At 71.2% G+C, this 57671-nt stretch carries 46 protein-coding genes and 2 tRNA genes (2 of these 48 running past the window's edge); 26 read left to right on the top strand and 22 right to left on the bottom strand.

Features of this window, described 5'->3' with window-relative positions; all coding sequences use genetic code 11:
• Nucleotides 1-787: the 3' portion of an NAD-dependent succinate-semialdehyde dehydrogenase gene (locus CLV56_RS08535; protein ID WP_100414691.1), read on the top strand. 698 nt of this gene lie to the left of the window's left edge; 787 of the gene's 1485 nt are visible here — the last part of the coding sequence; its start codon lies beyond the left edge, outside the window; the stop codon is at nt 785-787.
• A 78-nt stretch (nt 788-865) separates the two neighbouring features.
• Here CLV56_RS08535 and CLV56_RS08530 read toward each other — a convergent pair whose 3' ends face one another.
• Nucleotides 866-1249: a DUF4446 family protein gene (locus CLV56_RS08530; RefSeq protein WP_039343524.1), complete on the bottom strand. Its 384-nt coding sequence runs from the start codon at nt 1247-1249 to the stop codon at nt 866-868.
• A gap of 22 nt (nt 1250-1271) precedes the next feature.
• Between CLV56_RS08530 and CLV56_RS08525 the strand changes: the two genes are divergently transcribed.
• Together CLV56_RS08525 and ppc are read left to right on the top strand one after the other, a co-directional pair.
• Nucleotides 1272-2489 (top strand): arginine deiminase, encoded by a 1218-nt coding sequence (locus CLV56_RS08525; RefSeq protein WP_100414690.1) that lies wholly within the window; start codon nt 1272-1274, stop codon nt 2487-2489.
• A gap of 147 nt (nt 2490-2636) precedes the next feature.
• Nucleotides 2637-5462, top strand: a complete 2826-nt coding sequence (gene ppc / locus CLV56_RS08520; RefSeq protein ID WP_100414689.1) for a phosphoenolpyruvate carboxylase — start codon at nt 2637-2639, stop codon at nt 5460-5462.
• 6 nt (nt 5463-5468) lie between these two features.
• On the opposite strand, the gene ygiD is transcribed toward ppc, so the two are convergent.
• Nucleotides 5469-6332 carry a 4,5-DOPA-extradiol-dioxygenase gene (ygiD, locus tag CLV56_RS08515; RefSeq protein ID WP_211288021.1) on the bottom strand — a complete coding sequence of 288 codons (864 nt, stop codon included), beginning with the start codon at nt 6330-6332 and terminating at the stop codon, nt 5469-5471.
• 136 nt (nt 6333-6468) lie between these two features.
• Here ygiD and CLV56_RS08510 point away from each other — a divergent pair, with 136 nt between their 5' ends.
• Both CLV56_RS08510 and CLV56_RS08505 read left to right on the top strand, forming a co-directional pair.
• Nucleotides 6469-7212 (top strand): alpha/beta fold hydrolase, encoded by a 744-nt coding sequence (locus CLV56_RS08510; protein ID WP_157805116.1) that lies wholly within the window; start codon nt 6469-6471, stop codon nt 7210-7212.
• Between the two features lie 2 nt (nt 7213-7214).
• Nucleotides 7215-7643 carry a winged helix-turn-helix transcriptional regulator gene (locus CLV56_RS08505; protein WP_039343529.1) on the top strand — a complete coding sequence of 143 codons (429 nt, stop codon included), beginning with the start codon at nt 7215-7217 and terminating at the stop codon, nt 7641-7643.
• Between the two features lie 149 nt (nt 7644-7792).
• On the opposite strand, the gene CLV56_RS08500 is transcribed toward CLV56_RS08505, so the two are convergent.
• Nucleotides 7793-9628, bottom strand: coding sequence for a phosphoenolpyruvate carboxykinase (GTP) (locus tag CLV56_RS08500; RefSeq protein WP_100414687.1), 1836 nt, complete (start codon nt 9626-9628; stop codon nt 7793-7795).
• Between the two features lie 405 nt (nt 9629-10033).
• On the opposite strand from CLV56_RS08500, the gene CLV56_RS08495 reads away from it, so the two are divergent.
• Nucleotides 10034-18304 carry a choice-of-anchor D domain-containing protein gene (locus CLV56_RS08495; protein ID WP_157805115.1) on the top strand — a complete coding sequence of 2757 codons (8271 nt, stop codon included), beginning with the start codon at nt 10034-10036 and terminating at the stop codon, nt 18302-18304.
• A 142-nt stretch (nt 18305-18446) separates the two neighbouring features.
• Here CLV56_RS08495 and CLV56_RS08490 read toward each other — a convergent pair whose 3' ends face one another.
• A complete protein-coding gene (locus CLV56_RS08490) occupies nt 18447-20339 on the bottom strand; it encodes a hypothetical protein (protein WP_039343532.1) in 1893 nt (630 codons plus the stop codon).
• Between the two features lie 172 nt (nt 20340-20511).
• On the opposite strand from CLV56_RS08490, the gene CLV56_RS08485 reads away from it, so the two are divergent.
• From CLV56_RS08485 to CLV56_RS08475, 3 genes are all read left to right on the top strand, one after another.
• Nucleotides 20512-20584 (top strand) — tRNA-Arg (locus CLV56_RS08485).
• Between the two features lie 171 nt (nt 20585-20755).
• Nucleotides 20756-22600 (top strand): phosphoenolpyruvate carboxykinase (GTP), encoded by a 1845-nt coding sequence (locus tag CLV56_RS08480; RefSeq protein ID WP_039343535.1) that lies wholly within the window; start codon nt 20756-20758, stop codon nt 22598-22600.
• A 101-nt stretch (nt 22601-22701) separates the two neighbouring features.
• Nucleotides 22702-23142, top strand: coding sequence for a hypothetical protein (locus tag CLV56_RS08475; protein ID WP_157805114.1), 441 nt, complete (start codon nt 22702-22704; stop codon nt 23140-23142).
• A gap of 87 nt (nt 23143-23229) precedes the next feature.
• Here CLV56_RS08475 and CLV56_RS08470 read toward each other — a convergent pair whose 3' ends face one another.
• The 6 genes from CLV56_RS08470 to CLV56_RS08445 all read right to left on the bottom strand — a co-directional run bounded on the left by CLV56_RS08470 (nt 23230) and on the right by CLV56_RS08445 (nt 29935).
• Nucleotides 23230-25602 (bottom strand): arylsulfatase, encoded by a 2373-nt coding sequence (locus CLV56_RS08470; protein ID WP_039343539.1) that lies wholly within the window; start codon nt 25600-25602, stop codon nt 23230-23232.
• A gap of 120 nt (nt 25603-25722) precedes the next feature.
• Entirely contained in the window at nt 25723-26688 is a 966-nt protein-coding gene (locus CLV56_RS08465; RefSeq protein ID WP_039343543.1) for a formylglycine-generating enzyme family protein, read from the bottom strand.
• A gap of 275 nt (nt 26689-26963) precedes the next feature.
• Nucleotides 26964-27695 carry a hypothetical protein gene (locus tag CLV56_RS08460; protein ID WP_100414684.1) on the bottom strand — a complete coding sequence of 244 codons (732 nt, stop codon included), beginning with the start codon at nt 27693-27695 and terminating at the stop codon, nt 26964-26966.
• A complete protein-coding gene (locus tag CLV56_RS08455; protein ID WP_039343547.1) occupies nt 27692-28354 on the bottom strand; it encodes a helix-turn-helix domain-containing protein in 663 nt (220 codons plus the stop codon). The genes CLV56_RS08460 and CLV56_RS08455 overlap by 4 nt, the downstream gene beginning before the upstream one ends.
• A 105-nt stretch (nt 28355-28459) precedes the next feature.
• A complete protein-coding gene (locus tag CLV56_RS08450) occupies nt 28460-29140 on the bottom strand; it encodes a cache domain-containing protein (protein ID WP_100414683.1) in 681 nt (226 codons plus the stop codon).
• Between the two features lie 51 nt (nt 29141-29191).
• The gene (locus tag CLV56_RS08445; protein ID WP_039343549.1) at nt 29192-29935 is read right to left on the bottom strand and encodes a FadR/GntR family transcriptional regulator; all 744 of its coding nucleotides are present in this window, start codon (nt 29933-29935) and stop codon (nt 29192-29194) included.
• Nucleotides 29936-30069: 134 nt separating this feature from the next.
• On the opposite strand from CLV56_RS08445, the gene CLV56_RS08440 reads away from it, so the two are divergent.
• From CLV56_RS08440 to CLV56_RS08405, 8 genes are all read left to right on the top strand, one after another.
• On the top strand, nt 30070-31149 hold the full coding sequence (locus CLV56_RS08440) for an ABC transporter ATP-binding protein (protein WP_100414682.1): 1080 nt from the start codon (nt 30070-30072) through the stop codon (nt 31147-31149).
• Between the two features lie 63 nt (nt 31150-31212).
• Nucleotides 31213-32406, top strand: a complete 1194-nt coding sequence (locus tag CLV56_RS08435) for an extracellular solute-binding protein (protein WP_039343552.1) — start codon at nt 31213-31215, stop codon at nt 32404-32406.
• A 7-nt stretch (nt 32407-32413) separates the two neighbouring features.
• Complete coding sequence (locus tag CLV56_RS08430) at nt 32414-33325, top strand: ABC transporter permease (RefSeq protein WP_039343555.1); 912 nt, start codon at nt 32414-32416, stop codon at nt 33323-33325.
• Between the two features lie 9 nt (nt 33326-33334).
• Nucleotides 33335-34135: an ABC transporter permease gene (locus CLV56_RS08425; protein WP_039343557.1), complete on the top strand. Its 801-nt coding sequence runs from the start codon at nt 33335-33337 to the stop codon at nt 34133-34135.
• Nucleotides 34136-34209: 74 nt separating this feature from the next.
• A complete protein-coding gene (locus CLV56_RS08420; protein WP_039343560.1) occupies nt 34210-35097 on the top strand; it encodes an ABC transporter substrate-binding protein in 888 nt (295 codons plus the stop codon).
• A 121-nt stretch (nt 35098-35218) separates the two neighbouring features.
• Nucleotides 35219-35992 carry an amino acid ABC transporter permease gene (locus CLV56_RS08415; RefSeq protein WP_245857714.1) on the top strand — a complete coding sequence of 258 codons (774 nt, stop codon included), beginning with the start codon at nt 35219-35221 and terminating at the stop codon, nt 35990-35992.
• Nucleotides 35989-36726, top strand: coding sequence for an amino acid ABC transporter ATP-binding protein (locus CLV56_RS08410; protein ID WP_039343565.1), 738 nt, complete (start codon nt 35989-35991; stop codon nt 36724-36726). The genes CLV56_RS08415 and CLV56_RS08410 overlap by 4 nt, the downstream gene beginning before the upstream one ends.
• 156 nt (nt 36727-36882) lie before the next feature.
• Nucleotides 36883-37815 carry a VldE C-terminal domain-containing protein gene (locus CLV56_RS08405; protein ID WP_039343567.1) on the top strand — a complete coding sequence of 311 codons (933 nt, stop codon included), beginning with the start codon at nt 36883-36885 and terminating at the stop codon, nt 37813-37815.
• Nucleotides 37816-37875: 60 nt separating this feature from the next.
• On the opposite strand, the gene CLV56_RS08400 is transcribed toward CLV56_RS08405, so the two are convergent.
• Nucleotides 37876-38826, bottom strand: coding sequence for a quinone oxidoreductase family protein (locus tag CLV56_RS08400; protein WP_039343603.1), 951 nt, complete (start codon nt 38824-38826; stop codon nt 37876-37878).
• Nucleotides 38827-39099: 273 nt separating this feature from the next.
• Between CLV56_RS08400 and CLV56_RS08395 the strand changes: the two genes are divergently transcribed.
• Complete coding sequence (locus CLV56_RS08395; RefSeq protein WP_425437714.1) at nt 39100-39729, top strand: ACT domain-containing protein; 630 nt, start codon at nt 39100-39102, stop codon at nt 39727-39729.
• A gap of 147 nt (nt 39730-39876) precedes the next feature.
• Here CLV56_RS08395 and CLV56_RS08390 read toward each other — a convergent pair whose 3' ends face one another.
• On the bottom strand, nt 39877-40755 hold the full coding sequence (locus tag CLV56_RS08390) for an SDR family oxidoreductase (RefSeq protein WP_039350365.1): 879 nt from the start codon (nt 40753-40755) through the stop codon (nt 39877-39879).
• Between the two features lie 221 nt (nt 40756-40976).
• Nucleotides 40977-41891, bottom strand: coding sequence for a 1,4-dihydroxy-2-naphthoyl-CoA synthase (locus CLV56_RS08385; protein WP_039350366.1), 915 nt, complete (start codon nt 41889-41891; stop codon nt 40977-40979).
• A 183-nt stretch (nt 41892-42074) separates the two neighbouring features.
• Here CLV56_RS08385 and CLV56_RS08380 point away from each other — a divergent pair, with 183 nt between their 5' ends.
• From CLV56_RS08380 to CLV56_RS08370, 3 genes are read left to right on the top strand one after another with little or no spacing between them, the layout of a single operon-like run.
• Nucleotides 42075-43289 (top strand): NAD(P) transhydrogenase subunit alpha, encoded by a 1215-nt coding sequence (locus CLV56_RS08380; RefSeq protein WP_100414680.1) that lies wholly within the window; start codon nt 42075-42077, stop codon nt 43287-43289.
• Nucleotides 43286-43618 (top strand): NAD(P) transhydrogenase subunit alpha part 2, encoded by a 333-nt coding sequence (locus CLV56_RS08375; RefSeq protein WP_039350369.1) that lies wholly within the window; start codon nt 43286-43288, stop codon nt 43616-43618. The genes CLV56_RS08380 and CLV56_RS08375 overlap by 4 nt, the downstream gene beginning before the upstream one ends.
• Nucleotides 43618-44997, top strand: coding sequence for an NAD(P)(+) transhydrogenase (Re/Si-specific) subunit beta (locus CLV56_RS08370; protein ID WP_039350372.1), 1380 nt, complete (start codon nt 43618-43620; stop codon nt 44995-44997). The genes CLV56_RS08375 and CLV56_RS08370 overlap by 1 nt, the downstream gene beginning before the upstream one ends.
• A gap of 106 nt (nt 44998-45103) precedes the next feature.
• Here CLV56_RS08370 and upp read toward each other — a convergent pair whose 3' ends face one another.
• Complete coding sequence (gene upp, locus CLV56_RS08365) at nt 45104-45742, bottom strand: uracil phosphoribosyltransferase (RefSeq protein WP_039350376.1); 639 nt, start codon at nt 45740-45742, stop codon at nt 45104-45106.
• A 116-nt stretch (nt 45743-45858) separates the two neighbouring features.
• Here upp and CLV56_RS08360 point away from each other — a divergent pair, with 116 nt between their 5' ends.
• A complete protein-coding gene (locus CLV56_RS08360; protein ID WP_245857711.1) occupies nt 45859-46326 on the top strand; it encodes a tRNA adenosine deaminase-associated protein in 468 nt (155 codons plus the stop codon).
• A 40-nt stretch (nt 46327-46366) separates the two neighbouring features.
• Complete coding sequence (tadA, locus tag CLV56_RS08355; protein WP_039350597.1) at nt 46367-46798, top strand: tRNA adenosine(34) deaminase TadA; 432 nt, start codon at nt 46367-46369, stop codon at nt 46796-46798.
• On the opposite strand, the gene CLV56_RS08350 is transcribed toward tadA, so the two are convergent.
• On the bottom strand, nt 46795-47346 hold the full coding sequence (locus CLV56_RS08350) for a pyridoxamine 5'-phosphate oxidase family protein (RefSeq protein ID WP_100414679.1): 552 nt from the start codon (nt 47344-47346) through the stop codon (nt 46795-46797). The genes tadA and CLV56_RS08350 overlap by 4 nt on opposite strands.
• 11 nt (nt 47347-47357) lie before the next feature.
• The gene (locus CLV56_RS08345; RefSeq protein ID WP_039350379.1) at nt 47358-47927 is read right to left on the bottom strand and encodes a dihydrofolate reductase family protein; all 570 of its coding nucleotides are present in this window, start codon (nt 47925-47927) and stop codon (nt 47358-47360) included.
• Between the two features lie 122 nt (nt 47928-48049).
• On the opposite strand from CLV56_RS08345, the gene CLV56_RS08340 reads away from it, so the two are divergent.
• Nucleotides 48050-48140 (top strand) — tRNA-Ser (locus CLV56_RS08340).
• Nucleotides 48141-48199: 59 nt separating this feature from the next.
• On the opposite strand, the gene CLV56_RS08335 is transcribed toward CLV56_RS08340, so the two are convergent.
• The 3 genes from CLV56_RS08335 to CLV56_RS08320 all read right to left on the bottom strand — a co-directional run bounded on the left by CLV56_RS08335 (nt 48200) and on the right by CLV56_RS08320 (nt 51618).
• On the bottom strand, nt 48200-49195 hold the full coding sequence (locus CLV56_RS08335) for a hypothetical protein (protein WP_157805113.1): 996 nt from the start codon (nt 49193-49195) through the stop codon (nt 48200-48202).
• A gap of 60 nt (nt 49196-49255) precedes the next feature.
• Nucleotides 49256-50542, bottom strand: coding sequence for a chymotrypsin family serine protease (locus tag CLV56_RS08325; RefSeq protein WP_100414676.1), 1287 nt, complete (start codon nt 50540-50542; stop codon nt 49256-49258).
• A 167-nt stretch (nt 50543-50709) separates the two neighbouring features.
• Nucleotides 50710-51618 (bottom strand): siderophore-interacting protein, encoded by a 909-nt coding sequence (locus tag CLV56_RS08320; protein ID WP_039350382.1) that lies wholly within the window; start codon nt 51616-51618, stop codon nt 50710-50712.
• Between the two features lie 154 nt (nt 51619-51772).
• Between CLV56_RS08320 and CLV56_RS08315 the strand changes: the two genes are divergently transcribed.
• On the top strand, nt 51773-53254 hold the full coding sequence (locus CLV56_RS08315) for a potassium/proton antiporter (RefSeq protein ID WP_039350384.1): 1482 nt from the start codon (nt 51773-51775) through the stop codon (nt 53252-53254).
• Between the two features lie 22 nt (nt 53255-53276).
• On the opposite strand, the gene CLV56_RS08310 is transcribed toward CLV56_RS08315, so the two are convergent.
• Both CLV56_RS08310 and CLV56_RS08305 read right to left on the bottom strand, forming a co-directional pair.
• Nucleotides 53277-53819: a LytR C-terminal domain-containing protein gene (locus tag CLV56_RS08310; protein ID WP_039350387.1), complete on the bottom strand. Its 543-nt coding sequence runs from the start codon at nt 53817-53819 to the stop codon at nt 53277-53279.
• Between the two features lie 2 nt (nt 53820-53821).
• Nucleotides 53822-54118, bottom strand: a complete 297-nt coding sequence (locus tag CLV56_RS08305; RefSeq protein ID WP_039350390.1) for a type II toxin-antitoxin system VapB family antitoxin — start codon at nt 54116-54118, stop codon at nt 53822-53824.
• 158 nt (nt 54119-54276) lie between these two features.
• Between CLV56_RS08305 and CLV56_RS08300 the strand changes: the two genes are divergently transcribed.
• Nucleotides 54277-56394: a DUF6351 family protein gene (locus CLV56_RS08300; RefSeq protein ID WP_039350604.1), complete on the top strand. Its 2118-nt coding sequence runs from the start codon at nt 54277-54279 to the stop codon at nt 56392-56394.
• A 27-nt stretch (nt 56395-56421) separates the two neighbouring features.
• Here the strand turns inward: CLV56_RS08300 and CLV56_RS08295 are convergent, their stop codons facing one another.
• On the bottom strand, nt 56422-57671 hold the 3' portion of the coding sequence (locus CLV56_RS08295) for an adenylate/guanylate cyclase domain-containing protein (protein WP_100414674.1). 295 nt of this gene lie beyond the right edge of the window; 1250 of the gene's 1545 nt are visible here — the last part of the coding sequence; its start codon lies off the right edge, out of view; it ends in the stop codon at nt 56422-56424.

Genomic DNA, 57671 nt, shown 5'->3' with positions numbered 1-57671 from the left:
GCACGTCCGGAAGGTGTCGTTCACCGGCTCGACCCAGGTCGGCAGGATCCTGCTCCACCAGGCCGCGGACCGTGTGCTGGAGAGCTCGATGGAGCTCGGCGGCAACGCACCGTTCGTGGTCTGTGACGACGCAGACCTCGACGCCGCGGTCGCCGGTGCGCTGACCGCGAAGCTGCGCGGCGGCGGCCAGGTGTGCGTCGCGGCGAACCGGTTCTACGTCCACACCGACGTCGCCGACGCGTTCGTCCAGCGGTTCGGCGAGGCCATCGCCGCGCTGAACGTCGGCCACGGCGCCGACGACGGCACGGACGCCGGCCCGGTGATCACGCCGGTCGCGGCGGAGCGGATCGAGAAGCTGGTCGCCGACGCGGTCGCCGGCGGTGCACGCGTCGCCTACCAGGCCCAGGCGCCGTCCGGTGCGGGCAACTGGGTCGCGCCGCGTCTGCTCGTCGACGTGCCGGGCGATGCCGCGATCGCGCACGAGGAGATCTTCGGCCCGGTCGCGACCGTACGGACGTGGAGCGACGACGACGAGGTGGTCGCGATGGCGAACGACACCGAGTTCGGCCTCGCGTCGTACGTCTACAGCCGCGACCTGCAGCGTGCGATCCGGCTCGGTGAGGCGTTCGAGTCCGGCATGGTCGGCGTCAACCGCGGCCTGGTCTCGGACCCGGCCGCGCCGTTCGGCGGCGTGAAGCAGTCCGGCCTCGGCCGCGAGGGCGCGACGCTCGGGATCGACGCGTTCACCGAGGTCCAGCACCTCGCGGTCGCCTGGCCCGACGCCTGACCTCCCCTTCGCGCTGTGTGACCGCAGCCCCGAAACTGCTCGCGCGGACCGGGGCTCACGTCACACAGCGCGAAGGGGTCAGGCGGGGCGAGCCGCGTCGACTGCCTGCTGCTCCTCGGGGGTCAGCGGCTGCTCGCAGCTCCACGCGGTGATGCTCTTGGCGTACGTCCGCGACTCCGCGCGACCGTGGATCGAGGACACGACGAAGCCGGCCCCGGTGTCGTCGAGCAGGGCGAGGCTCCACGAGAGCGCGCCGCCGGTGTCGCCGAAGGCGTCGTAGCGCACCACGGCGACGTGCCGGAACGCCTCCTTCGCACGGACCTCCAGCTCGGAGACCCGTCCGCCGAGGGCGCTCTGGCCCTCGAGGTCGTCCTCGCGGCGCCGCTGCATCTGGCTGGTGAGCGCGATCGCGAGCGCGGACAGCGAGGCGACCAGCGCCAGCACTGAGATCGCAACCGTCACCCGGTCAGCCTAGGGTGATCGGATGGACACCGGTGCAGCCGACGCGCCGACGGCGCAGATCACGAGCGAGGTGGGACGGCTGCGGACGGTGGTCCTGCACCGCCCGGGCCCGGAGCTGAAGCGCCTGACGCCGCGCAACAACGACTCCCTGCTGTTCGACGGCCTGCCGTGGGTCGGCCGGGCTCAGGCGGAGCACGACACCTTCGCGGCCGCGCTCGGCGAGCACGGGGTCGAGGTGCTGTACCTGCGGGACCTGCTGGTCCAGACGCTCGAGGCCTCGTCAGCCGCGCGGGCGACCGCGATCGCGGGGGTCGCCGGGGACCTGCGGCTCGGCGACACCATCGCCGACTACCTCTCGGCCGCCCTGTCGGCGGAGCCTCCCGACCGCCTCGCGGACATCCTCACCGGCGGTCTGCGCAACGACGAGCTCGAAGGCACGCGCAGCGTCGTCACGTCGCTGCTCCAGCCCGACGACTTCCTCGTCGACCCGCTCCCGAACCTCCTCTTCACCCGCGACTCCTCGGTCTGGCTGCGCGACCGGGTCGCGATCACCAGCTTCGCGATGCCGGCCCGCGAGCGCGAGTCGCACCTGACCGACCTGATCTACGCCCACCATCCGCGCTTCGCGCACTCGGCGCGGATCCACGGGACGCACCGCGAGCACCTCGAGGGCGGCGACGTGATGGTGCTCGGGGACGGGGTGATCGCCGTCGGCGTCGGGGAGCGGACCACCCCCGCGGGTCTGGAGCGGCTGGCGCGCCAGTGCTTCGAGCACGACCTCGTACGCCGGGTGCTGGCGGTGCCGATCGCGCAGGAGCGCGCCACGATGCACCTGGACACCGTCGTCACGATGGTCGACGTCGACGCGGTCGTGATGTACCCGCCGCTCGCCGACTCCCTGACCGCCTACGACGTGGTGGCCGGTGACGGGGACGAGGTCGTCGTGGGTGCGCCGCGCCCGTTCCTCGACGCGGCGGCCGACGCCCTCCGCGTGGAGCGGATCCGCGTGATCGACACCGGCCTCGACGCGGTGACCGCGGAGCGCGAGCAGTGGGACGACGGCAACAACACCCTCGCGATCGCGCCGAGGCTCGCGGTCGCGTACGAGCGCAACGTGCAGACGAACGCCCGGCTCGAGGCGGCCGGCATCGAGGTGGTCCGGATCCCCGGGTCTGAGCTCGGCACCGGTCGCGGCGGGCCGCGCTGCATGTCCTGCCCCGTCCTCCGCGACCCCCTCTGACCGCGAGTCACTCCTGGCGGGCCCGCGAGTCGTTCGTGGCGGGCCCGCGAGTCGCCCCTGGCGTGCGAGGCTCGCTGACGCGCGGTGTCACCGATGTCCGCGGGGCCGCTTCACATGCCCGACACACGCCGACGACAGACTGGGGCCATGACCTCCCCGCGCACTCCCGAGCAGATCCTCGAGGCCGACCGCCGCGAGCCGGACCCCGCGCTCTTCGCCGGTGGCGTGGCGTCCGACGAGCAGCACGCGGCGCTGCGCGCCTCCGTACGCCTGCTCAGCACGTTGCTCGGCGAGGCGCTGGAGCGGCACGAGGGGCCGGAGCTGCTGGCGCTCGTCGAGCAGGTCCGGACGCTCGCTCGCAAGCCCGACGACGCGGAGCTGCGCAGCCTGCTCGCGGACGTTCCGCCGCAGACGGCCGTGGTGCTCGCCCGCGCGTTCACCGCGTACTTCCAGCTCGCCAACATGACCGAGCAGCTGCACCGCTGGCGCGAGCTGACCGCGACGGACGACGGTCCGCTGGCCCGGACGGTCGGCCGGATCGCGCAGGCGATGGCCGACGGCGACGTCGATCGGGAGCTGGTCGAGCAGGTCCTCGCGCGGGTGGAGTACCGTCCGGTGTTCACCGCTCACCCGACCGAGGCGAGCCGTCGGACGGTGATGCGGCTGCTGCGCAAGGTCGCCGAGACCGTGGAGGCGACCGAGGACCCGCGGCGGCCCGCCTCGGCGGCACCGCGCGACGAGCGCCGTCTGGCCGAGCTGGTCGACCTGCTGTGGCAGACCGACGAGCTCCGCGTCGTACGCCCGCAGCCGCAGGACGAGGCCCGCACCGCGGTCTACTACCTGCGCTCGATCGCCGCCGAGGTCGTCCCCGACCTGCTCGAGGAGCTCGACCGTCAGCTCGCGCGCCTGGACGTGACCCTGCCTGCGTCGGCGCGGCCCCTGCGGTTCGGTACGTGGGCCGGCGGCGACCGCGACGGCAACCCGAACGTGACCCCGGACGTGACGCTGGAGATCCAGAGGATCCAGCACAGCGCCGGCCTGGACGAGCTGGAGCGGATGGTCACCGAGCTGCTCACCGAGATGACGTCGTCGACGCGGCTCGTGGACGTCACGCCGGCGCTGCAGGAGAGCCTCGCCGCCGACGCCGAGGCCCTCCCGGTGACCTGGGAGACGGTGCGTCGGCTCAACGCCGAGGAGCCGTACCGCGTCAAGCTGACGTTCGTGCGGGTCCGCCTGCAGCGGACCCGCGACCGTCTGGTGCACGAGACCGCTCACGAGCCCGGCCGCGACTACGCCGACTTCGCCGAGCTGGTGCGGGACCTCACGCTGGTGCGCGAGTCGATGCTCGCGGACGGCGACCACCTGACCGGGGACGGCGCGATCCTGCGGACGATCCGCACCGCGGTCGCGTTCTCGACCGGTCTGGCGACCATGGACGTGCGCGAGCACAGCGGCAAGCACCACGCGGCCCTGGCCGAGCTGTACGACCGGATCGGCGAGCTCGAGACCCCGTACGCCGAGCTGGACCGTCCGGCGCGGATCGCGCTGCTGTCGCGCGAGATGGCGTCGCGTCGTCCGCTCACCGGTGCGGGCGCGTCCGATCTCGGCGAGGCCGCGGCGGCGTCCCTCGCGCTGATGAGCACGATCCGTCGTGCGCTCGACACGTACGGCCCGGACGTGGTCGAGACGTACATCGTGTCGATGACGCACGACGTGGACGACCTGTTCGCGGTGGTGGTGCTCGCGCGCGAGGCGGGTCTGGTGGACCCGGGCTCGGAGCGTTCGCCGGCGTCGGCGCGGATCGGGTTCGCGCCGCTGTTCGAGACCGTGGCCGAGCTCGAGATCGCCGGTCCGCTGCTCGACACGCTGCTGTCCGACCCGGCCTACCGGCGGGTGGTCGCGGCCCGGGGCGACGTGCAGGAGATCATGCTCGGCTACTCGGACTCGTCGAAGGACGCAGGCATCGCGGCGTCGCAGTGGCAGATCCACCGGGCGCAGCGCTCGCTGCGGGACGTCGCGGCCAGGCACGGGGTCGCGCTGCGGCTGTTCCACGGGCGCGGCGGCTCGGTGGGGCGCGGTGGCGGTCCGACCGCGGAGGCGATCATGTCGCAGCCGAACGGCAGCCTGACCGGTCCGGTCAAGATCACCGAGCAGGGTGAGGTGATCTCCGACAAGTACGCGCTGCCCGGGCTCGGGCGCCGCAACCTCGAGGGTGCGCTCGCGGCCGTGATCGAGGCGTCGGTCCTGCACCGTCACTCGCTGCTGCCGCAGGACCTGCTGGACGAGTGGAACGCGACGATGGACGTCGTCGCGGCGCACGGCCAGACGGCCTACCGTGCGCTCGTACGGGATCCGGGGCTGGTGCCGTTCTTCGTGGCGGCGACGCCGGTCGACGAGCTCGGCAAGATGAACATCGGGTCGCGGCCGTCCAAGCGCCCCGGCGGCGCGGGCGGGCTCGACGACCTGCGAGCGATCCCGTGGGTCTTCGGGTGGACGCAGTCGCGGATCATCCTGCCCGGGTGGTTCGGGGTGGGGTCGGGTCTGGAGGCGGCGTTCGCGGACGGCCGCGAGGACGCGCTGCGCCAGATGTACGGATCGTGGCCCTTCTTCCGGACGTTCCTGTCGAACGTGCAGATGACGCTGTCCAAGACCGACCTCGACATCGCGGCCCAGTACGTCGCGGCGCTGGTGCCGGACGATGCGCAGCCGCTGTTCGAGGTGATCCGTGACGAGCACGCGCGCACGGTCGAGCAGGTGCTCCGGGTCACCGGGCAGGATGCCCTGCTGACCAGCGCGCCGGTCCTGCGCCACACGCTTTCGCTCCGCGACGCCTACCTCGCGCCGCTGCACGCGCTCCAGGTCTCGCTGCTGGAGCGGACCCGCGCGGACGGTGACGAGCCGGATCCCGACCTGCAGCGGGCCCTGCTGCTGACGATCAACGGCATCGCGGCGGGCCTGCGCAACACCGGCTGACGGGCCTCAGATGTTGGATCCGTCCGGCGGTGCGGTGGTCGACGGCTCCGCGCCGGCGCCTGCCTCCGTACCGAGCGTGAGGCTGGCGAGATCGAGCGTGTACGCGGTCATCGACAGCGACCCGTAGGTGTAGCCGTCGACGAGCACGTCCGCCCCGCGCCCGGACGCGTCTGCCATCCCCGCGAGGTACATCAGCGGCAGGAAGTGGTCGGGGGTCGGGACGGCGTACCGGTAGTCGCCGTGCCCGTCGAGCGTCGCGATGTTCGTGGGGCTCTGCGTCATCAGCTCGCGCGCGGCCTCGTCGAAGCGGTGCGCCCATGCGTAGCCGCGGTCGCCGAGCGACCAGTCCATCCCGCCGAGGTTGTGCACGACGTTGCCGGACCCGATCACCAGCACGCCGTCGGCGCGCAGCGCGTTCAGCTTCTGGCCCAGGTCGAGGTGGTAGTCGAGGGGCTTGTCGGCGTTCACGCTGAGCTGGACGACCGGGATGTCGGCGTCGGGGAACGCGTGGGTGAGCACGGACCACGTGCCGTGGTCGATCCCCCACGAGTCCACGTCCGCGCCGCACCACGTCGGGTGAACCGCGTCGCTGACCTCCTCGGCGAGCTCCGGCATCCCGGGCGCGGGGTACTCGACGTCGAACAGCTCCTGCGGGAACCCGTAGAAGTCGTGGATCGTCCGGGGCCGACGCATCGCGGTGACCGCCGTGGCGTTGATGTACCAGTGGGCGGAGACGACGAGGATCGCGCGGGGACGAGGCACGGAGGCGCCGAACGCGTGCCACGCCTCGGTGTAGCGGTTGCGCTCGAGGGCGTTCATCGGGTTGCCGTGCCCGATGAAGGCGGCGGGCATCGTTGCGGAGTCGGCCATGACCCATTGTCGCCCGAACGGCGTGCACGAACTCACGACCGCCTCGGCGACTGGTTGCATTTCTGGAGCAGTTGTGCGTACGGTAGAACCGATCGCGAAACGCAATCAGTTGGGGGAACGCGTGCACACGTCAGAAGTGAGAACCGTCCTCGTGCCCGGAGCCTGGATGGGGAGCTGGATCTGGCAGCCGACCGTGCAGAGTCTGCGCGGCCGGGGCATCGACGCCGAGTCGATCACGCTCCGCGGCCTCGAGCCCGGCCTACGCGATGCCGACGTCGCCGCCGTCCGCCTCGACGACCACGTCCAGCAGCTCGTCCAGCACGTCGAGGAGCAGGCGCGGCCCGCGGTCCTCGTCTCGCACTCCTACTCCGGGGTGGTGACCGCCGCCGCAGCGGACCGGCTCGGACAGCGAGTGATCGGGCTCGTCCACCTCGGCGCATTCATCCCGGGGCCCGGGCGGTCGCTCCTCGACGACTGGGGCAGCTCAGACACCGACCGCGACCAGGAGCGGGCCGACATCGCGGCCGCGGGCGACCTCTGGCTCGCCCCGACTCGCGAGATGCTCGACCACGAGACCGATCTCGCGCCTGGCGACCGCGACGTCCTCGCTGCGAGGTTCACGGCCCACCCCGGCCGGACCGTCCTCGACCCGGCCGAGCTCGCGGCGTCGGTCGAGCAACAACCGTCGACGTACGTCGTGCTCGCGCCGAACGGCGCGACCGACGAGGCGTGGAACGACGCGCCACGCGTGGCCAGGACCGCCTCCGGGTGGCGACGCAGGCACCTCGTCAGCGGGCACTGGCCGATGGTGTCGGCGTTCGACGCCACGGTCGACCTGCTCGCGGAAGAGATCGGCCACTACGCGGACTCGGAGGGCTGAGCATGGCCACGACCGGACGGTCCGGCTGCCCGATCAATCTCGCCATCGAGCTCTTCGGCGACCGGTGGACGCTCCTCATCCTCCGCGACATCGTCTTCACGGACCGCCGTCACTTCCGTGAGCTCCTGCGTGGCTCGGACGAGAGGATCACGAGCAGCATCCTCGCCGACCGGCTCGACCGCCTGGTCGACGCCGGGATCCTCGTCCGCTCCGACGACCCGACGCACAAGCAGAAGGCCGTCTACAGCCTGACGGACAGCGGTGTCGACCTCGTTCCGGTGCTCGCGACGATCGGGAGCTGGGGCGCGGCGCACTGCCCGGCGGACCCGGACCGCGTCACGATCGTCCGGGAGCTGGACTACGAAACGCCCGAGTCCTGGAAGGCGCTGATGACGTCACTTCGGGAGGGGCGTCGTTCGAGCGGGCCCTGATGCTTCGGATGGGGCGATCGGCTGGTCACCGCGGGGCTGAGGGTCTCGATCGCTCGCTCCGCTCGGCCTCGACCAGCGGTGTGGCGCTCCGCTCGCGCCTCGACCAACGGGGCCCTCCGCTGGTCGAGGCGCGAGCGAGAAAGACCTTCTCAGCCCTCGAGGCGGGACTTCAGGCCGTCGAGCTCGGTCCAGAGGACGGTCGGCAGGGTGTCGCCGAACTTCTCGAACCACTCGTTGATCTGCGGGATCTCGGCCTTCCACTCGGCGGCGTCGACGCGCAGCGCCTCCGCGAGCTGGTCGGCGGTGATGTCGAGGCCCTCGGTGTCGATCGCGTCGGGGGACGGGACGAGACCGATCGCGGTCTCGTTCGCCTCGACGTTGCCCTCGAGCCGGTCGACGACATACTTGAGGATGCGGCTGTTCTCGCCGAAGCCCGGCCAGAGGAAGCCACCCTCGTCGTCGCGGCGGAACCAGTTCACGTAGAAGATCTTCGGGAACTTGGTCTCGTCGTTGTTCTTCGCCATCGAGATCCAGTGGCTGAAGTAGTCACCGGCGTCGTAGCCGATGAACGGCAGCATCGCCATCGGGTCGCGCCGGACCACGCCGACGGCTCCGGTCGCGGCCGCCGTGGTCTCCGACGAGAGCGTCGCGCCCATGAACGTGCCGTGCGTCCAGTCGCGCGCCTCGGTGACCAGCGGGATGGTCGTACGGCGCCGGCCGCCGAACAGGATCGCGTCGATCGGGACGCCGTTCGGGTCGTCGTACTCGTCCGCGAGGATCGGGCACTGGCGGATCGGGGTGCAGAACCGGCTGTTCGGGTGCGAGGAGAGCTCCTCGGAGTCCGGGGTCCAGTCGCGGCCCTTCCAGTCGGTCAGGTGCGCCGGCGCCTCGTCGGTCATGCCCTCCCACCAGATGTCGCCGTCGTCGGTGAGCGCGACGTTGGTGAAGACCGAGTTGCCCTGCGCGATCGTGCGCATCGCGTTGGCGTTGGTGTCCCAGCCGGTCCCCGGCGCGACGCCGAACAGCCCGAACTCCGGGTTCACGGCGTACAGCCGGCCGTCGGCGCCGACGCGCAGCCAGGCGATGTCGTCGCCGAGGGTCTCGACCTTCCAGCCCGGGATCGTCGGCTCGACCATCGCGAGGTTCGTCTTGCCGCAGGCGCTCGGGAACGCCGCGGCGATGTACTTGACGTCCCCGGCCGGCGAGGTCAGCTTGAGGATCAGCATGTGCTCGGCCATCCAGCCCTCGTCGCGCCCCATCGCGGAGGCGATCCGCAGCGAGTAGCACTTCTTGCCGAGCAGCGCGTTGCCGCCGTAGCCCGAGCCGTACGACCAGATCATCCGCTCCTCGGGGAACTGGACGATGTACTTGGTGTCGCTGCACGGCCACGCCACGTCGGCCTGGCCCGGCTCCAGCGGGGCGCCGACCGAGTGCAGGGCGGGGACGTACGCCGCGCCGGTCTCCTCGATCCGGGTCAGCACCTCGCGTCCGACCCGCGCCATCACCCTCATCGACGCGACGACGTAGGCGGAGTCGGTGATCTCCACGCCGAACATCGGGTGGGCGGAGTCGAGGTGACCCATCACGAACGGGATCACGTACATCGTGCGGCCGCGCATCGAGCCTGCGTACAGGTCGAGCATGATGCGCTTCATCTCGCTCGGGGCCATCCAGTTGTTCGTCGGCCCGGCGTCGGCCTCGTCGACGCTGCAGATGAAGGTGCGATCCTCGACGCGTGCGACGTCGGTCGGGTCGGAGGCGCACCAGAAGGAGTTCGGCTTCTTGGTCTCGTCCAGCCGTACGAACGTGCCGGCCTCGACCAGCTCGTCGGTGAGCTGGACCCACTCGGTGTCGGTGCCCTCGATCCACTGGATCCGGTCGGGCTCGGTGAGGGCGGCGACCTCGTCCACCCAGGCCTGGAGCTCGGTGTGGCTCGAGCGGTAGCTGCTCGTGATCGGGTCGTGGGTGCTGATGTCTGCGGCCATCGTTTGTCCTTCTCGCATCGCGATTCAAGCGTGTTGATCGCACTGCCGGGCTCGGCTGGGAGCCGGCGAGCTGATGTGGATAGGTTGTGCGCCACCGTCGGACCGGGTCCCCGAGCGGCCGGACGACGGGTGTCGTGGGGCCAAGGGTAGGTGCTCGGGCGGCCGGGATCGGCGTCGGGGCCCGACTTCGTGAAGATCATCACAATGGCTCTGACCTGCGGTTTTATGTTGATCCGTACGACAAATGGACCGCCGCGCCGGACGGGCGGGTACCCACCGCCGGGCACGTGGCCGTCCGTGGCCTGGGTCACGAAAATGTGACGGATTCCTCAGAAGTGGAGACTTTTGTCGGCGCGCCGACTTAACCTCGGTGAGCAGTTTCAACTATCTCGGGAGGGGTCCCCGGTGCCCACTGCAGTTCGCCGTCCACGTTTCCCTGCGATCCTCGCCGCTCTGGCTGTCGTGATCGCGATGCTCGTCTTCGTCCCCGGGTTCTCCGACCCGGCCTCCGCCGCTCCGAACGCCACGAAGTGCGGGAAGAAGAACCGCTGGCTCCAGGAGACGTACAACAAGAGCAAGCCGCGCGGCCGTGCCGACTCGGTGCGCTGCACGAAGACGGTCGCCAAGACCGTCCGCGGCAAGAAGCGCGTCTCCGTGGTCTGGACGCAGACCAAGAGGTTCAAGGGACGGTACGAGTTCCGCGCCCTCGCGGCCGGCGGGAAGGCCGTGCTGAAGATCGACGGCCGCAAGGTCGCGACCTCGCGCAAGGGACGCTACGTCAGCGCGACCCGCAAGGTGCGCAAGGGCAAGCACACCTTCCAGGTGGTCTACCGCAAGGGCTCGGGCCGGATCGGCACGGTCCGCGCCGAGTACGTCCGCGCACCGGACCGCCGCGCGCCGCGGCGCCCCGCCTACCTGAAGAAGTCCGTCGGTGACCGCACGGTCGCGCTGCGCTGGCGCGGCGCGAACGACCTCGACCTGCGCGGCTACCGGATCTACCGCAACGGCCGTTTCGTCCGCGAGGTCACGACCCCGCGCTTCACCCAGACCGGGCTGACCAACGGCAAGCGCTACACCTACGCGATCCAGTCCGTCGACCGCCGCGGCAACCGCTCCTACCGCACGGCGACGAGCGCGATCCCGCGTGACCGTACGGCCCCGTCGGTCCCGGCCGACCTCGAGGCCCAGGCCGGTGACGGCACGGTCTCGCTGACGTGGACGACCGGCAGCGAGCGCGATCTCGCGAAGTACGTCCTCAAGCGCACCGGTGGGGGCGACCCGAAGACCTGGACCCTCGGCCCGAACGCCCAGGACCGGATCGACTCCTCGGTCACGAACGGCACGACCTATCTGTACGAGCTGGTGGCCGTGGACACGTCGGGCAACCGCTCCGGTCCCGCCAGGACCGCACAGGTGACGCCGATGGGCGACGAGGCGCCCGCGGTGCCGACCGGCCTGGAGGCGGCCGAGGGCGACGCGCAGGTGACCCTCACCTGGTCCCCGAACACCGAGGACGACCTCGCCGGGTACGAGATCGTCCGCACCGGAGGCACCGCGGGCGAGGTCGTCTTCGCGGTCGGGGCCGCGCAGAGCCAGTACGTCGACCTGACCGTCGACAACGGCAAGACCTACACGTACGTGATCCGGGCCCTCGACGAGGCCGGACAGGCCTCGGCCGACTCGGACCCGGTCGAGGCGACACCGAAGGCGGACGCGGGCGACCAGACGCCGCCCGCAGCGCCGACGGGTCTCGAGGCCACGGCCGGCGACGGCGAGGTGGCGCTGTCGTGGACCGCGAACACCGAGGACGACCTCGACTCCTACACGATCTACCGCACGAGCGGGACCGGTGAGCCGGACGAGCTCGTGGACACCGTCGACGCGGGCACGACCGAGTACACCGACGCCGGCGTCGAGAACGACACCGCCTACACCTACGCGATCACCGCGACCGACGACTCGGCCAACGAGTCGCCCCTGTCGGCGACCGCCGGGGCGACGCCGACCGACCTGACCGCGCCGGCTGCGCCGGGCGGTCTCGAGGCTGTCGGCAGCGACGCCGCGGTCGAGCTGTCGTGGACCGCGAGTGCCGAGGACGACGTCGCCGGCTATCGCGTCTACCGCGGCGAGTCCGAGCCGGTCGAGGTCGACGGCGACGGCATCGCCGGGCCCGAGCTCCTGCCCACCCCGGCCTACACCGACACCGACGTCACCAACGGCACGACGTACTTCTACGTCGTCGTCGCGGTCGACGGTCACGGCAACATCTCCGACCCGTCGGGAAGCGCCTCGGCGACGCCCGCGGACACCACCGCACCGGACGCGCCGACCGGCCTGTCGGCCACGCTCGACGGTGACCAGGTCGCGCTCGACTGGGACGACAGCGAGGCGGCGGACTTCGACCACTTCGCGGTCTATCGCTCCGCAGCCGACGCGAGCGCCGCCGAGGCCCTCGCGGCCGACGAGGAGCCGCTCGCCACCACGACGGAGTCCGCGTACGTCGACGAGACGATCGAGGCCGGCAACGCCTACACCTACTGGGTGACCGCGGTGGATGCCGCGGGCAACGAGTCGGCCGCATCCGACCCGGTCGACATCGACGTCCCGGGGCCGGAGGTGCACGACGCCTACGTGTTCCAGCCCGAGTCCGGGCCCGGCGTCGACGGCTACACGAAGCAGACCGGCACCGCCTACTCCGACGACACCGGCCACGGTTTCGTCCGCGAGGACAGCCTGGGTTCGGCGACGCACGTGCCGCTCGACATGACGACCAACACGCGGTTCCGCGCTCGAACGGGCATCTCCGCGCTGAACAACAGTCTGGTCCACCTCCAGTACGGCACGTCCACCCCGCCCCTCAACGCGTCGCAGAACGCCGCGTCGGGTGCATTCGAAGCCTCGGTGCCGGACGGCTGGTACGAGGTCACCGTCAGCGTCGGTGACCAGGGCGGTGGCGCCAACGGCTACGACAGCCTGCACACGATCCACGTCGAGGACGTCACGGCGATCAGCGCGTTCCAGGGCAGCGCCTCGGAGGAGTACCGCGCGGCGACCCGGGTCGTCCAGGTCACCGACGGTCGTCTCACGGTCGACGCGATCGGCGGCACGAACACGAAGCTCAACTACGTCGAGATCGACACGACCGATGCGCCGGAGCCCGGCGGGGACGTCGACGAGAGCTACGTCTTCACGACGACGGCCGACGAGAACTACCCGGCCGGCTGGACGAAGAACGACGGCAGCGCGTGGTCGGACGCCGCGGGCATCGGCTGGGTGACGCAGGACAGCGTCGCCTCCGACCCGCACGGCGACCACGACCCGCTCGACCTCACGCGCAACACCCGGGTGCGCACGCGCACCGCCCCGGTCACCGCGCTCCAGAACCGTCTGATCCACCTGCAGTACGACGACGTGGACGGCGGTGCCGGGACGAACGGCGAGCACACCGCGGGCGCGTTCGAGCGCACGGTGCCCAACGGGTGGTACGAGGTCACCGTGATGGTCGGCGACCAGCCGGGCGCCGGTGACGTCTACGACAGCCAGTACGTCGTGCGCGCCGAGGGCTCGACGATCATCGACTCGTTCCAGGCCACGGCCGCGAACGAGTACGACACGGGCACGGGCGTCGTGCAGGTGACCGACGGTCGCCTGACGGTCGACGCGATCGGCGGCGTCAACACCAAGATCAACACCCTCGAGATCGTCAGCTCCGATCCGCCGACGGACCCCGACGTGCACGAGCAGGTCCGGTTCTCCGACGAGGTCACGGTCCCGCCGACCGGCTGGGCGAAGGACTTCGGGCAGCCGTACGGTCCCCGCACCGGCACCGACCAGGGCACGGGCCTGACCTACGGCTGGCTGCAGCTCGGGACGAGCACGCCGGTCAGCCTGGTCGGCAACGGCCGCAACCGCCGGGCAGCCGCCACCGGCCTGACCGTGGCGGAGCAGCTGCGGGCCGGCTTGATGCACATGCAGCTCCCGGCGAACGCCGAGGGCGGCGAGGACATCGACGGCATCTGGGAGATGGCCGTCCCCAACGGCAGCTACGAGGTCGAGGTCTCGGTCGGTGACGACGGCACCTCGGTGGACTCCGAGCACTGGATCAACGTCGAGGGCCAGAACGCGATCGCCGGGTTCGTCTCGCCCGGGATCCTCAACTCGGCCTCGAACCACACGACGGGCAGCCGCATCGTCACGGTCACCGACGGCCGTCTCACGGTCACGCCCGACGGTGGCACGAACAGCAAGATCAACTGGGTCACCGTCGACAGCATCCAGGGCGCCGCGCAGCGGCCGTCGGTGCTCAAGTGCACCCCGGACAACGTCGCGACCGGCGTGGTCCCGACGGGCGGCATCGTCTGCGACCTGCGGCTGATCGGCGGCGGTGTCGACCCGGCGACGCTGGGCGACGCGGTGGAGCTGGTGGACCTGTCCGACGGCTCCGTCGTCGACGGCAACGTCGAGACCAGCGGGGGATCGGACACGATCAACTTCTCGCCCAAGGACGCGCTCGACAACAACACGCTCTACCGCCTCGAGATCGGGGCCGGCGTCGAGGACGTCGACGGGCGCAGCTTCCTCCCGTACGCCACGGCGTTCACGACCGGGACGAGCACGGGCGGAGGCGGCCCGGTCGCCTTCGACCGGGTCGACTCGGGCGCGGAGCACGGCAAGATGTACACGTCGGTGACGGTGGGACCGGACGGCAGGCTCTACGCCGCGTCGGTCACCGGCGAGATCTACCGCTTCGACATCGCCGACGACGGCACGCTGGCCCCCAACCCTGAGGTCATCACGACCGTCCAGGACTACAGCACCAGCGTCGGCGACACCTACAACCCGGGCATGCGCACCGTGATCGGCCTGACCTTCGACCCCGCGTCGACGGCCGAGGACCCGATCCTCTGGATCACGGACAACGCGCCGTTCCTCGGCGCGAGCAACGTGCCGGACGCCTCCGGCCGGCTGGCGAAGCTGACCGGCCCGGACCTCGGGACCTACACCGCGGTGCTCGACGGGCTGCCGCGCTCGATCAAGGATCACGAAGCGAACTCCATCGCCTTCGGTCCGGACGGCGCTCTGTACTTCAACGTCGGCGCGAACAACGCGATGGGCGCTCCGGACGGCGCTTGGGGCAACCGGCACGAGACGCTGCTGTCGGCCGCGGTCCTGCGGCTGGACGAGTCGCTCCTGCCGGACGACCTGCCGTCGACCGGACTGGACGTGCGGACCGGGAGCGCGGGCGACTACGACCCGTTCGCCACCGACGCCCCGGTGACGATTTACGGCCGTGGCACCCGCAACGCCTACGACCTGCTGTGGCACAGCAACGGCGAGCTGTACGTCCCGACGAACGGCTCCGCGGCCGGCGGCAACGTGCCCGCCGTCCCCGCCGACGGCGACCTGCCGGACTCGTGCGAGCACCGGCCGGACGGCGGGTACGTCGGGCAGCCGAAGGTCGCCGCCCAGAACAGCAACCCGGAGGAGACCGACTACATCTTCCACGTGCGCAAGGACGGCTACTACGGTCACCCGAACCCGTCCCGCTGCGAGTACGTCCTGAACAACGGCAACCCGACGGCCGCGAAGGATCCGTTCGAGAACTCCAAGTACCCGGTCGGCACCCAGCCGGACCCGAACTACCGCCTGTCCGACGTCTACGACGCCGGTCTGCACGCCAGCGCGAACGGCGTCATCGAGTACAAGGGCGGTGCGTTCGGCGGGGCGCTGGACGGCAAGCTGATCTACACCCGCTACAGCAGCGGCTCGGATCTGGTCTCGTTCGACGTCGCCGCCGACGGCACGCTCTCGAACCAGACGTTCGGCATCACCGGGACGACGAACATGCAGGCGCCGCTCGACGTCACGCAGGACCTGGCGACGGGCAACCTCTACGTGACCGAGATGACGCAGAGCGGGAGCCACTCCGCGATCCAGCTGCTGCGTCCGCAGGGCGGGGGCGGCGGTCCGGTGGCCCGGGCCACCGACCGGGTGGTCCTCAGCGGGCAGACCGGGGTGACCTCGCGGGCTCGCAACGCGGTGATCAGCAACACCGGCATCGACGACCTCACGATCACCGCGGCGTCGCTCGCCGGCGACAACCCGGGTCAGTTCTCCCTCCCGGGCTCGGTGTCGCTGCCGGTCACGATCCCGTCCGGCGGGAGCCTGAGCATCGCGGTGGCCTTCAGCCCGAGCAGCGTGGGGGTGAAGACGGCGACGGTGCAGGTCGCGACGGACGCCGGCACCAAGACCGTGCGGCTGCGGGGCCTCGCCGCGCAGGGCGTCGGCGGCGCGAACGAGCCGTCGCTGCAGCGGGTGATGGACACCTGGGAGATCCCGATCGACGTCGGCGACCCGAACCCGTCCGACGCGGCCATGCCGTCGACGCAGGGGCCGATCGGCGACGAGGTGGCGGGCCAGACGTTCACGAAGGCCCTCTTCGACGCGCCGATCACGATCACCCCGATCGCGGCGTACGGGCCGCAGGACGACGACCCGGCCGTCCACGTCGGCTGGAACGACGCGGGCGACTCCGACGGACTGCACCAGCAGTTCAGCGTCTCCGCGGCCGACACGCAGGGGCTGATGATCGACCCCGACGGGACGACGGTCGCGGACCCGGGTGAGGACACGGTCTTCGGGTTCTACTCGACCTGGCCGTACTTCGACGGACGCACGGCCTACACCGAGGACGTCTTCAACACCTGGGACGCCGGACGTGAGCACCACGTGCGGGTCTACCCGTACAAGAACGCCGACGGCACCCCGGAGCCGAACACCTACGTGGTCGCGACCGAGGAGGTGCCGGGCTCGTCGTTCGACAGCCAGGACATCGTCCTCGTGGTGAGCAACGTCAAGCCGTACGTCCCGACGACGGTCGAGGACGCCGAGCTCAGCGCAGTGAACCCGGACCCGGTGCCGTTCGACGACCAGCTGACGTTCAACCGAATCCAGAACCCGGCGGACGGCGACCAGAAGGTCGCCGACACCCACACGGTCGAGGTGAGCAACGAGGGCACGGAGACCCTGCAGGTGACGGGCCTTCCGGTCACGGGCGCGTTCGAGGTCGTCGGAGCTCCCGAGGTGCCGTTCGACGTCGACCCGGGCGAGACGGTCGACCTCACCGTACGGTTCGTCGCGACCGGCACGAAGCTGCACGACGGGACCCTGACCGTGCAGTCGAACGCCGAGACGAACCCGACGCAGGTGATCCACCTCGGTGGTCTCTGGCAGTCGCAGAGCGAGGGTGGGCAGGAGCCGAACCTCTCCCAGATCGTCGACGCCTTCGGGATGGGGACCAACCTCCCGACGTTCACGAGCAAGGGTGAGTTCCTGCCGATCGGCGACGAGGTCCTCTCGCCGTACTGGTCGCGCGTCGACACGACCAAGCCGGTGACGCTGCGCCAGCTCGCCGCCTACCACACGTACCCGAACGGGGCGACGGCTCGCTGGCACAACAAGGGCAACGACACGCGTCTCCATCTCACCGGGATGGGCGGGCAGTACGCGCAGTCGCTGCTGCCGGCCTCGACGAACGCCGGCACCGCGCCCGCGTACGGCGAGGCGAACCCGACCGGTGCCTTCGGTTTCGCGATCGACGGCGAGTGGGGCGACCACACGAAGAACAACCAGCAGACCGACATCGACAACGGGTGTGCGGCGCCGTGCGGCCAGCACGTGCGGCTGTGGCCGGTCAAGGACCGCGACGGCGTGCTCGTGCCGGGCACCTACGTGCTGTCCATGGACTACTCGGGGATCAACTACGACTACCAGGACAACGTCTACCTCGTCACGAACATTCGTCCCGAGGTGATCACGGTCCCCGACGTCGTGGCGATGCCCGGTGACGGCGAGGTGACGCTCTCGTGGGGCCGCAACCCGTACGACGTCGGGGTCGGCTACCGCGTGTGGCGGAGCACGACCGCGGGCTTCACGCCGAGCGACGCGACCCTGATCAGCGGGCCGACGTCGGCCGACCCGATCTCGGCCACCTCGTTCACCGACACGGGCGTGGCCAACGGGACGACCTACCACTACGTGGTGCGGGCGGTCTACCGGGGCGTCGCGAACTCCGCGGACGGACGTGCCTCGGCGACTCCGTCGGCGGAGGCGGACGACGTGGACGTCCAGGTCAACTTCAGCAATGCCGCGGCACCGCTCCCGGCCGGCTACCTGCGCGACTTCGGTCAGGCGTTCGGGCTGCGCAGCGGGGCCGACCAGGGCAGCGGGCTCGTCTTCGGCTGGCTCGGCGAGACCAGCCACCAGCCTCTGGACCTGTCCGTGGGCGGCACCGCCGACGCCGGCAACGGACGTGACCGCAACCTTGCGTCCGACCAGCGGCTCGACACGCTGATGCACATGCAGGGAGCCGACGTCCCGGACTTCAACGGCACGTCGGTCAACGGCCTGTGGGAGATGGCGGTCCCGAACGGCACGTACGACGTGACCGTCGCCGTCGGTGACCCGGCGAGCAACACCGACCCGGAGATCCACACCCTGAACGTCGAGGGCGAGAACGCGATCGAGGGGTTCGTGCCCACCGGCGCCGCGGGCACGGCCGGGCACCACGCGACCGCGACCGTCCAGGTGTCGGTGGAGGACGGACGGCTGACGCTCGACGCGCTCGGCGGGACGAACACCAAGATCGACTACGTCGAGGTGTCGTCGGCCGACTGAGACTGCCGGTTCCCTCCGGTGAAGCGGCGAGGGGCCGGGGACCACGATCCACTCGTGGTTCCCGGCCCCTGGTCGTGCGTCGTGCCGGCGCTCCGGGCGGCGTGCGCGCAGGTCGCCCCGCGGGCACGCCGGCCGGTGCTCGTCAGCGGCGCTTGCCGTACCGCACCGCGATGAACGACTTGGCGCCGCTCACGACGGTCGAGGTGGCACGGACCGTGCGCTTGGTGACCTTGCCCTTGCGTCGGCCCATCTCGAGCTCGACGACGAGGTCGTTGCCGTGCTCGGCCCGCGTCATCTCCTTGATCAGCGACGCGGCGGAGCGCGGACGGTTCTTGCCGACCGTCACGTACGTCGCGGCGGCGAAGTCCTCGTAGTCCTCGTAGTAGCCCCACTCGTCCTCGCCGTACGGGCCGGACTCGCCGCCGTAGATCGACAGGGTGCCGTTCGCGCGGCGCAGCTTCTTGTTCGGGACCGCCACCTTCACCGACACCTGCTTGGTGGCCGGGCCGATCGCGTCCTGCTCCTTCTTGAGCGTGATCCGCAGACGGAGGTAGCCGCCGCGGCGGGCAGCGACGACGCTGTTGCCGGTGAGCTTCTCCCAACCGCCGAACTGCCGGGCCTCGACCTTGCCGACGCGGTACGCGCGGTACCCGGCCTTCATCGTCGCGGTCTGCGACGCCGAGACGACCTTGACCTTCTCGCCGCTGGAGTACACCAGCGAGTCGATGTCACCTGCCAGCGGATCGGCCGGGGTGAACGACACGTCCCACGGGTCGGCGTACATGTCGCTGCGGCGGTAGGTCAGCTTCTGCCCGTTCGCGCGCTGGAGCACGATCGTGCGGGAGATCGTGGCCGTGCCTCCGACCGTCGAGTCGGCGACCGTCCAGCCGTCGAGCATCGCCTGCTCCGCGGCGACGAAGGACAGGTAGTCGTCCGTGACGACCTGCGTCCGCGCCGTGCGGGACCGCCCCTCCATCCGCGTGGTCGTGGTGAGCGGCGTGGTCTTCGGCAGCCGGCCGAGCTTCCCGGAGATCGCGGCCAGGCGGTCCTGGTCGATGGTGCCCATCGGCGCTCCGACGTTCGCGAGCTTGAAGGAGCCGTCGAAGTTGTCCTTCTCGATGTAGACGGCGTCAGCGCCGTGCAGGCCGAACTTCGCCGGTCCGCGCCACTCCATCGGGTGGCCGAACGCGTACACGCGGTCGCCGCACACGGCGGTCGTCGTGCCCACGCCTGCCAGGGAGAGCGCGCCGTACGAGATGGACGCCGCGACGTTCGAGCCGGCGCTGATCGGGATGGGCTGGCTGCCGGTCCTGCTGCTCGCCGACCCGGCCCGGAACGCGGCCCTGTCGTGCCCTGCCTTCTTCGCGATCGAGGCGGTCTTGCCCGGTCGCGCGGACGGCACCGAAATCGGCATCGGCAGGCGCCGCATCCCCGACCCGATCTCGGCGCGGTTGGCGCCGGTCGTGCGCATCGTGGAGACGACCCGGCTGCTCAGCTCGCTGCTGCGAGCCGCGGCGTACGTGCCGACGCGGTAGAGGTCCGCCGCAGGGGTCACGCCGGCGTACTCGCTCGGCGACCACGCCAGGCCGTACGAGACCGCGCCGACCAGGCTGCCGTCGGGCGCGTACAGCGGGCTGCCGGACATGCCGGCCCAGATCCCCCGGTCGACGGAGCCGTCGGCCTTCGTGATCTTCGACCCGCTCATCTTGAAGATCAGCATGTCGACCCCGGGCGCGATGCCGTCCTCGAGCACGCCCACGTACTCGCCGGTGACGGCGTCGGCCTCGGTGCCCGACGACACGGTCAGGCCGGTGACGATCGTGCCGGGAGTCGTCGCGGTGGCCCGGACGAGGTCGGCAGGGTCGAAGGCCGCAGGACACGGCGAGCCGACCGCGGCGGCAGCCGCGGCCGGGTCGTCGGCCGAGGCGGGTGGCAGGCCGAGCAGGCCGGTCGTGAGCAGGGCCGCCGAGGCGACGGCCACCGCCGGCAGCGGCCGGCGGAGAGCGCGCACCGATGCGCGCGGGCGATTGGACATGTGCGGACCTCGTTGGGTGCGATCGGACGGACGTCGATCGACGTCCAACCGGAATGTATGCCTTCACAGGGGTCACACAGGCCGTCGTGGCCGAGTCGTGACCACCGGCCCCGATTTCGGTCCGGCGGACGGACCCGCTAGACTCGTCAACGCTTCGCCACGTGCGGGGCGGGCGCTCGTAGCTCAACGGATAGAGCATCTGACTACGGATCAGAAGGTTAGGGGTTCGAATCCCTTCGAGCGCGCAGATCCGATGTCCCGTGACACCGTCGCCCGGTGTCACGGGACATCGTCGTTTCCGGACCTCTGCGCCGCTCTCGAATGGTGCCCGCAGCAACAAATCGGGGGCGCGGTTCAGGTAGGAGTTCAAGGGGTACTCTCATCGCACCGCCGCCGAGCGAAAGGATCCGCAACAAATGGCTGACCCCGACAAGGCGATGGACTCCGCCGGGCTGACGAACCCCCGGGTGCGCGAGTACGTCCGCCACTGGGCCGAGATCACCGGAGCGGACCGGATCGAGGTCGTGAGCGCAGCGGACGACGCGCGACTCGTCGCGGAGGCGCTCGACGCGGGCGAGCTCGAGCCTGCCGGCGAGGGCCGCTACTACTCGCGCAGCTACCACAAGGACACCGCCCGCTCGGAGGAGCGGACGATCGTCGCGACGAACGACCCCGCGGACGCGGGCCAGTACAACAACTGGCGTCCCGCCTCGGAGATGAAGCCGCTGCTCGAGGGCAAAATGCGCGGCGCGCTCGTCGGCAAGACGATGTACGTGATCCCGTACCTGATGGCCCCGCCCGGGTCGCCGCTCGACCAGTTCGCGACGGGCGTCGAGCTCACCGACACCCGCACCGTGGTGCTCCACATGATCCGGATGGCCCGGGTCGGTGTGGAGTTCGTCAACGACCTCGCCGATCCGGACTCGTTCGTCCGTGCCGTCCACGTGACCGGTGAGCTGGAGAGCCTCGGCCACGGCACCCCGGACGACCAGCGCTACTTCGTCACCTGCGCGGACGAGCGCACGATCCTGCACTTCGGCTCGTCCTACGGCGGCAACGCGCTGCTCGGCAAGATCGCGCACGGTCTGCGGCAGGCGGCGTACGACGGATGGGCCTCGCGGTCGTTCCTCGGTGAGCAGTTCATGCTGATCGGCATCGAGGACAGGCAGACCGGCCGGACCTACCACGTCGCGGGCGGCTTCCCGAGTGCGTCGGGCAAGACCAACCTCGCGATGATGCAGGCGCCGGACGCACTCGGCGACCGGTACCACGTGACGTTCTACGGCGACGACATCGCCTGGCTGTGGGTCGACCCCGACAGCGGTCGCGTGCTGGCGCTCAACCCCGAGTACGGCGTGTTCGGCGTTGCGAAGGACACCAACGAGGCGACGAACCCGAACGCGCTGCACTCCGTCGACCCGGGGACCGGTGCGATCTTCACCAACGTCGCGTACAACCCGGCCACCCAGGAGGTCTGGTGGGAGGGCAAGACGCCCGAGCCGCCGGCCGACGTCACCGGGTGGCTGGACTGGAAGGGCCACGCGATCGCGGACCGCGAGCCCGGCGACGACGCCCCCTGGGCGCACCCGAACAGCCGGTTCACCACGACGCTCGCGAACGTCCCGAACGTCGCCGGCGACTTCGACGACCCGAAGGGCGTTCCGGTCGACGCGATCATCTTCGGCGGCCGTACGCGCGACCGCGAGCCGCTGGTGCGGGCGATCACCGACCTCGCCGAGGGCGTGTACGACGGGCTGACGCTCGGCGCGGAGGCGACCTTCGCCGCGGAGGGCGTCGACGGCCAGCTGCGCTACGACCCGATGTCCATGCGGCCGTTCATGTCGTACGCCGAGGGTGAGTACGCCGCGCACTGGCTGCGGATCATCGGCGCCGCGACGGAGCAGCCGATCTTCGCGCACGTCAACTGGTTCCAGCGGGACCCTGATGACGGGCACTTCCGCTGGCCGGGCTATCGCGAGAACCTCCGCCCGCTGCTGTGGCTGCTCCAGCTGAAGAACGGTGAGGTCACGGGCCGCGAGACCGCGGTCGGGATCCTTCCGACCGAGGAGGAGCTCGATCTCACCGGCGTGGAGATCTCCCGCGCGGACCTGGACGCGATCCTGTCGATCGACGTCGACCGGTGGCGCCAGGAGATGGGCTTCCGCGAGGAGCACCTCAAGCAGTTCCACGGGCTCCCTGACGAGATCTGGGAGGCGCACCGTCGGGTCGCGGCTGCGCTGGAGGCTGCCGACCAGGGGTGAGGCGGTCGGCCCTACGCCGTCGCGGCGCCGACAAGGCGGTGGCGGGGCCGGCGTCGGTCGTGTCATCGTCGCCCGTAGGACGACGAGGAGGAGCTCGTGCGATGACCCGATCACGGGACCAGCGACGACGCCGAACGACCGTGCTGGCCGGGCTCGTGCTGCTGGCAGCCGTGTCACTCGGTGCGTGCGGGAGCGAGGACGACGAACCGACCTCGCAGGACGCCTACTGTGACGCGGCGGCCGACCTCCGGTCGAGCGTCGACGCCTTGACCAACCTCGACCTGGTCGGGGAAGGCACCAACGGCCTCGAGTCCGCCGTGGACGCGGTCGGCGAGGACGTCTCGACGCTGAAGGACACCGCCGGTGACGCGGCGTCCGACGAGGTCGATGCCCTGAGCGACTCGATCGACGACCTGAAGAGCGCGATCGGCGACGCCGGCGATCAGCTGTCGTCCGAGAGCGTCTCGGCAGTCTCGGACGCGGTCAGCTCGGTGGCGACGTCGGCTCAGGCGGTCGAGGACACGCTCACGGACTGTCCCTGACGCCGGCCGCCGGCGAGGGCGGTTCGTCCGGGGGATCCTCGGGTTCGTCCTCGGGTTCCACGGACTCGGACTCGGTGCTCATCGCGCCTACTGCCGGGCCATCGCGACCCGGAGCCGCTCCTCGGGGTCGATGAAGTGGTCGTGGTCGTCGGTGCCGAGGTCGAGCTGGACCCAGTGGAGCTTGCCGGTGAAGCGGCTGTCCGCCGTGGTGTAGTCCGGTGACACCGTGGTGCCGGACTCGTACCCGATGTCCGTGGTCTCGTCGGCGGAGAAGATCATCGGCTGGGTGGCGTCGACGCGCCCGGTGCCGGCCGGGTCGCCGTCGTGGTAGAGCGTGACGTCGCCGCCCTTGCCGAGCCCGCCGCCGTCGTAGGTGAACTCCATCCGGACCTGGTGGTTGCCCTCGGGGATCGGGTCGTCGGCTCGGACGATGAACTCCCGGATGCCCAGCACGTTGTACGCGAAGGTGAGGTGCCCGTCCTTGGCGTAGACGGCCCAGCCGCCGAAGCGGCCGCCCTGGGCGATGACCACGCCGTTCGCGCCGCCGGAGGGGATGTCGACCTCGGCCGTGATCGAGAACGACTTGTTCTTCATGTTGACGACGCTGTTCTCCGACAGCCGACCCATCCCGGGGAAGAACAGCTGGGAGTTCCCGTGGATCAGGGTGGGACGACCGGCGAGCTCGGCGTTGGCGCGCTCGCCCGTGCGATCGTCCATCGGGAGGACGTTGTACTTGACGGCCTCGATCAGCCAGAGGCGCTGCAGGGCGGCGAGCTTGTCGGGGTGCTCGCTGGAGAGGTCGTGGGCCTGGCTGTAGTCGCGGTTGCCGTCGTAGAGCTCCCACACGTCCTCGTCGAACTCCGGCAGATCACCGCCCACGAGGACCCAGGGCGTCTTGTGCTTGGTGACCGCGCTCCATCCCCGGTGATAGATCCCGCGGTTGCCGAACATCTCGAAGTACTGGAGATCGTGGCGCTCGGGCTCGTCCGCGCCGTTGAACGCGTAGATCATGCTGGTGCCCTCCATCGGGCTCTGCTGCACGCCGTTGACGAAGGTGGGCTCGGGGAGCCCGGCGGCCTCCAGGACGGTGGGCGCCACGTCGATGCAGTGGGTGAACTGCTCGCGCAGACCGCCCTTCTCCTCGATGCCCTTCGGCCAGTGCACGATGGTGCCGTTGCGCGTGCCGCCCCAGTGGGAGGCGACCTGCTTGGTCCACTGGAACGGCGTGTTCATCGCCCACGCCCACCCGACCGAGTAGTGGTTGTACGAGTCGGGCGACCCGAACTCGTCCATCTTCGAGCGCATGAACTCGGTGGTCTCCAGCGAGGCCATGCCGTTGAAGTTGGCCATCTCGTTGAAGGCGCCGTTCATCGTGCCCTCGGCGGACGCGCCGTTGTCGCCGATGATGTAGTAGATCAGCGTGTCGTCCAGGATGCCGAGGTCGTCGATCGCATCGATGATCCGGCCGACGTGATGGTCGGTGTGCTCGAGGAATCCCGCGTAGACCTCCATCTGGCGCGCCAGCACCGGCTTGAGGTCGTCGTCCATGTCGTCCCATGCCGTGATCACGTCGTGGCGCGCGCACAGGTCGGCGTCGGCCGGGATGACCCCCATCTCCTTCTGCTTCGCGAACGTCCGTTCGCGAAGCGCGTCCCATCCGTCGTCGAAGCGGCCCTCGTACTTGTCGGCCCACTGTTTCGGCACGTGGTGGGGTGCGTGCGTCGCGCCCGGGGCGAAGTAGGTGAAGAACGGCCGGTCGGGCATCAGCGCCTTCTGCTGCCGGATCCACGAGATCGCGTGGTCCGCGAGGTCCTCGGTGAGGTGGTAGCCCTCCTCAGGAGTCGCCGGCGGATCGATCGGCGTCGTCCCCTCGTACAGCGCCGGGTCCCATTGGTTGTTCTCGCCACCGATGAAGCCGTAGAAGTACTCGAAGCCGCCCCCGGCCGAGGGCCACGCGTCGAACGGGCCCATCGGCGAGGACTGCCAGACCGGGACCTCGTGGCACTTGCCGAACTGCGACGTCGAGTAGCCGTTGAGCTTCAACGTCGTCGCCAGCGGCGCCTTCGTGTTCGGCCGCAGGGAGTTGTTCCCCGGTGCCGACGTCGCCGTCTCGGTGATCGAGCCCATCCCGACGGAGTGGTGGTTGCGGCCGGACAGCAGGGCAGCGCGCGTCGGAGCGCACAGCGCGGTCGTGTGGAACCGGTTGAACCGGAGCCCGCCCGCCGCGAGACGCTCCGCCGTCGGGGTCTCGCACGGCCCGCCGAACGCGCTCGAAGCGCCGAACCCGACGTCGTCGATCAGGATCACGAGCACGTTCGGTGCACCCTCCGGCGGGAGCAGCGGTTCGAGCGGCGGGTAGTCGGTGTCGGGGTCCTTCGCGTCGTACGTCGTCAGACCCGGCTTGGGACGGTCCGGGATCGGAAGGACGGCGCGAACATGGCGGTCAGAGGCGTCGGGCATGGTTTCCTCCGCGTGTCGGCTGGCTCGATCCTAGGGGCACGAGCGACTGCCGGCACCGCCGTTGCGACGGTGCCGGAGCCGGGTGCAGCGACCCGTCGGAGACGGCCTGCGGACGGGTTCTCAGCCTTGCGGCGAGCGTCCTTCGAGATCAGCGGCGACCCGGAAGCCGAGGTTGCCGGTGGACGAGTCAGGGCTGTTCGCGCTGCGCGCATCGACCCGATAGCGCCAGCAGTAGCTCTCGTGGCAGAGGTACGACCCACCGCGCATGACACGGCTGCTCCCGTGGGTCGGACCGGTCGGCGCCGTCCTCCGGTCGCGGTCGTAGGTGTCGGTGGCGAACCAGTCCGAGCACCACTCCCACACGTTGCCGGTGACCTCGTGCAGGCCGTAGTCGTTCGGCTCGAACGCCCCCACCGGACACGTGCCGACCCAGCCGTCCTCGGCCGTGTTGTCGTACGGGAACGTGCCCTGGTACACGTTCATGCGGTGCACCCCATCGGGCTCGCGATCAGCACCCCAGGGGTAGTGCACACCCTCGAGACCGCCGCGCGCGGCGTACTCCCACTCGGCCTCGGTGGGGAGCCGACAGCCCGCCCAGGCGCAGAACTCGACGGCGTCGTACCACGTCACGTGGATCACCGGGTGCTGACCACGCCCGTCCAGGCTCGACTGCGGACCTTCGGGATGGCGCCACGACGATCCCTCGACCTGTCGCCACCACGGGGCCGCGGTGACCGCCCGGGTCGGTGGGAAGTCGTCGGGGAGCAGACCGCCGAACACGAAGGACCAGCCGAACCGCTCCGCGGTGGTGACGTACCCCGAGGCGTCGACGAACGCCGCGAACTGGTCGTTGGTGACGGCGGTGCGTCCGATCCGGAAGGCGGGCAGGTCGACCTCGTGCGGCGGATAGGCGCCGTCCGCGGGGTCGGCCTGCGGGTCGTCGCTCCCCATGGTGAACGTGCCGCTGGGGATGTCCACGAGATCGAGCCCGGCCGGCGAGGCAGGTCGCCGGACCACCGGCGGGGAACACGCGTCGGTCGAGCGGTCTGCATCGGGAGGAGTGCTCGGAGAGCAGCAGCTGGACATCGGGGTCGCTCCGTCCGCGGTCGGATCTCGACGGGTCTTCACCTGCTCGCCGTCCGTACCGGCTGACCGTACCGGCAGGAGGACGCGGCCACCATGGAGCCCCGGGTCCCCTTGCCCGTTCGCCGACCTCGGTCGCGGGCCCGGCGGTGAGCTGGTTCCCACGCAGCCGGGTCCGGTGGGAACTCACTCACCGCGCCGGCGTACGGGTGGGAACTCACTCACCGCGCCGGCGTACGGATGGGAACTGACGCACCGCGCCGGCGTACGGGTGGGACCTAGCTCACCGGGGCACGGTCGATCACGCGGGTGAGGCGCGCGAGGCCGTCGGCAGCACCGTCGATCATGGACGCGGCCAGGTGCGCCTGCGCAGCCGGGACGGCGTCGCGCAGGTAGCGGATCTCCCCGGCGGCCAGGTCGGCACCGCGGAGGTCGCGCGCGGTCAGCATCGAGGCGAGCAGCGCGATGTCGTCGAGGTGGCGACCCGGTGCGGTGTCGAGCGGGAGGGAGTAGGCCGCCGACTTGATCACGAGAGCACCGATCAGCGACGGACGTCGTACGGTCCCGGTCGTCTCCCCGACCGTGACCTCGACGGTCTCGGTGCGGCGGAGCGCGTAGATCGCGCCGGGCGTGGCGAGACCGGGATTGCCGTCCGCTCCCGCCTCACGACCGGCCCGTCCGGTGAAGGCCGGGATGAGGACGTCGATGATCGCCTCGCCGCGGACCCACCGGTGCTGCTTGCCGCTGGCGGTCAGGCCGCGGGGCTCGAACGCGGCGTCGGTCAGTGCGGACGTCACCGTCATGAGGATCTGGGGGTACGCCCGGACGTCGAGGACGGTGTCGACGTCGGGGGTGGAGCGGTACGGGTCGACGCCCCGCTCGGCGCAGTGCAGGTGCACCATCTGACCACCGACCAGCGTCCACGCGTCCGGCACGTTCTTCGCGAGGTGGAACAGCCCGATCCAGGACGCCTCCTGCTCCGCGCTCATCACCGGAAGCGTGACCGTCACGTCGTCCCTCCTGCGGGCGTGCCGAGCCCGATCAGCTCGGCGGCACGGGCGTTCTCCCGCGACCCTAGGTGCTCGGCGAGGTCGGCCGCCAGCACCGGCCACGTGATGTCGGGAACCTGCGCGACGACGTGCAGCACCACGTTCGCTTCCGCCGCGCCGGCCGGGACCAGGAAGTAGTCGTCGACGAGGTGGTCCAGCTCGGCGACCGCGACGTACACCTCGGCGACCGGACTCACGATCCCGCTCCCGGGTGCGTCGACACCGGAGCGGCGCACGCGGTCGTCCGAGCGCAGCTCGTCGCGGTCGGCTTCCGCGACCCGCCAGGTCGTGCGGTCGCCGCGGCGCTCCGCCCAGGTGCGCAGGAGCGAGACGGAGTCGGGGTCGCTGCCGAGCCGGTGGGCGTACGCGCGGAGCCGTCGCAGCTCGGTCGCGGACACCGCCGGTCGCTCCCCCGCGAGCAGCGCGAGCAGCGCCCAGGCCATCCGCTCCGAGAGCGGGCGGGAGCGCCGGGGCGTCGCGAGCGGCAGGTCGTGCGAGTCGATCGCCCACTGCCGTCCGATCCGGGCAGCGGGCAGGTCGCCGGCCTCGATGCGCTGCAGGACGCGCCGGGGTGAGACGCCGAGCCGCGTCGCCGCGTCGTGGACCCCGATCCAGGTCATGACACAAGCATACGGGATCCCGTAGAGAAGTGTGCGCAAGGAGGAGTGTGTGAACGAGGTGCGACGGCGCCTTGGTCTTCCCAGGCTCGAGCGGCGGGGTCGGCGTCAGTGCACGCGCGTGACCCGCAGAGGCAGGTCGGCGCAGGGCAGGACCTCGGGTGCGGAGGCGAGGTCGACGAGGCTGCCGGTCGCGACCCGTGGCGACGCCGACACGACGGCACGACCGTGGTCGTTGACCAGCAGCGCCGACGGGTCCGCCTCGCGCAGCAGCCCCAGGAGCATCCCCTCCAGGGTCTCGACGAGCGTGTCCGCACCGACGACGCCGACCATCCTGCCGTCGGCCAGGACCGGGACGGTCGCGGTCATGACGTACTCGTCGGTGCACACGAAGTCGACGTACGGGCCGGCGAGGTGGCGGCGACCGGTCCGTTCGGGGACGCGATACCAGGGGTGGCGGGTGTAGTCGAGCGCGTCGCCGGAGTCGGGTGACTCCGACTCGGCGAGGAGGTGGCGGTCCTCGCCCTGCCACCAGGCGAGGTAGAGGGCGCGGTCGCTGAGCGTCCCGTGACCGGCGACGAAGCCCGACCCCATCACCCGCTCGTCGGTGAGCAGGTCGCGCACCAGGGGCGCGATCGCCGTCGACGCCGCCGAGGACGCGACGGGCCCTGCGTCGAAGAGGGCGGCGACGCGGTCGCGCATCGCCTCGAGGCGCGCGAACAGCGTGAGGAAGTAGTCGTCGACGGTCGCGACCACGTCGCCGAGGTCGTGCTGGGTCTTCACCGGCATCGGTCCACCTGCCTTCGTGCTTGCACGCCAGCGTCGCTGGTGGCGCCCGAGTCAGCCCAATGCTGCCTTCTTCTGGATGAGCCACGCAACCGATTCGCGGACATGCGTCGATGCCGTACGTCGCGCCGCGTCGCCGTCTCCCGCCCCGATCGCGTCGACGAGGGCGGCGAGCCGTTCACCCGCCGCCTGCCGGTGCTCCGGATCCATGAGGGGTAGGCGGACCAGTGCTCCGAACGACGCCTCGAGCCGCAGCAGCTCCCGGGTCATCCTGGCGGACTGGGTCAGGGCCGCGACCGAGAGGAAGAGCTCGGCGTCGGCGTGACGCCAGCGCGCTGCGTCCGTGTCGGTCTCGTCGGGCACCAGCTCGCGCAGCTCGGCGACGTCGTCGGCGTCGGCGTACGCGGCGGCGAGCTCGGCACACCCGGCCACGATCACGCCGTACAGCGTCGCCCGGTCGCGCAGGTCGACGTTGGACATCGAGGCGAGCCGGACCCGCAGCGACGCGTCGTCGGGGTGGCGCGGCCGGTTGACGAAGCTGCCGCCGCCGCGGCCCCGGGTCGTCGTCACCAGGCCCTGGGAGCGCAGCGCGACCAGCGCCTCGCGTGCGGTGACCGTGGCCACGCCGAACATCGCGGCGAGCTCGGGTTCGCTGGGCAGTCGCTCCCCGTCGTGCAGCACGCCGGAGTAGATCGCCTCGGCGAGCCTCTTCTCGACCCGGGTGGCGCGCCCCTCGTCGCCGAGCGGCGCGAAGACTGCGGCGCGCGGATGGGTCGCGGGCCGGTGACGCTCTGCCACGGTCGGTCCCTTTCCGCGCCCGGATTCGATGTCACGAAATCCTAACGGCACTGCCTTCTCAATCTAATATCTGGTTTCATATCTTTAACCTTCCGGCGCAGCAGCGCCAGAGGTTCCCGCGAACGAGGAGAGGCATGAGCGTCCAGCAGGCAGAGCAGGCCGGAACGACCGCTTCGGGCAGCCCGGCGATCGTGCTGCGCGGCCTCGTGAAGCGGTTCGGGCCGGTGACCGCGGTCGACGGGGTCGACCTCGAGATCGCGGACGGCGAGTTCTTCTCGATGCTCGGCCCGTCCGGTTCCGGAAAGACCACCGTGCTGCGGCTGATCGCCGGGTTCGAGCAGCCGACCGACGGCACCGTCCAGCTCGGCACCACCGACGTCACCGGCAAGGCCCCGTTCGAGCGTGACGTCAACACCGTCTTCCAGGACTACGCGCTCTTCCCGCACATGAACGTGCTCGACAACGTGGCCTACGGCCTGCGGGTGCGCGGCGTGGGCCGCAGGGAGCGACGCGCGCGGGCGCGGGACGCGCTCGCGACCGTCCAGCTCGAGCACCTCGGCGACCGGCGTCCGAGCCAGCTCTCCGGCGGTCAGCGCCAGCGCGTGGCGCTCGCCCGCGCGATCGTCGTCGAGCCGTCCGTGCTGCTGCTCGACGAGCCGCTCGGAGCTCTCGACCTCAAGCTGCGTGAGCAGATGCAGGTCGAGCTCAAGCAGCTCCAGCGCGAGCTCGGCATCACCTTCGTGTTCGTCACCCACGACCAGGAGGAGGCGCTGACCCTCAGCGACCGGATCGCCGTCTTCCACGAGGGCCGGATCGTCCAGCTCGGCACGCCGCGCGACATCTACGAGCAGCCCGGCTCGACGTACGTCGCGTCGTTCGTCGGCACGTCCAACCTGTTCGCGCCGGAGCAGGCGCGTGATCTGCTCGGTGTCGACGGCGCCCACGCGCTGCGTCCCGAGAAGGTCTCGCTGGTCGACGCGTCGGGCTGGAACGCAGCCGAGCCCGTCCGCGTCGCCGACGGCGTCGTCGAGGCACGGGGCGTCATCGCCGAGACGATCTACCTCGGCTCCGCCAACCGCGTGCTGGTCGACCTCGCTGCCGGGCCGCGCCTGGTCGTGGTCGAGCAGAGCGCCGGTGCCCTCGCGCGGGACGAGCACCGCGGCGACCACGTCGTCGCACGGTTCGCGCTGCGCGACCTCGTCCCCGTCACCTGAGCCCGGACCGTCGACGACGACGGCCATCCCACCACCACCGCACGAGCGAAGAGGAGTCCCACCATGAATCCGACCACCCGTCCTGCGACGCTGCGGCGTCTGCTGGGCGTCGCCGCGCTCACGTGCTCGCTCGCGCTCGTCGGCGCCTGCGGCAGCGACGACGACAGCGGCGGCAGCGAGTCCTCGCAGGCGATCGAGGAGCTCGGCGAGAACGAGGGCCAGGTCTCGATCCTGACCTGGCCCGGCTACGTCGAGGACGGCAGCAACGACCCGAACGTCGACTGGGTCACGCCGTTCGAGGACGAGACCGGCTGTCAGGTCACGTCGAAGGTCTACGGCACCTCGGACGAGGCGTTCAACCTCGCCAAGACCGGTGAGTACGACGTGATCGCCGCCTCCGGTGACCTGTCGCTGCGCCTGGTCGCCTCCGACGAGGCCGCCGCGGTCAACACCGACCTGGTCCCGAACTACGAGGGCATCTTCGACTTCCTCAAGGACACCGAGTGGAACACCGTCGACGGTGTCAACTACGGGATCCCGCACGGCTACGGCGCCAACCTGCTGATGTACAACACCGACGTCGTCAAGCCGGCTCCGACCTCCTGGAGCGCGGTCTTCACCGACGCCTCGAAGTACGCCGGCAAGGTCACCGCGTACGACTCGCCGATCTACATCGCCGACGCGGCGCTGTACCTCATGAAGCACGAGCCCGACCTCGGGATCACCAACCCGTACGCGCTCGACGCCGACCAGCTCGACGCCGCGGTGGATCTGCTGAAGGAGCAGCGGCAGAGCATCGGCGAGTACTGGTCGGACTACCTCAAGGAGATCTCGGCGTTCCAGACCGGCGACTCCGTGGTGGGGACCTCCTGGCAGGTGATCGTCAACGCGATCGACCAGCCGAACATCGAGGCGATCCTGCCCGAGGAGGGTGCCACGGCGTGGAACGACACGTGGATGCTGTCGTCGCAGGCCGAGAACGTCAACTGCGCGTACGCGTGGATGGACTACATCGCGAGCCCGGAGGCCAACGCGACCGCGACGGAGTACTTCGGCGAGGCGCCGAACAGCGAGGCGGCGTGCGAGCTGACCACCGACCCCAACCACTGCGACACGTACCACGCGGGCGACGAGGAGTTCTCCGAGCAGCTCTGGTACTGGCGCACGCCGATCGCGGAGTGCCTGGACGGGCGCACCGACGTGACGTGCACCGACTACTCGGAGTGGACGGCGGCCTGGACCGAGATCAAGGGCTAGGAGCCGGATGACCTCGCCGTCGACCACGGTGGCGACCCCCGCACGCGCGGGGGTCGCCACCCGGCCGTTCTCCTCGTTCCTCAGCCGCCACCCGCGGCTGCGCCTGACCTTCCTGCTCTCGGCGCCGCTGCTGTGGCTGGTGCTGATCTACGTGGTCGCGCTCGCCGCGCTGCTCGTCACCGCGCTCTGGACGACCGACGCCTTCACCGGCGAGATCCAGCGCACCTGGTCGCTCGACAACATCCGGACGGTGCTGACCGAGTCGCTCTACCGAACGGTCACGCTGCGGACGCTCGGCGTCGCGGCCGCGGTCACGGTGATCGACCTCCTCCTCGCCCTGCCGATCGCGTTCTTCATGTCGAAGGTGGCGTCTCCTCGCGCCCGGCGGATGCTGGTCGTCGCGGTGCTGACGCCGCTGTGGGCGAGCTACCTCGTCAAGGCGTTCGCGTGGCGGTCGCTCCTGTCGACGGGCGGGCTGGTCGAGTGGGTCGCCGAGCCCTTCGGCATCCAGACCCCGGGGTACGGGCTGGTCGCGCTCGTGATCACGATGTCCTACATCTGGCTCCCGTACGTCATCCTGCCGATCTACGCGGGCTTCGAGCGGGTCCCCGACTCGCTGCTCGAGGCCTCCGGGGACCTCGGCGGCTCGGCCGGGCAGACCATCCGGCACGTGGTCATGCCGATGCTGGTCCCGGCGATCATCGCGGGTTCGATCTTCAGCTTCTCGCTGACCCTCGGCGACTACATCGCGGTGAACATCGTCGGCGGGACCAACCAGATGCTCGGCAACCTCGTGTACACGAACGTCGGCGCGGCGAACAACCTGCCGCTCGCCGCCGCGATCGCCCTGATCCCGATCACCATCATGATCGTGTTCCTGGCCGCGGTGAAGCGGACCGGCGCACTCGAGAACCTCTAGGCGGAGTCGATGATCCTCTCCAGGCGCGTGCGGTGGCTGCTGGCCGGGACGACCGTGCTGATCCTCGCGTTCATGTATCTCCCGCTGCTCGTGGTGGTGGCGAACTCGTTCAACCCGAACCAGGCGATGACCTGGCCCCCGGACGGGTTCACCCTCGAGTGGTGGCAGCGCGCGGCGCAGAGCGAGGGCGCCCGCGACGCGGTGCTGACGAGCGTCCGGGTCGCGCTGATCGCGACCGGGGTGGCGCTCGTGCTCGGGACCCTGCTGTCGCTGGCGCTCCAGCGCTTCGAGTTCTTCGGGAAGTCGTCGGTGAACCTGCTGGTGATCCTGCCGATCGCGCTGCCCGGCATCGTCACCGGCATCGCCCTCAACAACGCCTTCACCGGCATCCTCGACGTGCAGCTGTCGATCTTCACCCTGGTGGTCGCGCACGCCACCTTCTGCATCGTGACGGTCTTCAACAACGTCCAGGCACGGCTGCGCCGCACCGGCAGCAGCCTGGAGGAGGCATCGGCCGACCTCGGCGCGGGGGTGTGGACGACCTTCCGGCTGGTGACCTTCCCGCAGCTGCGGTCGGCGCTGCTCGCCGGCGGCCTGCTGGCGTTCGCGCTCAGCTTCGACGAGATCATCGTGACGACGTTCACCGTCGGCGCCGGCACGACGACCCTGCCGATCTGGATCCTGAGCAACCTGTTCCGCCCCAACCAGGCCCCGGTCGTCAACGTGGTGGCGGTCGTCCTCATCATCGTCTCGATCGTGCCGATCTGGCTCGCGCAGCGGCTCTCGGGAGACACGGACGGCCGCCGATGAGCCGCCGGCCCGGCGGGGCTCGTACGGTCGACCTGGGGCCGCGTGAGGTGCGTCATGCCCATACGATTCAGACCATGATCTCCGTACGCCGTACCCGCACCGCCCGCGCCGGTGCGCTCGTCGCCGCCGGTGCTCTCGCGTTCGCTGCCGGCTGTGCACCGGCGGACGAGAGCGACGACGCGGCATCGGACTCCGCGTCGAGCGACGCCGACTGCTCGGTCGAGGCCCTGCCCCTCAAGAACGCGGGTCGTCTCACGATCGGGACCGACGCCCCGGCGTACGAGCCGTGGTTCGTCGACGACGACCCGACCAACGGCGAGGGCTTCGAGTCGGCGGTGGCCTACGCGATCGCCGACCGGCTCGGGTTCGCCGAGGACGAGGTCGACTGGGTGACCGTGCCGTTCAACACGAGCTACCAGCCGGGCGCCAAGGAGTTCGACTTCGACATCAACCAGATCTCGATCACCGAGAAGCGCGCGAAGGCGGTGACGTTCTCCGAGCCGTACTACCGGGCGGCGCAGGCGGTCGTGACGCTGGAGGACAGCGAGTACGCCGACGTCACGAGCCTCGACGAGCTGTCCGAGGCGAAGCTCGGCGCCCAGGTCGGGACCACCTCGTTGGAGGCGATCGACCAGATCGCACCGACGCAGCAGCCGGGCGTCTACGACGACACGAGCAAGGCGACCCAGGCGCTGGAGCTCGGCCAGATCGACGCCCTCGTGATGGATCTTCCGTCGGCGTTCTACACCGTGGCCGCCGTGCTGTCGGAGCCGAGCGTGATCGTCGGCCAGTTCCAGCCGGAGACCGGCGAGACCGAGGAGTTCGGCCTGCTGCTGGAGAAGGACAACCCGCTCGTGACGTGCCTCGACGCGACGATCGACGACCTGTCCTCGGACGGGACGCTCGACGACATCGAAGAGCAGTGGCTGTCGCAGACCACGGGCGTCCCCGAGCTGTCCTGAGTCCGCCGGACCGGACCCTTCGTACGTCCTCATGACACCCGCCGCCGCACCGCCCAGCTGGGAGGTGAGCCGCCGCCAGCTCGAGCGGATGGCCTTCCGGAGGCGCCAGGACCGTCGACGGATGACGGTCGCGGCGGTCTCCACCGTCACCCTCCTGGTGGTGCTCTGGTTCGTGATCACCTCGGCCCCGGGGTGGGAGCGGGTCCGCGAGACGTACTTCGACTGGGACGACGCGAAGGCGTCCTTCCCCGGGATCGCACGCGCCTTCGTCGTCAACATCAAGGCGTTCCTGATCGCCGAGGTGCTGATCCTGGCGCTGGCGCTGCTCGTCGCCGTGGTCCGGGTGGTCCCGGCGCCGTGGATGGCACCGTTCAAGCTGATCGCCACGGTCTACACCGACGTCTTCCGAGGGACGCCGACGCTGCTCGTGATCCTGCTGGTCGGCTTCGGGGTGCCCGCGCTCGACCTCCAGGGCGCTCCGAGCGACGTCTTCTGGCTCGGGATCATCGCGCTCACGCTGAGCTACGGCGCGTACGTCGCGGAGGTGATCCGGGCCGGCATCCTGTCGGTGCACCCGAGTCAGTGGGCCAGCGGGCGCTCGCTCGGGATGTCGTACGGCACGACCCTGCGGTACGTGGTGCTGCCGCAGGCGCTGCGCCGGGTGACGCCCCCGCTGCTGAACGACTTCGTGTCGCTGCAGAAGGACACCGCGCTGCTGTCGGTGATCGGGATCGTCGAGGCGCTGCGACAGGCGCAGATCGACTCCAGCCGTGACTTCGTCTTCACCCCGATCGTCGTCGCCGCCTGCTTCTTCATCGTGGCGACGATCCCGCTGGCGCGGTTCACCGACTGGCTGTCGCTGCGCGCGGCACGACGGCAGAGCGGGGCGCTGTGAGCGACCCGGTGCTGCGTGCCGAGGGGGTGCGCAAGAGGTACGGGAGCACCGACGTGCTCCGTGGGGTGGACCTGTCGGTGGGGGCGCACGAGGTCGTCTGCCTGATCGGGGCGTCGGGGTCCGGGAAGTCGACGCTGCTGCGCTGCCTGAACCTGCTCGAGGTCGTCGACGACGGCGACATCTGGCTGGACGGGCGGGAGATCACCGACCCGCGGGTGGACGTCGACGCGGTGCGCCGCGACATCGGGATGGTCTTCCAGGCGTACAACCTGTTCCCGCACCTGTCGGTCCGTGACAACGTGACGATCGCCCCGCGCAAGGTGCGACGCGCGGACCGCCGTGAGGTCGAGCAGCGTGCCGACGACCTGCTCGAGCGGTTCGGGCTGGCCGACCAGGCCGCCAAGCACCCCGACGCGCTGTCCGGGGGTCAGCAGCAGCGGGTCGCGATCGTCCGGGCCATCGCGATGGAGCCCGCGGTGCTGCTGCTCGACGAGATCACCTCCGCGCTCGACCCCCAGCTCGTCGGTGACGTCCTCGCGATGATCCGCGAGCTGAAGGACGACGGGATGACGATCGTGATGGCGACCCACGAGATGGAGTTCGCTCGCGACGTCGCCGACGAGGTGGTCTTCCTGGACGACGGGGTCGTACGGGAGCGGGGTGCGCCCGAGGCGATCTTCACCGCTCCGTCCGACCCGCGGACCCGGGAGTTCCTGGCCCGTCACCTGGCTTGACCGGGGCGCCGTGCCGCGGCGCCGAGATGCGCATCTCGCGAGCCTGACTAGCGTGGGAGCGCCGCCGCCGGGTCCGCTCGGGGCCCGACACCGTTGTCGACCGGCGGCATCCCGGGGGTGTCTATGCCGAACGACGACCGATTCGTCCGTTCTGGAGTGTTTCTCAAGTCCGTGGTCGTCTCCGTCGGCGTCGTCGCCGCCGTGGTCCTGGCGCCGCCGCACGCTGTCGCGAAGGTCCCGCCCACGCCGGACGACCTCCCGGACCGGGTCGAGCCGTACGCCCCGTACGTCGGCGCCAACTCGTGCTCGAAGCGAGCCCAGCCGGGCGCACGCGCGTTCGGTGAGCTCCTCGTGGCGACCTGGCCGAAGACCCACTACTCCACCGGACGGACCTGCACGACGGCGCGCAGCGAGCACCACGACGGCCGGGCGGTCGACTGGATGACCTCGGTGCGCGAGAAGTACGGCAAGAAGCGCGCTCGGGACCTGCTGCGCTGGCTGCTGCGGTCCGACGCCGCAGGCAACCCCGCAGCCAACGCACGACGCCTCGGCGTCATGTACCTGATCTGGAACAACCGGATCTGGTCGTCGTACCGAGCCTCCGACGGGTGGCGCGCCTACAGCAACTGCGCGTCGGCGCCGCAGCGGTCCGCCGACACGCGCTGCCACCGCGACCACGTGCACGTGTCGCTGTCGTGGGCGGGCGCGCGCGGACGCACGTCCTTCTACGACAGCACCTACGCCGGGAACGACTACGGGCCGTGCCGCCCCGCGGACCTCGCCTGGGCCTCCCGTTGGACGTCGGTCCGCCGTACGCCGTGCCCGTGGTACCCCGAGCCGCGTGCTCCGTCCGGCTCGAGCAGTCTCCACCGCAGCCTGGTCACGTACTCCGGCCTGCGGATCAGCGCGGGCATGAGCGGTCCCGCGGTCACGGTCGTCCAGAGGGCGCTGAAGCTGGAGAGGACCGGGCGTTGGGGCCGGTCGTCACGCACGGCGATGCGGGAGTACAAGCGGGCCCGCAGCCTCGGGGGCAACGCCGTCGTCGGTCCGCGCGTCTGGCGGAGCCTCCTGGCCAGGACCGCACCCTAGCCCGCGAACCCTGGCCCGCGTGACCCCGGGGGCTGGTGTCCTCCGCGTGGCGCGGCCGGGTCAGCCGTGCTCGGGGCGGGCGATCAGGACGAGCGCACCACGGCCGTGACCGGTCTCCAGGTCGCGGTGGGCGCGGGCCGCCTGGACGAGGGGGTAGGCGTGCCGGATCTCGACGCGCAGCCGGCCGAGCGCGTGGAGCCGCAGCAGCTCGGGCGCGGCCGCGGCGCGGACGTCGCTCCCCAGCTCGCCGCCCGGCCCGTACCCGAGCGCGCGGAAGCCGTGCTCCCCCGCCGCGTCGAACCGCACCACGGTCGCGATCCGCCTGAGGTCCGCGACGAGCTCGAGCGAGACCGCGACCGCCTCGTCGGTGCCGACCAGGTCGAAGGCCACGTCCACGCCGTCGGGTGCTGCGCCGCGAACGCGGTCGGCGAGGCCCTCGCCGTACGTCACCGGGGTCGCACCGAGGGAGATCAGGTAGTCGGCGTTGCGGGCCCCCGCCGTCGCGATCACCCGTGCGCCGGCCAGCACCGCGAGCTGCACCGCCATGGTGCCGGCGCCGCCGGCGCCGCCGTGGACCAGCACGGTCTCGCCGGCGGTGAGCGCGGTGGCCTCGAGAAGGTGCGCCGCGGTCCCGCCCTTCAGGAACAGAGCCGCGGTCGTCTCGTACGACGTCCCTGCGGGCATCGGCAGAAGGTCGGCCTCCGCGACGAGCACGTCGCTGGCGTAGCTGGACCCGTCGACCCGTCGCGTCGTCACCGGATCCCCCGGCTCGTACGCCTCGACGCCAGGGCCGACGGCGCTGACCGTGCCGGACACTCCCGAGCCGAGCCCGTCGAGCAGGGTCGGGTCGGTCCCCGCGCGCCCGCTGTAGCTCGTGACGTCCCACGGATTGACGTCGATGGCGTGGACGGCGACGCGCACCTGGCCGTCGCCCGGCTCGGGCTCGGCGACCTCGCGGACCTCGAGCACGTCGGGGTCACCGAACGTCCGGGGGCGGACCTGGGTGGTCATGACCCTCACGCTACCGCGCGCCGGCACCGGGACGTACCGGCCGACGAGGCGGTGGTATTCGGTCATCGGGGCAGAAATGGGAGCGCGCGCCCCAGGCCGGGGTGCGTGGTCGGTATGCTCGGCCGGGGGCACGAATCCCGAGAAGCGAGCCCGTCCCGACCGGGGCGGCGCGCACCTCGGCCACGTAGGACGCACGCCCGTGGTCACCGTCGACCGCGACGGCGCCGACTCAGGCGCCGGTCGGCTGAACGGAGGAGACGAGCCATGGCCTTCTTGCTGCGCATCGAGCTGCCCGACGTCCCCGGGTCGCTCGGCGCGGTCGCCTCGGCCCTCGGTGAGGCGGGCGCGGACATCCACGCCATCGAGATCGTCGAGCACCGCAGCGACGGCAAGGCGGTCGACGACGTGCTGCTCGAGCTTCCCGTCACCACGATGCCGGACCAGCTGATCAGTGCGTGCCACCGGCTCGACGGCGTCCGGGTGCAGTGGATCTCGCGCTACAACGCCGGCGTGAACCTGTCGATGGACCTCGAGGCCGTCGAAGCGTTCACCGCGGAGCCGACCCGGGCACTGGAGATGCTGGTCGAGAAGATCCCCGAGACGTTCCGGGCGGACTGGGCGATGCTCGTCGCGCGGACACCGGACGGCCCGTCCGTGCTGCACGAGACCGCGACGGCGCCGGAGCTGACCGACGACGTGGAGAAGTGGTTCCTGATCGAGAGCGCGCAGCGGCTCAGCCCGGTCTCCGGCTGGGACTCGACCGTCCTCGCGGCCGCCCCGGTCCCGAGGAGCGAGACCGTGGTCGTGCTCGGGCGCCACGGCGGGCCGCCGGTGCTCGACTCGGAGCTCGCGCGGCTCGGGCACATCGTCGGCCTCGCCGCCTCGGTGGGCGCGGCGACCTGAGCGCGACCCGCCGTACGGCGGGCCATCCCGCGCCCGGGAGGCTCCGTAGCCGGCTGGGCAGACCCGCACTGGGCACCGGAAACCTCCCCAGCCAGGTGGGGGTCTCCCCAGTGAACTGGGGAGACCATCACGGGGCGGTGGGGCCGCTCAGCGCTTGGGCGTGACCGGGATGTGCGCGGAGTGGCTGCGGCCGAGCGCCGCGACCTCCTTCTCCATCTGGGGGACCGTGCGCCTGACCATCAGCTTCACGATGGGCTCGGGCAGCGGCGAGGAGAAGAGCGCGCGGGTCCAGTTCGAGACGCCGACCGCCCGCGGCACGTACACGCGGCGCTTGCGCTTGGCCATCCCGTCGCAGATCCGATCGACGCACTCCTCCAGCGTGGTGGTGCCGTTGGCCGGCGGCGGGAGCTTGCCGCGGATCGCCTTGAACGACGGCAGGTCGGCCTCGGCGCCCCGGACGATGTCGGTGTCGATCCACGAGGGGTGGCAGATCCCGACGCGGACGCCGAACGGGTACATCTCCTGGCGGACCGCGAGGCCGAGCGCCTCGGCGCCGGCCTTCGAGGCGTTGTACGGGGCGAGTCCGGCCAGCGGGGTGAACGCGGCCAGCGACGAGATGACGAGCAGGTAGCCCTTCGTCTCGATCACGTGCGGGATCGTCGCGCGAAGGGTGCGGAAGACGCCGTTCAGGTTGACGTCGACGACCCGCTCGAACGCGTCCGGGTCGATCTGGCGGATCGTGCCGTAGCTGGAGATCCCGGCGTTCGCGACCACGTGGTCGATCCGGCCGAAGTGCGCGGCGGCCGCGTCCACCGCGGACTGCACCGCCTCGGTGTCGCGGACGTCGGCCTCCCACCACGCCGCTGCGTCACCGAGCTCCGCGGCGACCGCCTTGAGCTCGTCGGGCTCGAGTCCGAGCAGGGCGACACGGCCGCCCCGTCGTACGTACTCGCGGGCGACGCCCGCTCCGATCCCACGCGCCGCGCCCGTGACGAGGGCGACCTTGCCGGTGAAGTTCGAGGTCATGCGCGTCAAGATACCGTCGGTATCCGAAATGCGCCAGGGCCGATGTCACATGGGATCGACGGTGGGACGCTCTCCCCAGTTGGCTGGGCAGCCCGCCACTGGGCGCGGGAAACCTTCGGAGCCCGGTGCGGGTCTGCGCAGCCAGCCGCGGCGGCGGCGACCCCGGTGACCGACTCGCGGCGGATCCTGGGATCGAGCGCCGTGGCCACGCGGACGCCGACTCAGTAGTGCCAGGGGTAGTCCGACCAGTCCGGGTCGCGCTTCTCCAGGAACGCGTCGCGTCCCTCGGCCGCCTCGTCCGTGGCGTACGCCAGCCGGGTGGTCTCGCCGGCGAACAGCTGCTGACCGACGAGCCCGTCGTCGATCAGGTTGAACGAGTACTTCAGCATCCGCTGCGCGGTCGGGCTCTTGCCGTTGATCTTGGCGCCCCACTCCAGCGCGACCGTCTCGAGGTCGGCGTGGTCGACGACGGCGTTCACCATGCCCATCCGGTGGGCGTCCTCGGCGGAGTAGGTGTCGCCGAGGAAGAAGATCTCGCGGGCGAACTTCTGCCCGACCTGGCGCGCGAGGTACGCCGACCCGAATCCGCCGTCGAACGACGCGACGTCGGCGTCGGTCTGCTTGAACCGCCCGTGCTCGCGCGAGGCCAGCGTCAGGTCCGCGACGACGTGCAGCGAGTGCCCGCCGCCGGCGGCCCAGCCGTTGACGACCGCGATCACGACCTTGGGCATGAAGCGGATCAGCCGCTGGCACTCGAGGATGTGGAGGCGCGCGAGCTTCGCCTTGTCCACCGTGTCGGCCGTGGTCCCGTCCGCGTACTGGTAGCCGGCCTTGCCGCGGATCCGCTGGTCGCCGCCGGAGCAGAACGCCCACCCGCCGTCCCGCGGCGACGGGCCGTTGCCGGTGAGCAGGACGCAGCCGACGTCGGAGGACGTACGGGCGTGCTCGAGGACGCGCAGGAGCTCGTCGACGGTCTGCGGCCGGAAGGCGTTGCGGACCTCGGGCCGGTCGAACGCGATCCGTACGGTCCCCTGGTCGACGGCGCGGTGGTACGTGAGGTCGGTGAGGTCCTCGAACCCCTCGACGACGCGCCATGCGGTCGGGTCGAAGTGCTCGGACACGGCGTCGCTGCTCATGGCGCACACTGTCTCACGGGGCCGGCAGGCTCCGGCCGCCGTCCTGGCCCGACCGTACGGCCGTGCGGGCCAAGGCCCTCTGACCTGCGGAAATGATGCAGCCGGCAACAAAAGACGCCGGACTGTGAGACCCACGTCCCAAATGGTGGCTGTGTCCAGCAGGTGTCCTCTAGGTTGCGTGGGGTGAGAATCGCCATCGTCAAAGAGACGGCCCCTGGTGAGGCTCGTGTCGCGCTCGTGCCGGAAGCGGTGACCAAGCTGGTCCGCTCGGGACACGACGTGGTCTACGAGCCTGGCGCCGGGCAGGCCGCCGAGTTCGCCGATGCGGAGTACGAGCAGGCAGGCGCCCAGCCGCGTGACGACGTGCTCACCGACGCCGACGTCGTCTGCTCCGTACAACCGCTCCCGATCGACCAGATCCGCCGGCTGCCGGCCGGGTCCACGACGATCTCGTTCCTCCCGGTCGCCCAGGACCTGGAACGAGTCGCCGCGCTCCGCGACGCGAAGGTCAGCGCCCTGGCGCTCGAGCTCGTGCCGCGGATCTCGCGGGCCCAGTCGATGGACGCGCTGTCGTCCCAGGCCCTGGTCTCGGGGTATCGCTGCACCGTCGTCGGGGCCGGGATGCTGCGCAAGTTCTTCCCGCTCAACATGACCGCCGCCGGCACCGTCCAGCCGGCCGAGGTGGTCGTGCTGGGCGCGGGTGTCGCCGGCCTCCAGGCCATCGCCACGGCCAAGCGCCTCGGCGCGGTCGTGCGGGCGTACGACGTCCGCGCGGCGGCGGCGGAGGAGATCCGCTCGATGGGCGCGAAGTCCATCGAGCTGGAGCTGGAGACGCTCGAGGGCTCGGGTGGGTACGCCCGGGAGATGACCGAGGACCGGGCGCAGCGTCAGCGCGAGCTCCTCGCCCCGTACATCGCGGCCGCCGACCTCCTGATCACCACCGCGGCCGTGCCGGGGCGGCAGGCCCCGCTGCTCGTGACCCGGGAGATGGTCGAGCAGATGAAGGAGGGGTCGGTGGTCGTCGACCTGGCGGCGGAGTCCGGCGGCAACGTCGAGGGCTCGGTCGCGGGCGAGACCGTACGGGTCGGTCGCGCCGACGTGTGGGGCGGCAGCAACGTCCCGAGCCAGATGCCGTCACCGGCCAGCAAGCTCCTCGCCCAGAACATCGTCAACCTCCTCGGTCTCATGACCGGCGAGGAGGCGGCGCTCGCGCTCGACTTCGACGACGAGATCGTCGACGGCGCGTTCGTCACCCACGACGGGGTCGTCCGCCACGCCCCCACCCGCGAGGCGCTCGGCGAGCCCGAGCCGCAGCCGGCGGGCGAGCCTGTCGAGACCCCGGTCTCGACAGGCTCGACCGGCGAGGTCGAGACCACGTCCGAGGAGGATCCGTCATGAACGAACCCATGGTCTGGCTGACGATCTTCGTCCTCAGCGTCTTCGTCGGCGTGGAGGTGGTCTCGAAGGTCTCCAGCACCCTGCACACCCCCCTGATGTCCGGCGCCAACGCGATCCACGGCATCATCCTGGTCGGCGCGATCCTGGTCACCGGCTCCACCGACGAGCCGGTCGCCATCGGGATCGGCCTGCTCGCCGTCGTCCTCGCCGCGATCAACCTCGTCGGAGGCTTCGTCGTGACCGACCGGATGCTCGAGATGTTCAGCGGCAAGAAGAAGCCGGCCCGTCCGGCCGAGTCCGACGACTCCAAGGTCGGAGGTGCGCTCTGATGCCCACCTGGGTCCAGCTCGCCTACCTCGCGGCCGGCGTCTGCTTCATCCTCGCCCTCAAGGGCCTGTCGTCACCGCGTACGGCGCGTCGCGGCAACCTGATCGGCGCTGCGGCAGCGGCCGCCGCCACGGTCGTGGTGTTCTTCCAGACCGACCTGCAGAACGTCCAGCTGATCATCGGCGCGATCGTGATCGGCTCCGTGATCGGTGCGGTCGGCGCGCGCAAGGTCCAGATGACGCAGATGCCGCAGATGGTGGCGCTGTTCAACGGTGTCGGCGGTGGGGCTGCGGCCCTCGTCGCGCTGCTCGAGCTGAGCGAGTTCCTGCACGTCGGCGCCGACATCGAGTCGTTCACCGCGTTCGCGACCGCGTTCACCGTCCTGATCGGCGCGGTGAGCTTCGCCGGCTCCGTCGTGACGTTCGCGAAGCTCCAGGAGCTGATGACGACGCGGCCGGTGGTGTTCGCCGGGATGCCGGTGGTCGTCGGCCTCGTGGTCGTGGGTTCGATCGTGCTGACCGTGCTGCTGACGATCTCGCCGGAGATGCCGGTGGCGGTCGCACTGGCGGTCCTCGGCCTCGCGTTCGGACTGCTGCTCGTGCTGCCGGTCGGCGGTGCCGACGTCCCGATCGTGATCTCGCTCCTGAACGCCTTCACCGGCCTGACGGTCGCGGCCAGCGGCTACATCCTCGAGAACCCGCTGCTGCTGATCGCCGGCACGCTCGTCGGTGCGTCCGGCACGCTGCTGACGATCCTGATGGCGAAGGGCATGGGCCGGTCCGTCCTGAACACCCTGTTCGGTGCCTTCAGGGGCGGCTCCACCCTCGGCGGAGGCACGGCCAGCGACCGCCCGGTCAAGTCGGCCACGCCCGAGGACGTCGCGATCATGCTCGGCTACGCGAACCGCGTGATCATCGTGCCGGGCTACGGGCTCGCGGTCGCCCAGGCGCAGCACACGCTGCGTGAGCTCGTGGACCAGCTGTCCGACCGCGGCATCACGATCGACTACGCGATCCACCCGGTGGCAGGCCGGATGCCCGGCCACATGAACGTGCTGCTCGCCGAGGCGCAGGTGCCGTACGAGCAGCTGCGCGAGATGGACGACATCAACGGCGAGTTCAAGAGCGCCGACGTGGTGCTCGTCGTCGGCGCGAACGACGTCGTGAACCCGGCAGCCCGTACGGAGCCCGGTGCGCCGATCTACGGCATGCCGATCCTCGACGCGGACCATGCGCAGCAGATCGTCTTCATGAAGCGCTCGATGCGACCCGGATTCGCGGGGATCGAGAACGAGCTGCTCTTCGACCCGAAGACGACGCTGCTGTTCGGCGACGCGAAGGACACGATGGGCAAGCTGCTGAACGGCGTGAAGGGCCTGTAGCGACACCGCCCCCGGAACGCCTCCCCGATTCGGTGGCGAATGCACCTCCGCGACCCGGGCCGCGGTGCATTCGCCACCCGATCGCGGGGCGTGCGGCGCCGTACGGTCAGACCACGCCGTACAGCCGGTCGCCGGCGTCGCCGAGCCCGGGCACGATGTAGCCGACCTCGTTCAGCTTCTCGTCGACGGCGGCGACCACGACCGTGACCGGGACGTCGATCCCGGCCAGGTCGGCCTTGACCCGCTCGATCCCCTCGGGTGCTGCGAGCAGGCAGATGGCGGTGATCGCGTCGCAGCCACGCGCCACGAGGAACTCGATCGCCGCCGACAGCGTGCCGCCGGTCGCGAGCATCGGGTCGAGCACGTAGCACTGACGGCCCGCCAGGTCGTCGGGCAGGCGCTCGGCGTACGTCGACGCCTCGAGCGTCTCCTCGTTGCGGATCATGCCGAGGAACCCGACCTCCGCGGTCGGCAGCAGGTGCTGCATGCCCTCGAGCATCCCCAGGCCCGCGCGCAGGATCGGCACGATCAGCGGCTTCGGGCTGGTCAGGCGGACCCCCTCGGCGGGCGAGACCGGCGTGGTGATCCGGACCGGCTCGACCCGGACGTCGCGGGTCGCCTCGTAGGCGAGCAGCGTGACCAGCTCGTCGGTGAGCCGGCGGAAGGTCGGTGAGTCCGTCGTGGTCTCGCGCAGCGTGGTCAGCTTGTGCGCGACCAGCGGGTGGTCGACGACGTGGATGTCCATGCGGCAGACACTACCGAGGACCGACGGTGGGCGACCTCACCAACACAAGACGGCTCCGCTCTGTCATCCTCAGGGAGGAGACGTCCGCGTGCGCGGCGTCGAAAGGGGTTGTGGTCGTGCCCGAGGACACCGTCGACCTGGCCGTGGTCGCCTACCGCGACGACGAGGGCTGGCGTCTGGACACCGTGCCCGACGACGCGGTCGAGGACGTCGAGGACCTGGTCGACGCGCTGAGGGACGTCCCGTCGCCGAGCGGTGCGCTCGGGATGGTCGCCGTCGACGAGGACTTCTTCGTCCTGGTCCGGCTGCGCGGCGACGACGCACGGATGCTGCTCTCCGACATCACCGCCGTCGACGAGTGGCCCTTGGCGGACAGCGTCGCCGACGTGCTCGACCTGCCCGACCCCGAGGACGACGACGAGCCGCAGCCGGCGGGCGACCTCACGATGCTCGCCGACCTCGGCGTGAGCGCGATCGACCTCGCGGTGATGCTGGACGACCCGGACGCGTATCCCGACGAGGTCCTGAGCGACATCGCGCAGCGGCTGGGGTTCGGCGACGAGTTCGAGGCGCTGATCGGGTGATCCGATGACGACGCCCGCGCAGCGCGCCGTCGAGCCGTGGATGGAGCGGGCGCTCGAGCTCGCGTCGCGTGCGCCGGCCGACGGTGACGTGCCGGTCGGTGCCCTGGTGGTCGACCCCGACGGCCGGGTCCTCGGCGAAGGCTGGAACGCGCGGGAGCGAGACGGAGACCCGACGGCGCACGCCGAGGTGGTGGCGCTGCGTGCGGCGGCACGTGAGCGGGGCGAGTGGCGTCTCGACGGCTGCACGCTGGTCGTGACCCTGGAGCCCTGCACGATGTGCGCGGGCGCGCTGGTGCTCGCGCGGGTGGACCGCCTCGTCTTCGGCGCGTTCGACGACAAGGCCGGCGCCGTGGGCTCGCTGTGGGACGTCGTACGCGACCGGCGGCTGAACCACCGGCCCGAGGTCGTCTCGGGCGTCCTGGCCGACCGCGTCGCCGAGCAGCTGCGCGGGTTCTTCGCCGACCACCGTTAGGCGGTCGTACGCGTGGGTGCGGCCGGCTGGGCGAAGCGCCAGCGGGTCGCCGTCAGTCCGTCCGCGCCGTAGCCGAAGGCCCGCGTCGGCACGAGCCGGAAGAACGCGTACTCCGGAGCGTCGAGCAGCGGGCCGTCGCGGACGACACCGTCGCGGACCGCGAACTCCCACGCGTACTTGTCCAGGAACGCGGCGGCGACCTCCGTCAGGTCGTCGTCAGCGGTCACACGGGTCGCGAGTCCTTCGACGACGAGATCCAGGTCCTCGCCGGACACGGTGATCACGCAGCGACCGTCCGTCGCGAGGTTGCGCCCCTTCCGTGAGACGGGACGCGTGGCGAAGCACGGCGCGTCGCCGACCCAGACGATCAGGATCGGCATGACGTGGGCTCGCCCCTCGGGACGCGTCGTCGCCAGCCAGACCTTGGGTGCGGACTCGAGGCACGTGCGGGCCTGGCTCCACGGCTTCACCGTGGCCTCGTCCGAGCTCATGGGCGTCGTGTCGTCTCCTCCGAAGAGGAGCTCGGCGGTCGGTGCGTCGATGGACATCGGCTTCTCCCTCATTCCTCGTGCGTGGTCGGGACGTAGCGCATCAGGGTGACGCCCGACGGGAACGGCTCGGCGGACTCGAGCCTGAGCCGTGCCGGTCTCGTGAAGAGCGCCTTGCCGGCGCCGATCGCCGTCGGGTGCAGCAGCAGGTGGTACTCGTCGACCGCAGCGATCCGCTGGAGAGCAGCGATCACGCTCAGGCTCCCGTAGACGACCAGGTCGCCGTCGCCACCGGCCCTGAGTCGCGCCACGTCGTCGTGGTCCAGCGAGCTGATCCGGGTGGAGCTCCGCCACGAAGCCGTTCTTCCGGACTTCGACACCACGAACTTCGGCATCGCGTCGACCCGCCGGGCGTAGTCACGGTTCGCGGGGGGCTCGGCCTCGTCCCCGGCGATCCGCGGCCACGTCTCGGCGAAGTCGCCGTGGGTCGTACGCCCGAGCAGCAGCGCCTCGGCGCCGGTGACCAGGGCGGTCTCGTACGCCGCCATCGCCTCGTCGGGCATCAGCCAGTCCATCTCATCGTCCGGCCCGGCCACGTACCCGTCCACGGTGGTCCACATCGACACGATGATCCGACGCATGCGAGCTCCTCCGACGAGCTGACTCGACAACAGAATAAGTCGAACAATAGTGTTCGAGATAGCGACGATACATCATCGACCCGGTTTGGGGCGCCGATCGGCCGTCCGGTACTGTCTCTCGCGGTGGCGTGTCCGAGTGGCCTAAGGAGCACGACTCGAAATCGTGTGTGGGTTAACAGCCCACCGTGGGTTCAAATCCCACCGCCACCGCCATCGTCGAAGCCCCGTCCCGGGTCCGTCCGGGCGGGGCTTCGTCGCACGCGGGGAGGTCCTCAGCCGCGACCGCCGGATCCCGTCGCGATCGCGCGCAGCGGTGCGTTCTTCGCCGGATCGCCGCGATTCTCCCACGAGGTCGGGGTGTTGGGTCCGGCCAGCAGCGGTCGGAGGTACGACCCGCGCAGCGCCCGCACGGCGACCCCGTCGTCGACGCCGTTGCGGGCACAGCCGGCGTAGCGGAGGTAGGCGACCGACTCCCCCAGCGCGGAGTCGATCCGCAGCACCACGGTGGACTCGCCGAGCCGGCGTGCGCCGCACCGCGGCGGATCGTCGCCGGCCACAGGCGCGGTGGCGATCGCCTCGACGGTCGTCGCGGCCTCCGGGCCGTCGAGCCGCACGGACGAGGCGAGCCCCCCGTCCCGCCGACCGCGGTGGTCGTACAGGCACGAGGCCACGGCGGTGATCCCCGACAGGCGCGCGAGGTCGTGCGCCTCGTCCGGTCGCCGCCCGGGGTCGTCCACGACCGGGTCGAGGACGGGACAGCCGTTCGCGTCGTGCTCGACCGTACGGAGGGTCGCGGCGATCCGCTCACGCAGCCCGGCCGGAGCCTGCACCACCACCTCGACACCGCCGGTCACGACGGTGACCCGGTCACCCAGCCGCCCGATCCCGTCGGACGTCCCCTCGGGCGCCGGGGCGAACGCCACCACGGTGCCCGTGTTCGCGTGCACCGTCTCGGCCGGCGGGCTGGCCTCCGTACCGACGCAGCCGACCAGCGTGCTCACTCCGGGCCGGCCCACGATCGGGCCACGGCCCCCGCGGTCCACGCACCACTGGCCGAGCCGCTGGGTGCCGTTGCCCCAGCCGAACGTGTCGGGGACCGCGACCTGCACGGACCGGTACGTCTCCCAGCGCCATCCGTCGGGCAGGTCACCGGCCGCCGGGGCGCTCGTGCTCGTGCTCGCCCGGGCGCCGTCCATCTCCCCACGATCACCGCCGACCCCGCAGGCGGCGAGCACGACTGCGCACGCGGCCACCGCGGTGGCCGTCACGGCACGTCGCCTCGTACGGGGCGACGCACCGGCACCAACCAGGATCGGGCTCATCGGCGCTCAGTTCGTCAGGGCGGTCACGTCCAGGTGGTTCGCGATCGACGTGTACCGCTCAGCGTAGAGGCGGCTGCCGCCCTGGTCGTAGGCGATGACCATGCCGCGTACCGAGGCGCGAGGCTTCGAGGGGTTGCGGTGGTAGACGGGGGCGCCCGAGTCGCCGTCACGGACGATGACGCGGTCGTCGGAGCGTCGCCCCCGCATCAGGTGCGTCGTGCACCCGACGTCGTCGCAGAAGGTCGCGGTGAAGCTCTTGATGACGATCCCGCAGACCGAGAGCGTGACGTCGCCGGATGCGCAGACGACGTCTCCGATCGCGCCGTCGTTCGCGTTGTGGACGGCACGGGAGGAGTACCGGTCGAGGCCGTCGGTGTAGATCCGCGGAGCGTAGGTCGAGCCCTGCAGCCGCGCCTGGTCGTAGTCGGGGAAGCCCGACCGGCCGCGCGTCACTCCGTAGAACTCGGTGCCGGACTTCCAGGAGGTGCCGTTCGGTCCGCAGTGTCCGGCCGTCAGCGACGCGCGTCCGCCCGAGCGTCGGACGACGCTGAATCCCGCCGTGCAGCGCGTCCCGCTGCTCACGATCCGCGCGCCGCCCCAGTGCGGTGCGACGTCCGGGCTGCGCGACGCGCGCCCGCCGGCGCCCCCCGACTCCACGGTGATCAACCCGGGAGCGACCGCGCCGAGTGCGTCGGCGAGGGCGTCGGCCCCGCCCGTACGGAGCGCGGCGTCGCCGGCGGTCGTCACGACGAGGGTCGCCGACTCCGGATCGACGTCGACCGTGAACGCCCCGAGACCGGCCGCAGCGCGGACGGCCGGGTCGCGGACGGCACGCCAGGCCTCGGTGAGCTCGGCTGCCGGGTGCGGTGCGTCGGCGAAGTCGACGTAGGACCTCGCCGAGCGGTCGAGGCCCCGCGTCAGCGCACGCAGCAGCGCCCCGCGGTCGGCTGTCTCGTCGACGACGAGGGTGTAGCCGCCGACCGGGTCGCCGGTCACGCCGACCAGCCCGATCCCGAAGGACACGGGGACCCCGTCCGTCGGCTTGTCGCCGTCCGGGACGAGCAGGTCGGTGAGTCGCGCGCCCACCGCGCGACCGGTGGCGGTCGGCTCGGGGTCGACCTCGGCCCGGACGGCTGCGCTCGCCGGATCGGTCGGCTCGCTGGTGGTCGGCTGGCTGCGGGCGGGGTCGGGTTCGCCCGGCACGGCGCCGCGTGCCCCGGGGGCGGCGGCGAGAACGGAGACGGCGACCGTGCCGGCGAGCAGCGCCGACACGGTGGTGGTGGGCATGCGCATGCGCGGTGTCCTCCCCGGTCGCGGGGCACGCCGTGCCCCGGGTGCGTCTCGTCAGCTCCGGCGGCGGCGTCGCGACAGGAACTCCTGGTGCAAACTAGTGTCCGCTCGGCGATCCCGCAACTGGGGAATTCGCGCCCGGGGAGGGCGCCGAGGGCCGTACGTGCCGCTCAGGCCTCCGCGCGACCGAGCCGCCAGTAGCCCATGAACGCCACCGATCGGCGATCCACACCGCGCTCGGAGACGAGGTGGCGCCGCAGGGCCTTGATGACCCCGGCCTCGCCTGCCATCCAGGCGTAGAGCCGGTCCCCGGTCTCGCCGGGGACGCTCGGCACGTCCCAGAGGATGTCCCGGTCGACGTCGACGTCCTCGAGCGGGGCGCCGGACGCGGTCGGATCGCCGAGCAGCCGGCCGGCCGCCCGTCGTACGGCGGGGTCGAGCCGCTCGCCGTGGGGGCAGCCCTCACGCGCCAACCAGGTCAAGTGCACCCCCTGCGGCCGCACGAGGTCGGTGAAGTCCTCGGCCAGCGGAACCTCGAGCACGGCCTCGCCGACCGTGTCCGCGGGCAGGCACTCGAGGATGCGCGACACCGCCGGCAGGGCAGTCTCGTCGCCGACCAGCAGCGTCGGGACGCCGCGGCGCGGTGCGGTGAACTCCAGACCGCCGTGGAAGCCGTCGAAGCGGGCGTTCGGGCCCATCAGGACGGCACGCGAGCCCGGCGTGCAGTCCGCTGCGAACCGTCCGGCGGGTCCGGTCGGGCCGTGGACCACCAGGTCGACGTCGATCTCGTACGCCTCGGGCCGCAGGTGCCGGATCGTGTAGGTCCGTAGGGGGTTGCGGTGGTGGTCGTCCAGGTCACGCCACGCGGCGTACCACTCCTCGTGGCGCGGGAGGTGTGCGTACCCGCCGTCGCCGTCGGGGAGCACGAGCTTGATCCGCTGGTCGGCTCCGTGGTCGGCCATCTCGTCGACGTCGGGGCCGCGGAAGGTGATCCGGACGAACGAGGGAGACAGCGTGCGGACGGCCGCCACCTCGACGTCGAAGAAACGCCAGGCGGACGTGGTCGTCGCTGTGGTCATCGGTTCCTCCCGAGCGATCTTTGGTCAGGCAAACCTTACTTCACCATCCGTGAGGTCGGGTTGTCCATCCCCCGCCGGGGGTGGGAGGCGGATCACGCCGGGGCGACGGTGCCCCACCCGTACGATGAGGGCGGAGTCGGGACCGGGGGGCCGAGTGGACATTCACGACCTCGACCGGGTCCTGCTGATCGGCGCGGGCGTCCTGCTGGTCGCGATCCTGGCGGTCCGGGCCTCGGTGGGCGTCGGGCTGCCGAGCCTGCTGTTCTACCTCGGGCTGGGCGTGCTCCTCGGCGACTCGATCCTCGGCGTGCCCTTCGACGACGCGGCCCTCGCGCAGGCCCTGGGATTCGGTGCGCTCGTGCTGATCCTGGCCGAGGGCGGTCTGACGACGAGCTGGGTGAAGGTCCGCGACTCGGTCGGGATCGGCTTGCTGCTCGCGACCGTCGGGTCGGCGGTCAGCGTCGTCGTGGTCGCGGTGGCCGGGCACGTCCTGTTCGGGCTCGACTGGCAGCTCGCGGTCCTGCTGGCCGCTGTGACCGCACCGACCGACGCGGCCGCGGTGTTCTCCGTCCTGCGCCGCGTCCCGCTGCGACCGCGCGTGATCGGCACGCTCGAGGCCGAGTCGGGGCTGAACGACGCGCCGATCGTCCTCCTCGTCGTCGCGGTGAGCGCCGGCACGTGGTCCGACCACCACCCGGTCGTCCTCGGACTGGTGATGGTGGCCGAGCTCGTCGGCGGGGGCGTGCTGGGGTTCGTGATCGGGCGGGCGGCGGCCTGGGCGCTGCGCCGGGTCGCGCTCGGCTCCTCCGGGCTCTATCCGCTCGCGGTGCTCGCCACGATCGTCTTCGCCTACGGGGCGACGACCTTCGTGCACGGCAGCGGGTTCGCGGCGGTGTACGTGTGCGCGCTCGTCCTCGGCAACGCCGAGCTGCCGCACCGCGCCGCCTCCCGCTCGTTCGCGGAGGGGATCGGCTGGCTCGCCCAGATCGGGCTGTTCGTCATGCTCGGCCTGCTGGTCACGCCCGCGACGATCACCTGGTGGCAGGTCGAGGTGGGGATCGTGATCGGCGCCGTGCTCACCTTCGTCGCCCGCCCGCTGTCCGTGCTGGTGTGCACGGCGTTCTCCTCGATGACCTGGCGCGAGCAGGCGTTCCTGTCATGGGCGGGCCTGCGTGGAGCGGTGCCCATCGTGCTGGCAGCGATCCCGCTGGCCTACGACGTGGAGTCGGCCGCCTCGATGTTCAACATCGTGTTCGTCTTCGTGGTGGTCTACACCGTGCTCCAGGCGCCGACGCTGCCGTGGGCGGCGCGTCGCCTCGGGGTGACCGTCGACCAGCCGACCGAGCTGGATCTCGAGGCCGCGCCGCTGGAGCGGATGCAGGCCGACCTCCTGCAGGTCCACGTGAGCCGCGGGTCACGGCTCGCCGGCGTCGAGGTCGGCGAGCTGCGTCTGCCGCCCGGGGTGCAGGTGGCGTTGCTCGTCCGGGCGGGGGAGTCGTTCGTCCCGCACCGCACCACGCGGCTCAAGCGCGCCGACGACCTGCTCGTCGTGGCGCCGCGGGAGAAGCGTGCGGAGGCCGAGGAGCGGCTGCGCCAGGTCAGCCGGTCCGGTCGCTTGGCCGGGTGGTACGAGTGAGCGCCGGTGTCGTGCGGCGAGCTCAGCCGACGTCGACCGGGGTCGCCTGCGGGACGCAGATCGTGACGCGGTTCTTGGCCTTCATCGCCTGGGGCGCCTTGGCCTTCTTCCGCAGGCCCTTGTAGTCGTCCCCGACGATCACGAGCACGGTCGCCTCTCCCTCGGGTGTGCCCTCCTGGTACGTCTTCTTGCCCTTGAACTGGGCGGCGACCAGGCGGGCGTCGACGCGGTTGGGCCTGCGGGCCACGATCTGGACGTTCTTGACCTTGGTGTCCTCGGTGGCGTTGCCGATCTCTCCCGGCTGGAACCCGCGGGCCTCGAGGTTGATCATCGTGCGGTTGGCGATGCCCGACGCGCCGGACGCGTTGAGCACGTTCACGCGGACCTCGCGCGCGGTGAGCTGCTCACCGGACTCGAGGGTGCGGTTGCGGCAGGTCAGGTCCGCACCCGCCTCCGGGAGGCCGGGCGGGTCGGAGACCAGCAGCCTGACGCCGTACCAGGTCCCGCCCGCGAACACGGCGACGAGCACCGCCATCGTGAGGAAGGTGCGAAGCCCCCGACTCATCCTCAGCCCTCCCACTGGTAGACGCGCGCATGCATGACCTGCCGCTGCTGGAGCGCCGCGCGGAGCGCTCGGTGCAGGCCGTCCTCGAGGTACAGGTCGCCCTGCCACCCGACCACGTGGGGGAAGAGGTCGCCGAAGAAGGTGGAGTCCTCGTCGAGCAGGCTGCCGAGGTCGAGGTGCCGCTTCACGGTGACGAGATCGTCGAGGCGGACCTGCTGGGGCGGCAGGGCCGCCCACTGACGGTGGGTCAAGCCGTGCTCGGGGTACGGCCTCGTCTCACCCACTGCCTTGAAGATCACCCCCGCAGTCTAGACAGGCGCCGGGCACAGCCCGATAACGCAGAGCCGCGGGAAGGTTGCGGCATGCACTCTAGACGTGACGGGTGTCACACAGTAGCGTGCGCGCACGGGCCGCGGTGCTCGTCCGGTCAACCACCGGTCTCGACGAGGAGGCATGGATGAGGAGATGGGCACGGACAGCGGTCCTGGTCCCGGCTGCGGTCGTGATGGCTGCAGCCCTGGCACCCGCAGCGGCGAGCGGAGAGCAGCCGGCCCGGGGCACGGGCGGCGCCCACGGGTGGCACCACGGTGATCGCCTGTCGATCGAGACGGTGTCCAACCCGCGGGCGGAGCTGGTCAGCGGAGGCGACGTGCTCGTGCGGGTGACCGGCGTGGACGACCGTCGGCGACTGAGCCTGCGGCTCGGACGCGAGGACGTCACCGACGTGCTCGTCGAGCAGCCGGACGGGAGCCTCGTCGGGCTGGTCGACGGGCTGCGTGACGGCCGCAACCTGCTCTGGGCCCACCAGGGCCTGCGGTTCGACTCGCTCGTCGTCACGAACCACGACATCGCCGGGCCGGTCCTGTCCGGACCGCAGCAGACGCCGTTCTACTGCGAGACCGAGGCGTTCGGCCTGCCGGCGGCCAGCCAGCCCGACTGCTCCGCGCCCACGCAGGTCTCCTACGTCTACCGGTCCGGGTCGACGTTCAAGCCGCTCGCCGACCCGAGCGCGGTCCCCGCCGACGCCGCGACCGCGACGGTCGACGGCAGCACCGTCCCGTACGTCGTGCGCGTCGAGCGCGGCACGATCGACCGTGCGGTCTACGAGGTCGCCGCCCTGTACGACGGCACCGACCCGACGCCGACCGCTCCGGCCGACACCTGGAACGACCGGCTCGTCTACACCTTCGGAGGCGGCTGCAACGGCGGCTACCACCAGGGCGCGAACAGCGGAGGCGTCCTGAACGACCTGATGCTGTCCCAGGGGTACGTGGTGGCGTCGTCGTCGCTGAACGTCCTGGACAACAACTGCAGCCACATCATCTCCGCCGAGGCCGCGATGATGGTCAAGGAGCACGTCGTCGAGACGTACGGCGCGCCGGCGCACACGATCGGCTGGGGCGGCTCGGGCGGCGCGATCCAGCAGTACGCGATCGCCGACACCTATCCGGGCATCCTCGACGGGATCGTGCCGTCGATCGGCTTCCCTGACGTCGTCACCACGACCGGCCCCGTCGGCGACTGCCGACTGCTCAACCGCTTCTACGCCGGCGACGGTGCGAGCTGGAGCGCCGAGGAGAAGCGCGCCGTCACCGGATACCTCAACCTGTCGAGCTGTCAGTCGTGGGACCTCACGTTCGCGAGCCGGCTCACCGCGACCGAGTCGTGCCCCGCGGTGATCCCCGTCGACGTGAGGTGGGACCCCGTGACGAACCCGGACGGGCTCAAGTGCTCGGCGATGGAGCAGTTCGTCAACCAGGTCGGGCGCGACCCGAAGACCGGCTTCGTGCGCAGCGCGACCGACAACGTCGGCATGCAGTACGGCCTGGAGGCGCTCGAGGACGGCTCGATCACGCCGGAGCAGTTCGTCGCCCTGAACGAGAGCATCGGCGGGTACGACGTCGCCGGCAACGTCGTCGCGGAGCGCAGCGTGGCGGACCGCAAGGCGGTGCGGGCGTCCTACCGGTACGGGATGGTGACGTCCGGCGGCCGTGGCCTTGCCGAGACCCCCGTGATCGACCTGCGGACGTACGCCGACGTGGCCGGCGTCCCGGCGAACTTCCACACCGCGGAGTGGTCGTTCGTCATCCGGCAGCGGATGATCGAGGCGAACGGCGACGCCGACAACCAGGTGATCGTCGCCCACATGCCGCTTCCCGACCAGACGGCCGCCGCGAGCGCGGACGCCCTGGCGTCGATGGACGCCTGGCTGACCGCGATCGACGGCGACACGGGGCGCGGGAGCCGGGCCGACAAGGTGGTCCGCAACAAGCCCGGCTCGCTGTCCGACTCGTGCTGGGTCTCGGCGTCGCAGCGGATCCCGACCGACTGGTCCGGGACCGACACCTGCGGGTCGGTCTACCCGATCGGCGACAACCCTCGGCAGGTCGCGGGCCAGCCGCTGGAGCAGGACGTCGTGGCGTGCGCGCTCCGGCCGATCCGCTGGCGCTCGTACGGCGTGGACTTCACGGCGGAGCAGAAGGCCCGCCTGCGGGGGACCTTCGACCGCGGTGTGTGCGACTACGACGCGAAGCCCCGCGGATGGGCGAAGGCGTTGACCTGGCCCACCTTCTGACTCGGGGCGTGGTCTGTGCGCCGGCCGTCAGGGGACGTCGGCCGGTGCGCAGACGGCGGTGGGTTCTGAGCGTCCGCGCAGCACGGGGGCGCCGTCGTCGCGCCAGTGCCGCCGCTCGTCGGCGCCGGACTCGGCGACGCTGCGCGCGGTCGCCACGATGCCGGCGTCGGTGGTCTTCGCGAGGTCGCTGAGCCGGGCGGCGCTGTTCACGACGTCGCCGATCACGGTGTACTCGAACCGGGAGCGGTGACCGACGTTGCCGGCGACGGCCTCGCCGGTCGCGACCCCGATCCCGGACCCGACCTCGGGCACCTCGACGGTCAGCCGGGCGCGGACGGCGCGGGCGGTCGCGAGCGCGGCGGCCGCGTGGTTCGGCAGGGGCTGCGGCGCGCCGAAGATGGCGAGCACCGCGTCGCCCATGAACTTGTTGACCAGGCCGCCGTGCCGGTCGACTTCCTCGACCACGGCGGCGAAGAACCGGTTGAGCACGTCGACGACGGCGACCGGCGAGTGGCTGCTCGCGTACGCCGTGGACCCGACGACGTCGATCATCAGCACCGAGACGACGCGCGCCTCGCCGCCCAGCTCGACCTGACCGCGCGCCGCCACGTCGGCGACCTCGCGTCCGACGTGACGCCCGAACAGGTCACGGATCGCCTCGCGCTCGCGCAGCCCGGCAGCCATGTCGTTGATCCCGGCCTGGAGGAGCCCGAGCTCGGTGCCGTCGTCGACGCGCACGTGCACGTCGAGGTCGCCGTCGCCGACCCGGCTCACGGCGTGGCGCACCGACGTCAGCGGCCGGACGACGGACCGCGCCGTGAGGACGTTCACCAGGAAGCCGAAGACGAGGACGACGGCGGACAGCGTGAGGACGATGAGCGCCAGCCGGCGCAGCGAGATGTCCGAGCCGGTCAGTGAGAGCGTGGCGACCACCGCGATCCCGAGCAGGGGCGCCGCCGTCCCGAGGCACCAGAACACGAGCATCCGGACGCCGACCCCGGCGCCGACCCGCTCGAACCCGCCGGGTCGGTCCAGCACGAGCGCCGCCACCGGGCGCAGCGCGAACTCGGTCAGCAGAAACGCGACCGCGCACACGACCACGCCGGCGATCCCCACGGCGAAGAACGTCGTCGTGGTCGCCTCCGGCTGCAACGACGACGCGAGCGCGGTGAACACGACGACGCCGCCCACCCAGAGCACGGCCTGCACGAGCGTGAGCCGCCACGGGAGGAGCAGCGCCACCCGGCTCTCCGACGCGGTCGGCTCCCGCCCGGCGC

Source organism: Mumia flava, assembly GCF_002797495.1.
GTDB lineage: Bacteria > Actinomycetota > Actinomycetes > Propionibacteriales > Nocardioidaceae > Mumia > Mumia flava.
The sequence above is the reverse complement of the archived record's forward strand: the minus strand, read 5'-3'. Positions and strand labels throughout refer to the sequence as shown.

Coding starts and splice junctions, on each gene's coding strand:
- ppc (WP_100414689.1), top strand. CDS start 2,637: ATGACCTCCCCGCGCACTCCCGAGCAGATCCTCGAGGCCGACCGCCGC.
- CLV56_RS08430 (WP_039343555.1), top strand. CDS start 32,414: ATGACCTCGCCGTCGACCACGGTGGCGACCCCCGCACGCGCGGGGGTC.
- CLV56_RS08300 (WP_039350604.1), top strand. CDS start 54,277: ATGAGGAGATGGGCACGGACAGCGGTCCTGGTCCCGGCTGCGGTCGTG.
- CLV56_RS08400 (WP_039343603.1), bottom strand. CDS start 38,826: ATGACCACCCAGGTCCGCCCCCGGACGTTCGGTGACCCCGACGTGCTC.
- CLV56_RS08440 (WP_100414682.1), top strand. CDS start 30,070: ATGAGCGTCCAGCAGGCAGAGCAGGCCGGAACGACCGCTTCGGGCAGC.
- CLV56_RS08350 (WP_100414679.1), bottom strand. CDS start 47,346: ATGTCCATCGACGCACCGACCGCCGAGCTCCTCTTCGGAGGAGACGAC.
- CLV56_RS08345 (WP_039350379.1), bottom strand. CDS start 47,927: ATGCGTCGGATCATCGTGTCGATGTGGACCACCGTGGACGGGTACGTG.
- tadA (WP_039350597.1), top strand. CDS start 46,367: ATGGAGCGGGCGCTCGAGCTCGCGTCGCGTGCGCCGGCCGACGGTGAC.
- CLV56_RS08385 (WP_039350366.1), bottom strand. CDS start 41,891: ATGAGCAGCGACGCCGTGTCCGAGCACTTCGACCCGACCGCATGGCGC.
- CLV56_RS08470 (WP_039343539.1), bottom strand. CDS start 25,602: ATGCCCGACGCCTCTGACCGCCATGTTCGCGCCGTCCTTCCGATCCCG.
- CLV56_RS08370 (WP_039350372.1), top strand. CDS start 43,618: ATGCCCACCTGGGTCCAGCTCGCCTACCTCGCGGCCGGCGTCTGCTTC.
- CLV56_RS08490 (WP_039343532.1), bottom strand. CDS start 20,339: ATGTCCAATCGCCCGCGCGCATCGGTGCGCGCTCTCCGCCGGCCGCTG.
- CLV56_RS08420 (WP_039343560.1), top strand. CDS start 34,210: ATGATCTCCGTACGCCGTACCCGCACCGCCCGCGCCGGTGCGCTCGTC.
- CLV56_RS08500 (WP_100414687.1), bottom strand. CDS start 9,628: ATGGCCGCAGACATCAGCACCCACGACCCGATCACGAGCAGCTACCGC.
- CLV56_RS08505 (WP_039343529.1), top strand. CDS start 7,215: ATGGCCACGACCGGACGGTCCGGCTGCCCGATCAATCTCGCCATCGAG.
- CLV56_RS08375 (WP_039350369.1), top strand. CDS start 43,286: ATGAACGAACCCATGGTCTGGCTGACGATCTTCGTCCTCAGCGTCTTC.
- CLV56_RS08480 (WP_039343535.1), top strand. CDS start 20,756: ATGGCTGACCCCGACAAGGCGATGGACTCCGCCGGGCTGACGAACCCC.
- CLV56_RS08525 (WP_100414690.1), top strand. CDS start 1,272: ATGGACACCGGTGCAGCCGACGCGCCGACGGCGCAGATCACGAGCGAG.
- CLV56_RS08415 (WP_245857714.1), top strand. CDS start 35,219: ATGACGGTCGCGGCGGTCTCCACCGTCACCCTCCTGGTGGTGCTCTGG.
- CLV56_RS08325 (WP_100414676.1), bottom strand. CDS start 50,542: ATGCGCATGCCCACCACCACCGTGTCGGCGCTGCTCGCCGGCACGGTC.
- ygiD (WP_211288021.1), bottom strand. CDS start 6,332: ATGGCCGACTCCGCAACGATGCCCGCCGCCTTCATCGGGCACGGCAAC.
- CLV56_RS08435 (WP_039343552.1), top strand. CDS start 31,213: ATGAATCCGACCACCCGTCCTGCGACGCTGCGGCGTCTGCTGGGCGTC.
- CLV56_RS08425 (WP_039343557.1), top strand. CDS start 33,335: ATGATCCTCTCCAGGCGCGTGCGGTGGCTGCTGGCCGGGACGACCGTG.
- CLV56_RS08475 (WP_157805114.1), top strand. CDS start 22,702: ATGACCCGATCACGGGACCAGCGACGACGCCGAACGACCGTGCTGGCC.
- CLV56_RS08390 (WP_039350365.1), bottom strand. CDS start 40,755: ATGACCTCGAACTTCACCGGCAAGGTCGCCCTCGTCACGGGCGCGGCG.
- CLV56_RS08310 (WP_039350387.1), bottom strand. CDS start 53,819: ATGAGTCGGGGGCTTCGCACCTTCCTCACGATGGCGGTGCTCGTCGCC.
- CLV56_RS08455 (WP_039343547.1), bottom strand. CDS start 28,354: ATGACCTGGATCGGGGTCCACGACGCGGCGACGCGGCTCGGCGTCTCA.
- CLV56_RS08450 (WP_100414683.1), bottom strand. CDS start 29,140: ATGCCGGTGAAGACCCAGCACGACCTCGGCGACGTGGTCGCGACCGTC.
- CLV56_RS08465 (WP_039343543.1), bottom strand. CDS start 26,688: ATGTCCAGCTGCTGCTCTCCGAGCACTCCTCCCGATGCAGACCGCTCG.
- upp (WP_039350376.1), bottom strand. CDS start 45,742: ATGGACATCCACGTCGTCGACCACCCGCTGGTCGCGCACAAGCTGACC.
- CLV56_RS08320 (WP_039350382.1), bottom strand. CDS start 51,618: ATGACCACAGCGACGACCACGTCCGCCTGGCGTTTCTTCGACGTCGAG.